This window comes from Dactylosporangium aurantiacum (assembly GCF_000716715.1).
GTDB lineage: Bacteria > Actinomycetota > Actinomycetes > Mycobacteriales > Micromonosporaceae > Dactylosporangium > Dactylosporangium aurantiacum.
On sequence record NZ_JNYJ01000067.1, the window covers coordinates 1 to 53,128 of the forward strand.

At 72.6% G+C, this 53,128-nt stretch carries 49 protein-coding genes and 4 pseudogenes; 24 read left to right on the forward strand and 29 right to left on the reverse strand.

Features of this window, described 5'->3' with window-relative positions; genetic code table 11:
• Nucleotides 1-120, forward strand: a pseudogene (locus OP18_RS61505) (IS5 family transposase); the annotation flags it as partial.
• A gap of 328 nt (nucleotides 121-448) precedes the next feature.
• Here OP18_RS61505 and OP18_RS46045 read toward each other — a convergent pair.
• On the reverse strand, nucleotides 449-802 hold the full coding sequence (locus tag OP18_RS46045; RefSeq protein ID WP_033366247.1) for a nuclear transport factor 2 family protein: 354 nt from the start codon (nucleotides 800-802) through the stop codon (nucleotides 449-451).
• A 70-nt stretch (nucleotides 803-872) separates the two neighbouring features.
• Between OP18_RS46045 and OP18_RS46050 the strand changes: the two genes are divergently transcribed.
• Both OP18_RS46050 and OP18_RS61510 read left to right on the forward strand, forming a co-directional pair.
• Nucleotides 873-1,454, forward strand: a complete 582-nt coding sequence (locus tag OP18_RS46050; RefSeq protein WP_081971695.1) for a TetR/AcrR family transcriptional regulator — start codon at nucleotides 873-875, stop codon at nucleotides 1,452-1,454.
• Nucleotides 1,455-1,734: 280 nt separating this feature from the next.
• Nucleotides 1,735-2,083, forward strand: a pseudogene (locus OP18_RS61510) (ATP-binding cassette domain-containing protein); the annotation flags it as partial.
• A 603-nt stretch (nucleotides 2,084-2,686) separates the two neighbouring features.
• On the opposite strand, the gene OP18_RS58270 reads toward OP18_RS61510, so the two are convergent.
• On the reverse strand, nucleotides 2,687-3,064 hold the full coding sequence (locus OP18_RS58270) for an STAS domain-containing protein (protein WP_156090260.1): 378 nt from the start codon (nucleotides 3,062-3,064) through the stop codon (nucleotides 2,687-2,689).
• A gap of 203 nt (nucleotides 3,065-3,267) precedes the next feature.
• Here OP18_RS58270 and OP18_RS46060 point away from each other — a divergent pair, with 203 nt between their 5' ends.
• From OP18_RS46060 to OP18_RS56300, 4 genes are all read left to right on the forward strand, one after another.
• Nucleotides 3,268-3,627 carry an STAS domain-containing protein gene (locus OP18_RS46060; RefSeq protein ID WP_162189919.1) on the forward strand — a complete coding sequence of 120 codons (360 nt, stop codon included), beginning with the start codon at nucleotides 3,268-3,270 and terminating at the stop codon, nucleotides 3,625-3,627.
• 261 nt (nucleotides 3,628-3,888) lie between these two features.
• Complete coding sequence (locus OP18_RS46065) at nucleotides 3,889-4,200, forward strand: STAS domain-containing protein (RefSeq protein WP_033366253.1); 312 nt, start codon at nucleotides 3,889-3,891, stop codon at nucleotides 4,198-4,200.
• A 40-nt stretch (nucleotides 4,201-4,240) separates the two neighbouring features.
• On the forward strand, nucleotides 4,241-5,740 hold the full coding sequence (locus OP18_RS46070; RefSeq protein ID WP_081971697.1) for an alpha,alpha-trehalose-phosphate synthase (UDP-forming): 1,500 nt from the start codon (nucleotides 4,241-4,243) through the stop codon (nucleotides 5,738-5,740).
• A gap of 123 nt (nucleotides 5,741-5,863) precedes the next feature.
• Nucleotides 5,864-6,472: a BON domain-containing protein gene (locus OP18_RS56300; RefSeq protein WP_081971698.1), complete on the forward strand. Its 609-nt coding sequence runs from the start codon at nucleotides 5,864-5,866 to the stop codon at nucleotides 6,470-6,472.
• Here the strand turns inward: OP18_RS56300 and OP18_RS58275 are convergent.
• The 8 genes from OP18_RS58275 to OP18_RS46100 all read right to left on the reverse strand — a co-directional run bounded on the left by OP18_RS58275 (nucleotide 6,457) and on the right by OP18_RS46100 (nucleotide 14,156).
• The gene (locus OP18_RS58275; protein WP_156090261.1) at nucleotides 6,457-6,888 is read right to left on the reverse strand and encodes a hypothetical protein; all 432 of its coding nucleotides are present in this window, start codon (nucleotides 6,886-6,888) and stop codon (nucleotides 6,457-6,459) included. The two genes, OP18_RS56300 and OP18_RS58275, sit on opposite strands and share 16 nt — an antisense overlap.
• Nucleotides 6,889-8,047: 1,159 nt before the next feature.
• Nucleotides 8,048-8,476 (reverse strand): hypothetical protein, encoded by a 429-nt coding sequence (locus OP18_RS58280; protein WP_156090262.1) that lies wholly within the window; start codon nucleotides 8,474-8,476, stop codon nucleotides 8,048-8,050.
• 255 nt (nucleotides 8,477-8,731) lie between these two features.
• Nucleotides 8,732-9,103, reverse strand: coding sequence for an STAS domain-containing protein (locus OP18_RS58935; protein ID WP_033366256.1), 372 nt, complete (start codon nucleotides 9,101-9,103; stop codon nucleotides 8,732-8,734).
• On the reverse strand, nucleotides 9,100-10,497 hold the full coding sequence (locus OP18_RS46080) for a serine/threonine-protein kinase (RefSeq protein WP_052388356.1): 1,398 nt from the start codon (nucleotides 10,495-10,497) through the stop codon (nucleotides 9,100-9,102). Before OP18_RS46080 ends, OP18_RS58935 begins: the two co-directional genes overlap by 4 nt.
• Before the next feature lie 319 nt (nucleotides 10,498-10,816).
• Nucleotides 10,817-11,401, reverse strand: a complete 585-nt coding sequence (locus OP18_RS46085; protein WP_389254132.1) for a GerMN domain-containing protein — start codon at nucleotides 11,399-11,401, stop codon at nucleotides 10,817-10,819.
• Entirely contained in the window at nucleotides 11,398-12,753 is a 1,356-nt protein-coding gene (locus OP18_RS46090) for a sensor histidine kinase (protein WP_033366259.1), read from the reverse strand. The genes OP18_RS46085 and OP18_RS46090 overlap by 4 nt, the downstream gene beginning before the upstream one ends.
• Complete coding sequence (locus OP18_RS46095; RefSeq protein ID WP_033366262.1) at nucleotides 12,750-13,424, reverse strand: response regulator transcription factor; 675 nt, start codon at nucleotides 13,422-13,424, stop codon at nucleotides 12,750-12,752. Before OP18_RS46095 ends, OP18_RS46090 begins: the two co-directional genes overlap by 4 nt.
• A 360-nt stretch (nucleotides 13,425-13,784) precedes the next feature.
• On the reverse strand, nucleotides 13,785-14,156 hold the full coding sequence (locus OP18_RS46100; RefSeq protein WP_033366265.1) for an STAS domain-containing protein: 372 nt from the start codon (nucleotides 14,154-14,156) through the stop codon (nucleotides 13,785-13,787).
• Nucleotides 14,157-14,361: 205 nt separating this feature from the next.
• Between OP18_RS46100 and OP18_RS46105 the strand changes: the two genes are divergently transcribed.
• From OP18_RS46105 to OP18_RS46115, 3 genes are all read left to right on the forward strand, one after another.
• Entirely contained in the window at nucleotides 14,362-14,700 is a 339-nt protein-coding gene (locus OP18_RS46105; RefSeq protein ID WP_162189920.1) for an STAS domain-containing protein, read from the forward strand.
• A gap of 80 nt (nucleotides 14,701-14,780) precedes the next feature.
• A complete protein-coding gene (locus OP18_RS46110; RefSeq protein WP_033366271.1) occupies nucleotides 14,781-15,419 on the forward strand; it encodes an STAS domain-containing protein in 639 nt (212 codons plus the stop codon).
• A complete protein-coding gene (locus OP18_RS46115) occupies nucleotides 15,416-15,727 on the forward strand; it encodes an STAS domain-containing protein (protein ID WP_033366274.1) in 312 nt (103 codons plus the stop codon). The genes OP18_RS46110 and OP18_RS46115 overlap by 4 nt, the downstream gene beginning before the upstream one ends.
• A 97-nt stretch (nucleotides 15,728-15,824) precedes the next feature.
• Here OP18_RS46115 and OP18_RS46120 read toward each other — a convergent pair whose 3' ends face one another.
• Nucleotides 15,825-16,295, reverse strand: coding sequence for a hypothetical protein (locus tag OP18_RS46120; protein ID WP_033366277.1), 471 nt, complete (start codon nucleotides 16,293-16,295; stop codon nucleotides 15,825-15,827).
• Nucleotides 16,292-16,816 (reverse strand): DUF1772 domain-containing protein, encoded by a 525-nt coding sequence (locus OP18_RS46125; protein ID WP_033366280.1) that lies wholly within the window; start codon nucleotides 16,814-16,816, stop codon nucleotides 16,292-16,294. The genes OP18_RS46120 and OP18_RS46125 overlap by 4 nt, the downstream gene beginning before the upstream one ends.
• 195 nt (nucleotides 16,817-17,011) lie before the next feature.
• Between OP18_RS46125 and OP18_RS46130 the strand changes: the two genes are divergently transcribed.
• On the forward strand, nucleotides 17,012-18,292 hold the full coding sequence (locus OP18_RS46130) for a sensor histidine kinase (RefSeq protein WP_245635768.1): 1,281 nt from the start codon (nucleotides 17,012-17,014) through the stop codon (nucleotides 18,290-18,292).
• Nucleotides 18,183-18,845 (forward strand): response regulator transcription factor, encoded by a 663-nt coding sequence (locus OP18_RS46135; protein WP_033366283.1) that lies wholly within the window; start codon nucleotides 18,183-18,185, stop codon nucleotides 18,843-18,845. The genes OP18_RS46130 and OP18_RS46135 overlap by 110 nt, the downstream gene beginning before the upstream one ends.
• Nucleotides 18,846-18,866: 21 nt before the next feature.
• On the opposite strand, the gene OP18_RS46140 is transcribed toward OP18_RS46135, so the two are convergent.
• The gene (locus OP18_RS46140) at nucleotides 18,867-20,057 is read right to left on the reverse strand and encodes an MFS transporter (RefSeq protein WP_156090263.1); all 1,191 of its coding nucleotides are present in this window, start codon (nucleotides 20,055-20,057) and stop codon (nucleotides 18,867-18,869) included.
• Between the two features lie 219 nt (nucleotides 20,058-20,276).
• Here OP18_RS46140 and OP18_RS46145 point away from each other — a divergent pair, with 219 nt between their 5' ends.
• Entirely contained in the window at nucleotides 20,277-20,927 is a 651-nt protein-coding gene (locus OP18_RS46145; RefSeq protein WP_033366286.1) for a class I SAM-dependent DNA methyltransferase, read from the forward strand.
• Between the two features lie 13 nt (nucleotides 20,928-20,940).
• Here the strand turns inward: OP18_RS46145 and OP18_RS46150 are convergent, their stop codons facing one another.
• The 3 genes from OP18_RS46150 to OP18_RS46160 form a co-directional block, all read right to left on the reverse strand.
• A complete protein-coding gene (locus OP18_RS46150; protein ID WP_033366289.1) occupies nucleotides 20,941-22,704 on the reverse strand; it encodes a bifunctional diguanylate cyclase/phosphodiesterase in 1,764 nt (587 codons plus the stop codon).
• A gap of 236 nt (nucleotides 22,705-22,940) precedes the next feature.
• Complete coding sequence (locus OP18_RS46155; RefSeq protein WP_033366292.1) at nucleotides 22,941-23,738, reverse strand: SAM-dependent methyltransferase; 798 nt, start codon at nucleotides 23,736-23,738, stop codon at nucleotides 22,941-22,943.
• A gap of 29 nt (nucleotides 23,739-23,767) precedes the next feature.
• Nucleotides 23,768-24,748 (reverse strand): PP2C family serine/threonine-protein phosphatase, encoded by a 981-nt coding sequence (locus tag OP18_RS46160; protein ID WP_156090264.1) that lies wholly within the window; start codon nucleotides 24,746-24,748, stop codon nucleotides 23,768-23,770.
• Between the two features lie 174 nt (nucleotides 24,749-24,922).
• Between OP18_RS46160 and OP18_RS46165 the strand changes: the two genes are divergently transcribed.
• Entirely contained in the window at nucleotides 24,923-26,026 is a 1,104-nt protein-coding gene (locus tag OP18_RS46165) for a glutamate dehydrogenase (RefSeq protein WP_245635769.1), read from the forward strand.
• Between the two features lie 34 nt (nucleotides 26,027-26,060).
• Here the strand turns inward: OP18_RS46165 and OP18_RS46170 are convergent, their stop codons facing one another.
• Complete coding sequence (locus tag OP18_RS46170) at nucleotides 26,061-27,008, reverse strand: quinone oxidoreductase family protein (protein ID WP_245635770.1); 948 nt, start codon at nucleotides 27,006-27,008, stop codon at nucleotides 26,061-26,063.
• Nucleotides 27,009-27,016: 8 nt separating this feature from the next.
• On the reverse strand, nucleotides 27,017-27,253 hold the full coding sequence (locus OP18_RS46175; protein WP_033366298.1) for a hypothetical protein: 237 nt from the start codon (nucleotides 27,251-27,253) through the stop codon (nucleotides 27,017-27,019).
• 70 nt (nucleotides 27,254-27,323) lie between these two features.
• Between OP18_RS46175 and OP18_RS46180 the strand changes: the two genes are divergently transcribed.
• Both OP18_RS46180 and OP18_RS46185 read left to right on the forward strand, forming a co-directional pair.
• Nucleotides 27,324-27,950, forward strand: coding sequence for a TetR/AcrR family transcriptional regulator C-terminal domain-containing protein (locus OP18_RS46180; protein ID WP_033366301.1), 627 nt, complete (start codon nucleotides 27,324-27,326; stop codon nucleotides 27,948-27,950).
• A 9-nt stretch (nucleotides 27,951-27,959) separates the two neighbouring features.
• Complete coding sequence (locus OP18_RS46185; RefSeq protein ID WP_063745768.1) at nucleotides 27,960-28,499, forward strand: GNAT family N-acetyltransferase; 540 nt, start codon at nucleotides 27,960-27,962, stop codon at nucleotides 28,497-28,499.
• Here OP18_RS46185 and OP18_RS46190 read toward each other — a convergent pair.
• From OP18_RS46190 to pstS, 5 genes are all read right to left on the reverse strand, one after another.
• Nucleotides 28,436-29,188 (reverse strand): response regulator transcription factor, encoded by a 753-nt coding sequence (locus OP18_RS46190; RefSeq protein ID WP_052388359.1) that lies wholly within the window; start codon nucleotides 29,186-29,188, stop codon nucleotides 28,436-28,438. The two genes, OP18_RS46185 and OP18_RS46190, sit on opposite strands and share 64 nt — an antisense overlap.
• 16 nt (nucleotides 29,189-29,204) lie before the next feature.
• On the reverse strand, nucleotides 29,205-30,074 hold the full coding sequence (gene pstB / locus OP18_RS46195) for a phosphate ABC transporter ATP-binding protein PstB (RefSeq protein ID WP_033366304.1): 870 nt from the start codon (nucleotides 30,072-30,074) through the stop codon (nucleotides 29,205-29,207).
• A 53-nt stretch (nucleotides 30,075-30,127) separates the two neighbouring features.
• Entirely contained in the window at nucleotides 30,128-31,033 is a 906-nt protein-coding gene (pstA, locus tag OP18_RS46200; RefSeq protein ID WP_033366307.1) for a phosphate ABC transporter permease PstA, read from the reverse strand.
• Nucleotides 31,030-32,028 (reverse strand): phosphate ABC transporter permease subunit PstC, encoded by a 999-nt coding sequence (gene pstC / locus OP18_RS46205; protein WP_033366310.1) that lies wholly within the window; start codon nucleotides 32,026-32,028, stop codon nucleotides 31,030-31,032. Before pstC ends, pstA begins: the two co-directional genes overlap by 4 nt.
• 96 nt (nucleotides 32,029-32,124) lie before the next feature.
• Nucleotides 32,125-33,213 (reverse strand): phosphate ABC transporter substrate-binding protein PstS, encoded by a 1,089-nt coding sequence (gene pstS, locus OP18_RS46210; RefSeq protein ID WP_245635771.1) that lies wholly within the window; start codon nucleotides 33,211-33,213, stop codon nucleotides 32,125-32,127.
• Between the two features lie 319 nt (nucleotides 33,214-33,532).
• Here pstS and phoU point away from each other — a divergent pair, with 319 nt between their 5' ends.
• On the forward strand, nucleotides 33,533-34,177 hold the full coding sequence (phoU, locus tag OP18_RS46215; RefSeq protein ID WP_063745769.1) for a phosphate signaling complex protein PhoU: 645 nt from the start codon (nucleotides 33,533-33,535) through the stop codon (nucleotides 34,175-34,177).
• A 508-nt stretch (nucleotides 34,178-34,685) separates the two neighbouring features.
• Here phoU and OP18_RS46220 read toward each other — a convergent pair.
• From OP18_RS46220 to OP18_RS46225, 3 genes and pseudogenes are all read right to left on the reverse strand, one after another.
• Nucleotides 34,686-35,660 carry a nucleotidyltransferase domain-containing protein gene (locus tag OP18_RS46220; RefSeq protein ID WP_033366316.1) on the reverse strand — a complete coding sequence of 325 codons (975 nt, stop codon included), beginning with the start codon at nucleotides 35,658-35,660 and terminating at the stop codon, nucleotides 34,686-34,688.
• A 51-nt stretch (nucleotides 35,661-35,711) separates the two neighbouring features.
• Nucleotides 35,712-36,384: pseudogene (locus tag OP18_RS56310) on the reverse strand (IS5 family transposase).
• Between the two features lie 531 nt (nucleotides 36,385-36,915).
• The gene (locus OP18_RS46225; protein ID WP_033366319.1) at nucleotides 36,916-37,848 is read right to left on the reverse strand and encodes an MBL fold metallo-hydrolase; all 933 of its coding nucleotides are present in this window, start codon (nucleotides 37,846-37,848) and stop codon (nucleotides 36,916-36,918) included.
• Between OP18_RS46225 and OP18_RS46230 the strand changes: the two genes are divergently transcribed.
• The 5 genes from OP18_RS46230 to OP18_RS46250 all read left to right on the forward strand — a co-directional run bounded on the left by OP18_RS46230 (nucleotide 37,847) and on the right by OP18_RS46250 (nucleotide 46,129).
• The gene (locus OP18_RS46230) at nucleotides 37,847-38,311 is read left to right on the forward strand and encodes a hypothetical protein (protein ID WP_052388361.1); all 465 of its coding nucleotides are present in this window, start codon (nucleotides 37,847-37,849) and stop codon (nucleotides 38,309-38,311) included. The genes OP18_RS46225 and OP18_RS46230 overlap by 2 nt on opposite strands.
• Nucleotides 38,312-38,488: 177 nt before the next feature.
• Nucleotides 38,489-39,430: an ABC transporter ATP-binding protein gene (locus OP18_RS46235; RefSeq protein WP_033366322.1), complete on the forward strand. Its 942-nt coding sequence runs from the start codon at nucleotides 38,489-38,491 to the stop codon at nucleotides 39,428-39,430.
• 128 nt (nucleotides 39,431-39,558) lie between these two features.
• On the forward strand, nucleotides 39,559-40,221 hold the full coding sequence (locus OP18_RS46240; RefSeq protein ID WP_033366387.1) for an ABC transporter ATP-binding protein: 663 nt from the start codon (nucleotides 39,559-39,561) through the stop codon (nucleotides 40,219-40,221).
• Complete coding sequence (locus OP18_RS46245) at nucleotides 40,221-43,376, forward strand: FtsX-like permease family protein (protein ID WP_033366325.1); 3,156 nt, start codon at nucleotides 40,221-40,223, stop codon at nucleotides 43,374-43,376. The genes OP18_RS46240 and OP18_RS46245 overlap by 1 nt, the downstream gene beginning before the upstream one ends.
• Entirely contained in the window at nucleotides 43,373-46,129 is a 2,757-nt protein-coding gene (locus tag OP18_RS46250) for an FtsX-like permease family protein (RefSeq protein WP_081971707.1), read from the forward strand. Before OP18_RS46245 ends, OP18_RS46250 begins: the two co-directional genes overlap by 4 nt.
• A gap of 84 nt (nucleotides 46,130-46,213) precedes the next feature.
• On the opposite strand, the gene OP18_RS46255 is transcribed toward OP18_RS46250, so the two are convergent.
• Nucleotides 46,214-46,852, reverse strand: a complete 639-nt coding sequence (locus tag OP18_RS46255; RefSeq protein WP_033366328.1) for a response regulator — start codon at nucleotides 46,850-46,852, stop codon at nucleotides 46,214-46,216.
• Nucleotides 46,849-47,922: a sensor histidine kinase gene (locus OP18_RS46260; RefSeq protein ID WP_033366331.1), complete on the reverse strand. Its 1,074-nt coding sequence runs from the start codon at nucleotides 47,920-47,922 to the stop codon at nucleotides 46,849-46,851. Before OP18_RS46260 ends, OP18_RS46255 begins: the two co-directional genes overlap by 4 nt.
• A 117-nt stretch (nucleotides 47,923-48,039) precedes the next feature.
• Here OP18_RS46260 and OP18_RS54080 point away from each other — a divergent pair, with 117 nt between their 5' ends.
• The gene (locus tag OP18_RS54080) at nucleotides 48,040-49,728 is read left to right on the forward strand and encodes a DJ-1/PfpI family protein (protein ID WP_162189921.1); all 1,689 of its coding nucleotides are present in this window, start codon (nucleotides 48,040-48,042) and stop codon (nucleotides 49,726-49,728) included.
• Nucleotides 49,729-49,747: 19 nt separating this feature from the next.
• On the opposite strand, the gene OP18_RS46270 is transcribed toward OP18_RS54080, so the two are convergent.
• The gene (locus tag OP18_RS46270; protein ID WP_156090265.1) at nucleotides 49,748-49,993 is read right to left on the reverse strand and encodes a hypothetical protein; all 246 of its coding nucleotides are present in this window, start codon (nucleotides 49,991-49,993) and stop codon (nucleotides 49,748-49,750) included.
• 139 nt (nucleotides 49,994-50,132) lie between these two features.
• On the opposite strand from OP18_RS46270, the pseudogene OP18_RS51715 reads away from it, so the two are divergent.
• Nucleotides 50,133-53,128 (forward strand): annotated as a pseudogene (locus OP18_RS51715) (NAD-glutamate dehydrogenase domain-containing protein); the annotation flags it as partial.

A 53,128-nucleotide genomic window follows, 5' to 3' on the forward strand; every position in this document is an offset into this window, starting at 1 on the left:
GCCGTCGAGTGCGGCATCAACCGACTCAAACGCCACCGCGGCGTCGCCACCCGGTACGACAAACTCGCCGTACGCTTCCAAGCCGTCCTCACCATCGCCATCATCGGCGAATGGCTCTGACCAGACTTACAAAACGCGCCCTAACCCCAGCACCTGCCATCCCGTCAGACGTCGTAGCAATCAACGTCCGACTGCAGCACATCACTGAAGATCAACGGCGTGGGCATATTGGTGCGTGTCGGCTCTCGGCACGACGGGAGCCCAACCGCGCAGGTCAAGGCCGGTGCAGAGCACTCGATGCGCTCAAGTAGTCGAACCCCAACGCGACTCTCGCTGGCTTGGTCTCCGTCGAGGGACCCACCAGCTCGAGTTGCTCCTCACGTGGCCTCTGACTGAACCGACGACGGCCCGGTACGCATGTCCGCGGTGGCGACTTGTCGCAGCCCGATCAAACGGTGCGCGTCATTTGGTCGACGCGCCGCAGGCGGCCATCGTCGGATAGTTCACCGAACATGAAGATTTCCGTGGTGACCGTCGCCCCCTTACGCATCACGGCGGTGAGCGTGTAGCGGGCGGCGATCCTACCGCCGGTGTCCAGCACCTCGTGGACGTCGATGCCGATGCTGGCCACCCGTTTGCGGGCCGGTCGGGCATGCGCGATCAGCCGTTCCCGGTCCAGCGGAAGGCCGTCGCTGTGCAGCACGAATCCGGGGGTGTGGTAGCGGTCGAACACCGCTCCCGCGTCTTCGTCCCCGAATGCGATCTCTTGCGGATACCGCTTCAGGTAATCCTGCATGTCCATCGTTCGGCACGCCCTTCGTTATCTCTGACATCTCCGTCCAAGATAGCGGTGTGGACTATCGTGGACAACCGTGTCAGACATAACGGGTAGGCGGCGCGAGCGGGCCGACGCCAAGCGCAGCCGGGCGAAGGTGCTCGACGCCGCCGTCGAGCTGCTCGGCCGCCGGCCCGAGGCCAGCATGGACGAGGTGGCCGCAGCATCCGGGGTGGCAAGGCAGACCGTCTACGCGCACTACCCATCGCGCCAGGCGCTGGTCACCGCCATCGTCGAGCGGCTCATCGCCGAAACCATCGACGCACTCGCGGGCGCCGGCTGCGAGGCCGCCACGGCGGCCGATGCGTTGTCCGACTGGCTATTGCGCAGCTGGGCCGTCATCCACCGATATCCGGTGCTGCTGACACCGGTCCTCGCATCGGCCGGCGGCGACGAAAGGGAACTCCACGCACCGATTCTCGACTCGCTACTGCGAATCCTGGATCGCGGGCGCACCAGCGGCGAATTCGACACCACGCAGCCGATCGGCTGGCAGGTGAGCGCGATTCTTGCTCTTGGCCACGCCGCTGCGGGCGAGGCGGGTGCCGGACGGCTGGACATGGCCGTCGCCGGCAACGCGTTTCGTGATGCGGTACTGCGGGTGACCGCCGGGAGGTAGCCCCGGGAAACGGTCAGAACCGCACCACCGATGTCGCCACGCCCCCGCCTCACCAAAGGTGTACCCCCACGGGTCTTGACGAGCACAACAAGGACCTGGCCGCCACATACCGCCGGCCACCACCTCGTCCTGATCCTGCTGCGCAACCAGGTCGCCGCCGCGATCGGCGTCGACCCGCTCACTCCCGAAGGCGTCGCACGCTGGCCAATGAGGTCACCGCGGTCTACACCAAGGGCGCATTCGTGACCGCGCCCGGACAGGAGACCCCGTGACGGACACTATCGACATCCACGAGCTCATCAAGTCGTTCGGCAAGACCCGCGCACTCGACGGCCTCGACCCCCGTCAGCGCCGGCGAGATCCACGGCTTCCTCGGTCCCAACGGCGCCGGCAAGTCCAACACCATCCGCGTCCTGCTCGGCCTGATCCGCGCCGATGGCGGCCACGTCAGGCTGTTCGACGCCGACCCGTGGCACGACGCCGCCCGGCTGCACCGCCAGCTCTCCTCCGTGGCCGGCGACGTCGCGCTGTGGCCAGGGCTGAGCGGCGGCCAGTGCCTCGACGTCATCAGCGCGACCCACGGGCGCGGCAGCCTGCAGCGCCGGCGGCGCCTCGTCGACCTGCGCCGGCATACGCGCACCTCGGTTCACGCCGTCACGGCCCAGCCCCCGCACGACCTCCAGGAACGCCGCGTTGACCCACACATCGATGGGACCCGGGTCGGCCGCGACATGATCCGCGGCCGCCTCCACCGCCGCGCCATCCGCCACACCGGCTCCACCGACTGCGGCCCGGCGCCGGCCGACTCCACGTCCCGCACGGCACCGGTCAGCCCGTCGATGCTACGGGCCAGCAACGCGACCGCGTCGCCGCCCGCCGCGAACATGCGGGCGCGGGCGCGGTCGATCCCGCCGCCGGCACCGGCCACCACGACCACCCACTACCGACCGTCGCTCGTCGTCATCTGCGCTTCGCTCCGTTCGCCTGGTCGCGTGAGCCGTCAGAATGCGCAAGGGCTGAGCAGCGCCGCTGCGCACAGCGGCGCCAGCCGCCGGCGCGGCGCCGCAGCCGGCCCCATGTGGACCACTACGTGACTCGGGCCCGAATAACCGACCAACGTCGATGTGCCCCGCGTCAGCTCCGCACTTCGCAGCTACCGGACCGCGCGAACATGCCGCCATCGATGCGTCGTCGAACCGGCGGCGCAGTCACGACGGGGCGGCCGGCTCCCATCACCGCACCCCGCCCACCGCACCCGATCCGGATCGCCGGGCGGTTGCAACCCGTGCCCGGCCACCGGCACGGTGTCGCGGCGCGTATCCCGACGGCGCCGCAGTCTGCAGCACTCCTTCGACCCGTGCGACGGCCAGCATGCGGTGCAGACGGCCAGATAGACCGCGCAAGGAAAGCCGCCCACCGCCTGCCCGAACCTCGATTCCGGCCGCATCGAGGTTCGGGCAGCGAGCAAGGTCCACAACCACATGCCACGGTCTGAAGCCCGCGGCCTCGTCGAGCAGGCGTCGTACCTGAGGTACGAAGTCAGCGTCGAGCGCGCCGTCGACAACAACCTCCACCAACGGCACCGCGGGCTCGCGCACGACCTGGTTCATGTCATGACCTCCGGCAGCTCGATTCGCTTTGCCTCCACGGTCCGCCGCCGCTGTAGAGGTGCAGCCCCAGCGGTGTGACAGATCCGTGACAACAATTACGCGAAGCAATCCGCCGCCGTCACAGGGCCGTCCAAGACCAGATGTCACGCAACTGTCACAAGCCCGAGCACTCTCCGCCGAACCCGACCGCGACGCTGGCAAGCATGGCCGCAGCACACGACGACATGCAGCCGATCACCCAGGAGCCGGCACGGCAACTGGTCGAAGTCTCGGTCACGGACCCGCTCGACACCAGTGCCACGCCGCGTGTCCGGGCGCTGCTCGACGACGCCGCCGCACTACGACCGGCGGACCTCGTGGTCGACATGACCGCATGTACGTACGTCGACGCCACCGGGATCGGCATGCTCCTCGACGTGCACCGCAAGGTGTGGCGCGACGGCGGCCGGCTCACCCTCCGAAACCTGTCGCCGAAGGTCGCCAGAACCCTGCAACTGGCACGGGTCGACCGAGTCCTGCACGTCACCGGCACCGCCGTCGGACCGGCGAACGCTTCGTCATAAAACTGTCATCCGTTCGCGGGACGGCTGCCATGCACCACACAAGGTACGGGCCGGCGCGCGCCATCCGAGGGGGCCACGCTTGACGGCACTACGCAGTCTCGACAGCACCAACCTCAGCCTATCGCCCCAGATAGGCGAGCAGGCGATGACCCGGAAGCACCCAGTGTTCCGGACCCTGGCGGAGATCCCGCGTTTCAAACCGGCCACCGTCACCCAGACCACGCCGGTGGGTGCACGGCGGCGCGACCGGGTCAACGCGCGATGAGCTTCTCGGTCGATGCCAGGATCGAGCACGGCGGCGTAGTCGTCGTCATCGTCCACGGCACTGTGGAGCACACCACGATCGCACCGCTGTGCGACACCATCAACCATGTCGTCGAACAGCATCGACCTCCATCGGTGCATATCGATCTGCAGTTCGTCACCTACGTTGACGCCGCCGCAGTGGGCGCCCTTGACGCGTGCCGCCGAACCGCCCGCAACAGGGGGACAACCATCGTGTTGCGCAACGCAAGCGCAGCCGTCCACCGGACGCTACAGCGGTCGGGCATGTTCGATCATCACGGCACCTGAGCGCCGTCACCCCGCACCAAGACGAGGACACAGCCAACTCATGCAGATGCCGGCCAGGCACGACTTTGTCGTTGTTACCGCACACCTACCAGTGGAGCCGATCGTGATGAACCGGCACGAACGGGTGCGGTGGCAGCCGAAGCGCAGTGGCGTGCACGCCGCGCTCCACCCGGTCGTCGCCCAGCGCCACGGCACGTGGGTCGGCTGGCACAGCCTCGACGACCGTCAGACGGGCCGGTTCAACAGCGACGGTATCAGCATGCAACCGGTGCCCATCCCGGCCCTCGACATCCACGACCACTTCGGCGGGCACTGCCAGACCTCGCTGACACCTCTCTATCACGACGGTGCGGAACCACCCCGGTTCAACCGCCGTTGGCGCCATGCCTACCGCCGCGTCAACGACCGGTACAGCCACGCCGTCGCCAACATCGCAGCGCCTGGTGCAACGGTCTGGGTGCACGACTACCAGCTCCAACTCCTCCCGGCAATGCTGCGGCTGCGACGCCCGGATCTGCTGATCGGATTCTTCCTGCACGTACCGTTCCCACCGATCGAGCTGTTCGAGAAGCTGCCCCAGCGCACAGAGATCCTCGGCGGTCTGCTCGGCGCCGACCTGGTCGGCTTCCAGAGCCGACGGTCTTCAGCCAACTTCTGTCAGGCGGTCACCGAGTTCGGCGAGTACCGCATGGACGGCGACGTGGTACACCCGGACGGGCGGCATGTCTCCATCGGCGCGTTCCCGACCTCGGTCGACAGGGTCGGATTCGAGCGGCTGGCCCGGGACCAGCGCACCCGACGCCGAGCAGCGCAAATCCGCGCCGAGCTCGGCCAACCACGCACGATGCTGCTCGCCGTCGACCACCTCGACCCGGCCACCGGGGTGGAACAACGCCTGGACGCCTACCACGAGCTGCTCGCCGACAAGAGGCTCGACCCGAACACGACAGTACTGGTCCAGATCGCCGTACCCGGCCGGCAGTACGGCATGGACCGACCTGACACGTGGACCCAAGTGGAACGCAAGGTCGCCCAGATCAATGGCCTTTACAGCTGGATCACCCGACCAGCGGTGCACCTGCTGCACCAGACGCTTGACTCGCGTGAACTCGTCGCGTTCTACCTTGCCGCCGACATCATGCTCGCCACCCCGCTGCGCGACGGCATGCACATCAACGCGAAGGAGTACGTGGCCTGCCGCGCCGACAACACGGGCACACTCGTGCTCAGCGAAGGATCAGGCACCGCCTCAGCACTCCCCGAGGCGATCACCGTCAACCCATACGACGTCGACGCGCTGAAGGCCGCCATCGTCGGGGCGATCGAGCTCGGCGGCCCGCACGGCCGAAAGAGCGAGATGCGCAGGATGCGACGGCGGCTGCACGAATATGACGTGCACAGGTGGGCCGCCGACTACCTCGACGCCCTCGCCGGCCCCGCGCCCCGCACGCCAGCCGGCGCCACACCACCTGGGCCAGCCTCCCACAGGCCACGACCGACCTGGAGCGGCCCAGCGGCTCGAGCACATCACGGAACGTAGCCGGCCCGACGCCACCGCCGACGGCAGTTGTCATCACATCGTCAACCGGTCGTGCATCGGTCGCCAAGCCCGCGCGGCAGCGTCAGAGGTGGCCCCATCCCCGCCAACGGCTGGAGGCGCGACATGATGGCATGGCTACCGTTCGATGACGAACATGACGAACATGACGAACACAACGGACGCGACGGACACGACGGGCGCTCCGAGCGGGCCCGACCGAAGCGAGACCTGGCAGAACTGCTCGCTCAGCGACTCCTGGCCGATCCGCGGGTATGGGGCCAGCACATCACCGTCCACGTCCAGCAGGCCGTCGTGATGCTCGAGGGCTCGGTCAGCAGCGTCGCAGCGCGGGACGCTGTCGTGGAGGCGGCGCGGAACCTCGATGGCGTCCGCGACGTGTGTTCATTGTTGTGTGTTTCGGAACCGGCCATTGAGGGCGGGGCAGCATCCGCGGCACCCGCCGCACCGCCGGACACGGCAGACGAGTTCGACCGGATCGTGGCCACATTGCTCCCCGCCGAGGAACGCAGCGACCGCGATACCGGCACGCAACGACGGATCCGAACCACAGCAGCGCTACCGGCGGCCGCCGGCATCGTCCTTTGGATGGTCGTGACAGCGTTGCTGGCGCACACTCCAGCGCCCGGCCCGCTCGCTGCAGCGGCAACGGTCGCCGTGTTGACCGGCTCAGCCGTCGCGATGGTCCGCCAATCGCGTCACAACCGCAAATGAGTCTCCGGACCCGGCACCCCGCCCAGCCCGGCCGGCGTGCACCGTTCCCCGGAGCCGTCCTCGACCGGCGTCGGCTGCTCGTGGGAACGCTCGCCGTAGCCACGACGCTGATGACGTGCGGATGCGGTGAAGACGAACCGCCGCCGCGCCCAGAACGTCGAACAGGTCCGCCGCGTACCAGGTTCCGCACCGGTGCGGTGATGACCGTGACCGGCATCGTCGCGCACGTTTACGGGCCGACAGCGTTCACTCTCGACGACGTCGATCTGCCTGAGCAGGGACTGCTCGTTCTCACCGCACTGCCGCAGCAGCTTCGCGTCCGGGACCTGGCTACAGCCACCGGTGAGGTGGCCGCGTTCACCGCGGTGCAGTTCACCGACCCTGCCCTGCACAGCCGGCTGATACAGGCCGGTCATGCTGACGCGATAGTTCTGCGAGCCAACGACGTCGTGTTGTACCGGTCAGCCTCAGCACCGGGCTCGCACACGCCGATCACAGCCAGGCACGATCCTGGAGGACCTCCGTCACGGCTCCGCCGGACCACCAGCTCCGGCGGACGCGCAGAACGATCACCGCCGTCCGTCACCGACCCGAACGTCATCCGCCGTCGGACAACGTCGTGAAACCGTCATACTGCCGCCAGGCCACCTCCATGCCCGAACCGCACCGTAGAAGGTCAAGCATCCCACGACAGGAAGCCCGCCCATGCGACGACACCGCGCAACAGTTGCACGTCCGGACCTCGACGCACGGCCTGGACAGATGTGCTGTGCCCGCCGTCCCAAAGTCCTCATTCCCGGAAGTGGTGCATATTCGTGCTGGTGATGCAGACTGACTCGAATTCCGGTTCCCAGCCGCACCTGTCGTGCGACGTCTGCGGCGTGTCCTTCTCCGACCTCATGGGCGTCGCCCTGCCTGTCGAGGCGGCATGGCCGGCGGCCTGTCGCCGCGGCTGGCAGTGTGAGGAGCTCGGCGGCATCCCGTGGCACCGCTGCCCTACGTGCGCGCAACGATAGAAGGCCGCGCCAGCGGCCTTCATGCCGACCATGCAGTCCGCGGATTGCCGGAACGGTAAACGGCACCGGGCACAACGCGGGTCGTCGATGCCGGATGCCGGCCTGCACGGTTGCGCCACCTGACGCTGCACCGCCCTCTGCCCCATGGCCGCAAAGCCGCCGACGTGCTCGCTCCTATGCAGCTCACCAACACGCTGCTGGACCTGGAAACTGTGCCGGGCTGGCCGGGGCCAGACCCCCGTGCACTGCGGTAAGCGAATCCATCGACCGAGCTGGTTCTCTGCAGGTCTGAAGACCCGCGGTGGCGGCTCGATCGGGCGCACACATCAGGCGCCCTGTTTCGGCGCCCGTGTCACCATACGTAAGCAGTGCACCGGCCGTTTGTCCGGCGGGTGGAGACGATCGGTCTGTAAGCGGACGGGTCAGCACTGATGAGGATGGCTTCGTCTGGGCAGGGCTCGAGGCCGAGCGCGTTGAGCTGACGGGGTCTTGCCACTGCTGGCCGACCTGCACCAAGATGCGGTTGTCGAGGTCGCGCAGCCGGTCGTTCAACGTCCGTTCATACCGCTAGAGCACCATCCCGGACACCGCCGCCAACGTCCACAGCAGCGCACCCGCGAACACCTCCGTGCGGGCCAGCAATATGGCGGTGAAGGTCACCACTATGGAAGCGACCGCCGCGCCGGTCGTCGGCACGCAGCGGGTCTGTGGCCAGCGTGGCACCGACGCAACCATCGCCAACCGTCCACCACAACGAGCCGCCGATCAGCAGCACCCAGGCAAGCATCGTCAGTAGCCACCTCGCAAACAAGAGTTCACCCCAGTTGGACCCGCCGAACCAGGCCAACAGCATCGAGCAGGCCACGGCTGCTGGGAACACCGCCAGTCCCGCCGCCAGCCGGACGCGGCTGCGGCGGAGTACCTGCCGCCCCTGCTCAAGGAGCAGGAGTTCCAGATCGCGGCCCCCCACGATGCTGTATCCGCTCACCTGCGTCCTCCTCGCCGCGCTACCTCTTCGTGCGATGAGTCCGACGACGATCTATCTGCTGCGACAGACAACCTTGAGTGGCAAATCCGCACGGAGACAAAAGTCTGCTGGCATGCGAATGCACCTCGATGGCAAAGGAGAACCCACCTGATCGGACAGAGGTGCGCCCCGCGTCGGCCTTCGACTCGGTGAGGCGCGCGGCGACAGGTCGGTGCAGCACGACGCGACCGTACGAGGCCGTACCGCCGCAGATATTTACGAACCGGTGTCGTTGCGCGTCGGAACCGCCGGATCGGTGACGCCGTCGGCCAGCAGCCCGGATGCCGCATCCGGATCCATCCGCTGCAGCAGGTGTCGCACCCGCGGCGGCGGTTTGCGCAGCGTCAGTCGCCCGCCCTGGTCGCGCAGCCTCCGGTGCAGTTCGACAAGAATCTCCATGCCTGCAGTGTCGATGGACGTGCATGTCGCGACATCGAGCTGCAGGTGGATCGGGCGCCGACCAGCCGAGCCGCTGAGGACGGTGAAGTACAGGGCAAGGTGTCCGATGTCACGAGGCCTGTTGACGACCGCGTCGAACCGGAGGACCCGCAAGGCGTCCCCGGAAGCCGCCCGGTCGGGCCGGGTCATGCCGAGTCCTTCCGGCTCGTGGCAAGCACGGACACCACACGCTCGCAGCTGATGCCGTTGACGGCGAAGCCGGTCGGCGGTGGCGCGTCGACGCGGTCCAGGGCGCCGGACATCGTGGCGGTGAGCTGCCGCCCTGCGGACAGCGGTTCGGTGCCGGTGAGGGTCACCCGCGTGTCCGTCTGCGACCACGGCATTCCGGTGACGGCGGCGACGTGCTGCCCGGCGGGCACGGTGAACTGCAGGGTCCACGGCTGTCGCACACGACCGGCGACGGACAGCTCCGCGGCGAACGTCGTGCCGTCGCGGTGGCTGGTGTACCGGACTGCGCACGCCGCGGGAGGCGCCTGCCCCGGGCCGGCCGCTGCGACAGCACCGGCGGTGCCACTCGCCGTGGCCGTCGACGGCCGACCGATCGGATGGATCCAGCCCAGAACGGCTGCGAGGACGGCGACGAGCGTCACCACTGACCGACGGTGCCGACGGTGCCGGGCAGGTGACTCCCATCGAACAGGCCGTGGCGTCGCCACCGGCGCCGGCCGGTAGCGTCCGCTCACTTCGTGCGTGTCCGGCTCCGGGTACGTGCCGTGCTCGACCAGGACCTCACGCAGGACACGAGCCACCTCGCGGCTGGACGGTCGCCGCTCCGGATCGTTGGACAGGCACTGGTCGCACAGCGCGACCACCGCCGCCGGCACCTGCGCCATCGGCGGCATCCGCACCTGCGGAGACCCGCACCGCTGCTGAACAAGGCCCGGCCGGTCGGCCGCGGTCCAGGGCAGTGCACCGGTCAGCATCTGCATCAGGACCAGACCCAGCGCGTACACGTCGGCGGCGGCGCTCACCGGCTCGCCCCGGACCTGTTCCGGTGCCATGTACTCAGGCGTTCCCAGCATGACCCCGACCGGGCCCGCGGGCAGTACCCCGCAGAAGGCGGCGAGACCGAAGTCGACAACCTTCACCCGGGACGCAGTGAGAATGATGTTGCCCGGCTTGATGTCGCGGTGCACGACCCGGTGCAGATGCGCCGCGTTGAGCGCGTCGGCGACCTGAACCGCGATGCGCACCGCCTGCTGCCACGGCATCGACTCCGACCCGGCCAGCCGCTGGCCGAGGGTCTCACCGTCGACGAATTCCATCACCAGGTACGGCAACCGCCGGCGGAGTCCCCGCCGGAGACGTCCCGCGTCATGGACGACGGCGATGTTCGGATGGACAAGGCGGGCTGCGGCACGCGCCTCGACCTCGGCCCGCGCCTGCGCACCCGCGAGGTGCGGCTGCAGCATCTTGACCGCGACGGTCCGTTCGAGCCGGACGTCGACGGCCCGCCAGACGGACGCCATGCCACCGGTGCCCGCTTCGGCGATCAGCCGGTACCGGCCGCCGATCATCGGCATGACTTCACCACCTCCTGGCGTGCGCCGCTCGGCACCGACCGGAGCCGACACCGCAATCCTCACCACAGGGCATGGAGGACAACCGTCGAATGTGTGACAGTTGCACGACGAGTCGGCCGTCATGGAACTGTCATGATTTCGCCGGACAGCCTCCACATCGCCGGAGCAGACTCCAACCGGCCGGCAACGCCACCGCCGGAACGGCTGCCGCACCCAGTGCAGATGTGGGCCGGTCACAGGTACTTCACCCGGAAGACGCGGCGGTGGGGTGCTCCCCCCGGTGTCCCACCGCCGCCCGGCTTCCGGCGCCGCCTGGCGGTCAGGCCGGCCGGATGAGGTCGGTGTAGTCGGCGGCCGTGAGCGGTCCGTCGGTCAGGGACGCGTCTGCGCGGGGTACCCGCAGCGGCTGTCCGTCGTGCAAGAACGACACGGTGCGGACGTCGGCACGGCTGGTGAGTGTGCACACGATCTGTCCGTAGGCGAGGACCTCGTCGCTGCGTCCGGCGCCGTCGGGCCGGCTGCCGATGCCGACCGTCGCGTCACCGCCGTGGATCTCGACCATGCCGGTCACGGTGATGCCGGTCAACGCGCTGGTGTACCCGGCTTCGCGCTCCGTGGCGTTCGGACCGGCAAGCAGCTGCCGCAGTTGCTCGTCGATAGCCGGCATCTGCACGGCCGGGCGGCGCACCGCGACAAGGCCGGCGTCACGGACGAGGAACAGCAGTTCGACCGGCACGCCCGGCGCCGGGCTTGCGGTCTGGGCCGCGGTCGTGGCATTCGGCCGGCTGCCGGCCGCGATCGGTCGTGGGCTGTCCTCGGTCGGTACGCCACATCCGGTGAGCGTCATCGCGGCGGTCAGCGCGGCGACGAGGGCGGCGGCGAGGGCCCGGAGCCGGCCGGTCACGACGGCTCCCGGCGCAGCTCGACCCGGAACCGGGCACCCCCGCCCGGCCGGTCCAGGACGAACGCCCGGCCGCCGTGTGCCGCGGCGTGCTGCGCGACGATCGCCAGTCCCAACCCCGCACCGTCGTCGTCGGTACGGGCGCGAGCCGCGCGCCCCCGCACGAACCGGTCGAAGATCGTCGCCTTGTCCGCCGGGCTGACGCCGGGACCCTCGTCGTCGACCTCGAGGAACCACAGATCGCCGGCCGTGCCGACCCGGACCGCGGTGGCCCCGCCGCCGTAGCGTGCGGCGTTGTCCAGCAGGTTGCCGACGATCTGTTCGATGCGGCGGCCGTCCACGAGCCACAGGTGCGGTGTGTCCCCGGCGGCGGTGACGAGGTCCGGCGCCAGCTTCCGCAGCTGGCACGCGCGCCGGGCGACCGCCATGACGTCGACCTCCTCCCGCTGGACCGGCTGGTCGCTCTTCGCCAGTTCGAGCAGGTCGTCGACGAGAGACTGGAACCGGTCGACCTCCTCGACGATCAACCCGACGGCCAGCCCGGTGCGCTGGTCGAGATGGTCGCGCCGGCGGGCCAGGACGCTGGCCGACGCGGCCAGCGTCTGCAACGGTGAGCGCAGCTCATGGCTGACGTCCGCGGCGAACCGGCGGTCCTGTTCGAGGCGTTTCGCCAGCCGGTCGACCATGTCGTTGAACGAGGTGGTGAGCTGCACGAGATCTGGTTCCACGGCGGGGTCCAGGCGAGTGGACAGGTCGCCGGCGGCGATCTCCTTCGCCGCGCCGGCCACCGACCGCAGCGGCCGGGCCACGTACCGGGCCGCGTACCAGCCCAGGCCGGCTCCGGCAACGGCGGTGAGCGCGGCCACGACCGTGAGCACCCAGCTCAGCGTCCGCAGCGTCTGGTCGAGCTCCCGGAACAGGTCGACCTCGTACAGCGCCGCCGTGTCGGACAACGGCACACCGACGACGATCGCGGGAACACCGTTGACCCGCACCAGCTGTTTGCCTGCCTGACCCTGCTGGACGAGGCGTTGCAGGCTTTGCGGCACCGCCTCGGTCGTGCCGTCGTCGGCGGCCCGGCCGAACCAGCCGCCGTCGCGGTACAGCATCGCCCGCCGGTTGCCGCCGGTGTCCAGCGCCCGCAACAGGTCCACGACGTCGACCTGGTCGGTGAGCACACCCTCCCGCAGGATCCGCGCGTCATAGGACACCGCACGCACCGACACCCGCTCGCGCCCTTCCAGCAGGTACCGCCGGGTCGTCTGATAGGTGGCGAACGCCATCGACGCCGACAGCAACAGCGCACCGATGGCGAACCCGCCGACGATCCGTGTCCGAAGCCCCGCGCGTCTCATCGCTGCAGCTTGTAGCCCATGCCGCGGACCGTGATGAGCCGCTGCGGTGTGCGCGGGTCGGGCTCGATCTTCTGCCGCAGCCGCCCCACGTGGACGTCGACGAGCCGCTCGTCGCCGATCTCGTACTCCCACACCCGCTGCAGCAGCTGCTGGCGCGACAGCACCAGGCCGGGATGCTCAGCCAGCTCGCACAGCAGCCGGAACTCCGTGCGGGTCAAAGCGACCGGCGCTCCCTGCAGCCGCACCTCCCCCGCCTCCGGCACGATCTCCAGGTCACCGAAGACCAGCTTCGACATGGTCGCCGCCGCGGCACGAGCCCGCCGGCGCAGCGCCCGCAACCGGGCCGACAGCTCCTTCACCGCGACCGGCTTGACGAGGTAGTCATCGGCGCCCGCCTCGAGCGCCGCGACGATGTCGTGGGTGTCGTCACGAGCGCTCACCACCACGATCGGCACGTCGTCGTGGCGGCGCATCTCCCGCACGCACTCGAAACCGTCCATGCCCGGCAGCATCAGGTCGACCAGGACGGTGTCGGACGGCTCGGCCCGCTGCGCCTCCAGGCCCTCCTCCGCGCTCGCCGCGCCGCGGACCGTGTACCCCTCGTCCTCCAGCGCCAGCACCAGCGACAACCGGATCCGGTCGTCGTCCTCGATCACCAGTACACCTGCCATCAGCTCATCATGCCTTCCCACGATGCGTGCCTCCGCGCCGGAACGCCGTGACGCGATCAACGGTGTCCGCCGACCACCCGCCGGGGCCGGGCCGGTGCCGTCGCGGCTCGACAGCGCAGTCACCGGGCGCCCTCGGTCGGCTGCGCCAGCCACCAGCGAAGCTCCGCGCACTGACGCTCGCTGGCCAGCTGCCGTGCCCGCCGCCACTGCCTGCGATGCCGCGGCCGGTAGCCCGGCGGACGGGCGGCGACGCGCGCGGCGGTCTCCACGCCAGGTTGCGTCCCGCTCAACGTGACTGGCTGCATGTGTCTCCCTCCAGCGGCATACGGGTCCGGCGACGGATCAGGCGGCCGGGCCGGGTCACTGTCCCGGCGCCGCGCCGGCCGGGGCGTCCCGCGGCGCGGCGGAGCTGATCGATGCCGCCGGTCCGCGCCGGCGGTGCTTCGACCGGTAGCCGGGCGGCGTCGGTGCCCGCGGCGGCACCTGGTCGAGCCGCGGGTTCATGCCCCGCAGCGTGAGCCGGCCGCCGATCGCCCACAGGCGCTCGTGCACGGCGGCGAGCACTGCGGTGCCCGCCTCGTCGACACCGGTGCACCCGGTGAGATCGATGACGAGATGCGCCGGGCCGGCCGTCACCGCGGCCTCGAGCCGAGGCTGCCAGCGCGGCAGGGTCGCTGCGTCCAACGGTCCGGTGATGACGACCACGACCCGCGGCACGATGGGCGTGGTCACGCGACCTCCCACGAGATGTCCAGCACCTGCATCACCCTGCGTCGTGGATGTGGAGAAGATCCGGCAGCGGGATGACGGTTCCATGACGGCACCGTCCGAGCGGTGCCAGGCTGCCGGCTGCCGATGTCACGCAACTGTCACAGGGTCGAGGGCTGTCCGCCGAACCCGGCGGCGACGCTGACCTCAGGACATGGAAGGAGACGGCATGCAACCGATAGCGCACACACCAGCGATGCGGCTGGTCGAGGTGCTGGTCACCGACCCGCTCGACAGCAGCGCCGCGCCGCGCGTACGGGCGCTGCTCGACGACGCCGCGGCACTGCACCCGGCGGACCTCGTCATCGACATGACGGCGTGCGCGTACGTCGACGCCGCCGGCATCGGGGTCCTGCTGGACGTGCACCGCAAGGTGTGGAGCGACGGCGGCCGGCTCACCCTGCGCGGCCTGTCACCGAGAGTCGCCCGCACCCTGCAACTCGCCCGGGTCGACCGGGTCCTGCAGGTCGCCGCCGCGGCGGCCACGCCATCGCCCGCTTCGTCATAGAACTGTCATCTGTTCGCGGGACGGCCGCCATGCCCCGCACCCAGGGTGGACATGTCCGCACCATCCGATAGGGGCCGATATTGACCGCGCTGCTCAGTCTCGACAACAAGAACTTCTCGCTCGCCTGTGACAGCTGCGGCCAACTGGTCACCAACCTCGCGCCGACAATGGGTGACTGGGCTGTCGCGTGGAGCCTGTTCAGTCAGGACGGCTGGACCGGTGACGACCTCGCGACCGGACCCCACACGTGCGGGCGCTGCGCCCCCACCTCCCGGCCGCCCCGGATGATCGAGCAGGCGCTGACCCGTGAGCGCACCACGCCGGTGGCCCGCGAGTCACGCCGCCTGACCATCGGCCAGGTGGCCGATGTAACCGTCGTGACCCTGTGGGGCAACCCTGACCTGCTCGTCAACGCCCGGCTCCGCGACGTCGTGCTCGACCTGCCGGCCGGGGCACGGCGCCTCGTCGTCGACGTCAGCAGGGTGGCGCGCCTGGACTCCGGCGCACTCGACGTCCTGGTCGAGGCGCACCGCCGGCCGGTCACCGTCTGCCTCGTGGGCCCGACCCAACAGGTCCGCGACGCGCTGCGGCTGCTCACCCTGCACGAGCTCTTCCCGACGTACCAGACCGTGGCGGAGGCGACCTGCTGCCGCACGGCCACCGGCCCCACGCCCCCGCCGGCGGCCGTGCACCGCGACGAGCGGGTCGAGGTGCGGTGAGCTTCTCCGTCAGCAGCAGCATCGAGCACAGCGGAGCGGTGGTCATCTCCGTGCGCGGCACGGTGGAACACACGACGGTCGCGAGCCTGTGCGACACGATCAACCACGACGTGGAGCAGCACCGACCCGCGTTCGTGTACGTCGACCTGCAGTACGTCACCTACATCGACGCCGCGGCCGTCGGCGCGCTCGACGCGTGCCGGCGCAGCGCCCGCAACGGTGGGACGAGCGTCCTGCTGCGCAACGCGAGCGCGGCCGTCGACCGGACCTTGCAGCTGTCAGGGATGTTCGGCCGGCCCGGCGGGTAAGGACGTCCGCGGCGGACCGGGCGGCACGGGCGCGAATCGCGGCTGGCGTCCCTGAGGCTGCACGCCGCCGCGCAGGTCGCCCGGTCCGGGGACGGCGTCACGTCCCGGGGTCGTCGGTGCGTTCCGGCTGGCCGGTCACGACCCGGCACAGCAGCGCCGCGACGGCGCCGGTGACCGCGCCGACGAGCGTCCCGGTGACGAGGCTGGACACCACCGCCGCGCCGCGCATGAGGCCACGCTGCACCGCGGGGTCGACGTCGGCGAGGTTCCCGCCGAGCGTCGGGGTGGCCCCGCCGAAGGCGGTGTCCCACAGCAGTTGATGGCCGGCGGCGAGGAACACGCCGTAGAGCACGCCGATGACCAGGACGGTCAGGAACGGGCGCGCCGGCCGCCGCCACAGCACCGCGGCGATCCAGCACAGCGGTGGCAGGAAGACCAGCAGCCCGTTGACGAGGCTGCCCTCGTGGATGACGTCGAGGTCGTGCAGGACGAGCCGGGGTACGGCCAGCGCGGCCAGGCCGGCCAGCACCGGCCAGGAGAACCCGAGCGTCCGGCGCGGCCGGCTCATCGCGCGGCCTCCGCGGCGACGGCCGCGCGAGCCGTGTCACGGGCGAAGCGCAGCAGCGCGGTGAAGGCGAGCACCGCGGTGACCGCGCCGCCGGCGAGACGGACCCGGTGCCCGGCGACGAACTCGCCGGCGACCTGCCGCAGGTACTGCGGGGAATGGGTGCCGACCGGGTCGACGAACATGATCTCGTTGCGGGGCCAGAAGAACACCGCGGAGAACAGGAACTCGCAGGCGATGAAGGCCGCGGCCGCGCCGGCGACCCACCACCGCAACCGCGGGTCGCGCCACGTGAGCAGCACCGCGGCGAGGCCGCTGAGCACCACCGTGGCGCCCAGCGGCGGGAAGTAGTCGCTCGGGCCGCCCGCGACCATGAACTCGCGGGCCCGTTCCAGCGACGCGGGGGCGTCACCGAAGATGTTCGGGTAGAGCATCACCGTCTCGGCGGCGACGCCACCGAACGACAGCATCGCGGTCCACACGAGCACCACGAGTGCGATCCAGGTCAGGTTGGTACGGGACACGTTCGGGTCCTCCTGTGTCGTCGCGCCGGCGCCGGGCGCGGTCCCTGATGGTCGTCGACCATGCTGCGGCGCGGCCGGCGTCGCCGTCTGCCGCCTGCGGGAGCGGACCGGCGTCGCTTCCTGACGTACGCGGCACCGCGGACGCGACGCTCCATGGCGGCAGCGGCCGCCCGGCACGGCCTTTACGCTGCAGGTGTGCGTTGCCGACCCACCCGCACCGACGCGCTGCTCGGTGCCGCCACCTGCTGCCTCGTCGCGGCGGCCGTGATCACCGGCGGCGGCCCGCCCGGGCAGGCGGCGCTCGCCTACGCCTTCGCGGCCGGCTTCGGCGGGCTGCTGCTGTGCGCCCGGCGGTGGCCGGTCCCGGCACTGCTGGCGACCGCGGCCGGCATCGTCGGGTACTACACGCTGGACCTGCCGGCGATGGGCCTGGCGGCGCCGACCGCCGCCGTGCTGTACACGGCGGCGGAGTGCGGCCGGGCGGTGCCGGCGGCGCTCATCGGCGGTGGGCTGCTGGCGGTGTCGGTGGGGACGCGGCTGGCGGAGGGCGACGACGTCTCGGTCGTCGTGGGCGTCAGCCTCGGCTCGGAGGCCGCGCTGATGCTCGCCGTCATCGCCCTCGGCGACGCGGTGCGCAGCAGGAGGTCGCTGCGCGCCGAGATGGCCCGGCAGGCGGCCGCCGCCGTCGAGGACCGCCGCCGGGAGACCGCCCGGCAGGTCGAGGCCGAGCGGCTGCGCATCGCCAGGGAGGTCCACGACACCCTCGGCCACACGATCTCCGTCGTCACGCTGCAGTCGGCGGTGGCGCAGGAGGCCCTCGCCGACAACGCACCGGACCGGGCCCGGACCGCGCTCGCCGCGATCAGCTCGGCCGGCGGCAGCGCGATGGGTGAGCTGCGCGCCACCCTGCACACCCTGCGCCGCGACGGCGGTGCCCGCGAGCCCGCGCCGGGCCTCGACCAGCTGCCCGCTCTCGTCGACGGGGTGCGCCGCAGCGGCCTGCCCGTCGGGCTGACCGTCACCGGCCGGGTCGACACGCTGCCCGCCGTGGTGGCCACGACCGCCTACCGGATCGTCCAGGAGGCACTCACCAACACCCTGCGCCACGCGCATGCCGGCCGGGTGGACGTCACGGTGCGGGCGACCGGATCGCGGCTGTCGCTCGACATCGTCGACGACGGTCGCGGCGCACCACCGGGCGCACCGCTGGACGGCGAGGGTCACGGGCTGCGAGGCATGTTCGAGCGGGTCCGCCTGCTCGGCGGCACCCTCGAGGCCGGCACAGTCGAGGCCGGCACAGTCGAGGCCGGCACAGTCGAGGCCGGCACAGTCGAGGCCGGCACAGTCGAGGCCGGCACAGCGGCGAATGACGGACATCCGGGTCGTCATCGTCGACGACCAGCACCTCGTCCGCGGCGGGCTCCGCGCGCTGCTCGACCGCGCGCCGGACATCGCCGTCGTCGGCGAGGCCGGTGACGGCGCCGAAGGTCTGCGCGTCGTGCGGGCCGCGCGCCCGGACGTGGTGCTCATGGACGTCCGCATGCCCGGCACGGACGGCATCGAGGCCACCCGCCGCGTCCTGGCCGACCCGGACCTCGCCGACGTCCAGGTCGTCATGCTGACCACCTTCGACGACGACGAGTACCTCTTCGAGGCAATCCGCGCCGGCGCGGCCGGCTTCCTGCTCAAGGACACCCCGCCCGACGCCCTGCGCGCCGCGGTGCGCACCGTCGCCGGCGGCGACGCACTGCTGTCCCCCGCCGTCACCCGGCGTGTCCTGGCGGCCGCCGCCCGCTCCCCGGTGCCGGACGGCCGGCGGCTCGCCGGGCTCACCGACCGGGAACGTGACGTCCTCGCGCAGGTCGGCACCGGACGGTCCAACGCGGAGATCGGCGCCGCGCTGCACCTCAGTCCGGACACCGCCCGCACGTACGTGAGCCGGCTGCTGACCAAGCTGGACGCCCGCGACCGTGCCCAGCTCGTCGTCATCGCCTACGAGACCGGACTCGTCACCCCCGGGGGCGGCTGAGCGGGGCGCCGGGCGGGCGCCTCAGGTGGCGGTGAGCGCGGGCGGGGCCGGGCGGGCGCTGATCAGCAGCAGGCAGCCCGCGGCGCTGATCACCGCGCACAGCAGCAGCGCCGCCCGGTATCCGAGGGCCTGCGCGGTCGCGCCCGCGACCAGGCCGGAGACCAGCGACGCGGCGATGAACGCGTTGGCGAACAGGGCGGTCGCGCGGCCGGTCGCCTCGGGCATCAGGTCCTGCATGTACGTGATGCCCAGCGCGTTGACCGCGGCGATGGCCAGGCCGCGGGCCACCTGGGCGGCGATCAGCAGCGGCATGCTGGACGTGGCCGGGACCAGCGCGAAGTACACCACGAACAGCACCATGCCGAGCAGGATCACCCACTGCCGGCGGACCCGGGCCGGCAGCAGGATCAGGCCCAGCGCCGCCGGTATCTCCGCCAGCGCGCAGGTGCTGGCGAGCAGTTCCACGTCCTGGTCGGGCCGGCCGAGGGTCCGCGTGAGGTACAACGGCAGCGCGACCGAGCCGGCGCACATCGCGGTGTTGAACAGCATGAAGCTCGCCGCCACCAGCAGCACCGGCCGACGCGGCCGGGTCGGCGGGTCCGACCGGTCCGCGGCCCGGGACGTGACCGGTGTCGGCCCCAGCAGCAGCAGCGGCGCCGTGACCAGCGCGAACGTCAGGGACGTGAGCAGCAGCAGGCCGCCGTACCCGCGCCAGGCCAGCGCCGCCGAGCCCAGGATCGGGCCGATCGCCCAGGCCAGCGAGAACACCGACCGCAGCGCCAGCGTGCCGCGCCCCGGCGCGCTGCCGGAGGCCCGCTCCAGGTGGGTCCGCGCCAACGCGAACACCTGCGAGAAGGCCGCCAGGCCGGCGCCGAGCAGTCCCGCCCCGATGACCAGCAGCAGGGCGTACGTGGTGGTCGTGCTCAGCGCGAGGTACCCGGCGGCCGGCGCCAGCACGGCGAGCAGCGCCGGCCAGCGGCCGGCCCCCCGGTCGTACCGGCGACCGAGCCAGGACGTGACGCACAGCCCGCTGACCGCGATCACGGAGAGGAACACCCCGACCCGCAGCGGGGACAGGTCCGCGCGGTCCGCGCCGAACAGCACCAGGTACGGCCCGATCATGGAGTCGGCGATGCCCAGCAGCAGGACGCAGAGCAGCAGGTGTGGCAGCTTCGCCTCGACGACCCGCCGCGCGTCGGTGACCATGTGCATCCACATCCCTGGATCACGCCGGCCCACAACGCATCGACAGTCGTGCCAGCCGTGCCGGCTCGCCGCGGACACTACCAGCCAGTCCGGCGAAGCCCCTTGCAACGTTCACCCGCTCCGCGAGGCCGGCCTGATCGATGGTCGTACGGGACGCGGAGGCACCTCGGGCGGTCGGGGGTACATTCGCCGCCACAACGGTCTCGACGGAAGGATCGACGGGGAATGGACGCCAGGGCCGAGGAGCTGCGGCACGCGCACGACGTGCTGTCCGAGTGGTACGCCGAGAACCTGGTCGGGGTGCTGGAGCGCATGCCGGTCGAGCGGGCGGTGCTCGACCTGTTCGCCGAGCTGACGCTGGCCGTGGGGACGCAGGTCGCGGACGTGGGCTGCGGCACCGGACGCCTGCTGCCCTACCTGGCGGGCCGGGGCCTGTCCCCGCGCGGCGTGGATCTGTCGCCGGGGATGGTCGAGGTCGCGCGGCGCGAGCACCCCGGCTTCACGTACGAGGTCGCCGACCTGCGCGCGCTGCCGTTCGGGGACGCGTCGCTCGCCGGGGTGGTGTGCTGGTTCTCGCTGATCTACCTGGCCCCGGACGCCAGGGTCACGGCGTTCGCCGAGCTGGCCCGGGTGGTGCGGCCGGGCGGATACCTGGTGGCGGCCTTCAAGCACGGCGATGGCACCCTGCACCGCAACGCTCCGGGCAGCCGGGTCGAGCGCTTCGGTGTCGACTTCGACCGGTACTGGCTCTCGGCCCGGGAGATGGAGGACCGCTTCGCCGCCGCCGGGTTCGGGTTGATCTTTCAGGGCAGCACGCCGCCCGAGGGAGCGGAGCCCCCGTACGGGTACATGCTGGTCCGCAGAGCCGGCTCCTGACGCGGGGCACGGCTCACGCCGGGCCGGGGCTGAACAGCCGGTCGGCCGCCTCGGGGGTCATCGGGTGGGCGAGGTAGTCGCCGCGGGCGCTGTCGCAGCCGAGGTCGTTGAGGGCCTCGAGCTGGTCCCGCCGGTTGACGTCGATCGCGGTGACGGTGCGGGACAGGTCGTGGAACAGCTGGATGAGCCACGCGAGCGTCGTGCTGCTGGCCAGGTAGTTCGGCAGGTAGACGTCGAGGCCGTCGAGGAGGCGCGGGTCGAGCACGACGGTGCTGACCGGGGACTCGGCGAGGTTGGCGGGGCTGCCGGTGTTGTTGACGGCGACGCTGATGCCGGTGCGGGCCAGCCCGTCGAGGGTGAAGGCGAGGTCGCCGCCGGGGTCGTGCAGGGCGTCCTGCGCGACGACCAGTTGCAGCCGGTCCGGCGGCAGGCCGCCGGCGTCCAGCGCCGCGATGACGGCGGCGACGATGCCGGGGTCGCGCAGGTGGGTGACGGCGCAGTCGATGCTGAGCGTCGGCGCCTCGGGGCCGGACTGCCAGGTCGCCGCCCGGGCGCAGGCCGTGCGCAGCAGCTGGATGCTCAGCGGGATCAGGACGCCGACGCGTTCGGCCAGGTCGAGGAACTCACCGGCGGGCACCGGGCCGATGGTGGGATGGTTCCAGCGCGGCAGGGCGTGCATGCCGATGACGGTGTTGTCGCGCAGGCGGATGATCGGCTGGTACTCGATGACGAGCTCGTCGCGGTGCACGGCGTCCGGCAGGGCGTGGGTGAGCTGGTGGCGGCGGATGTCGAGGGCTTCGCGGGCCGGCTCGAACAGCGCCCACGCGGTGGTCGGGTCCTGCCGTGCCCAGCTCAGTGCCATCGACGCGGCGCGCAGCAGGTCGCCCGCGCGGCCGCCGCGGACGGGGCGCTCCACGATACCGGCCCTGGCGGTGACGGACACCAGCTGCCCGCCGGCCCGCAGCGGGCGCTGGAGCAGCTGCAGTGCCGCGTCGGCGGCCTTGACGGCGTCGTCGGGTCCGGTGGTGTCCTCGGCGACGACGGCGAAGGTGTCACCGCCGAGGTGGGCGAGGTAGTAGGAGCGTGCGGTGGCCAGGCTGCGCAGTCGGCGCGCCGCGTCCTGCAGGAGCCGGTCGGCGGTGACGGTGCCGTAGGTGTCGTTGATCGCGGCGAACCGCTGGACGTTGAGCACGCAGACACCGATGCGCGCGGACGGCTTGCCGGCGATGACCGTGCCGAGGTAGGTGGTGAGGGCCGCCCGGTTCGGCAGGCCGGTCAGCGGATCGCGCAGCAGGGCCTGCCGGACCTGGTGTTGCAGGTGCTGCTGATGGGCCCGCCAGGCCTCGCGCTCGTCGCGGCCGATGCCCTCGGCCGCGTCGCGGACCTGGTCCCGCAGTGCGGTGGTGAAGCCGAGCGCGAGCTGCTCGAGCAGTTCGGCGAGCCGATCCTGCGGTGCCGGTCCGACGAGCCCGAGGTCGGCCAGCAGCCGCTGCCGCAGGACGCGCATGCTGGCCGCCATGACCCGCGGGTCGGTCAGGCAGTTGCGGACGAGCTCGGCGCCGGCCCGGAAGCCGGCGTGGGGATCGGCGACGGGGCCGGTCACCGCGGCGTGCAGCTGCCCGGTGAGGGTCCGGAGGATCTGGGTGCGGCGGGCCCGGCCGCCGGGAATGAAGTTCGTCCTGGGCAGGCTGCGCTCCCAGACCGCCGCGAACGCGCTGACCCGGGCGTCGGCGGTGAGCGGCGGGTCGGCCGGGAACTCAGGCGGGGATCCTGTCACCGCGTGCGACGCTCGCGGCGTGGCCCGACTGACGTGAACCGCGGGCGACCGCCGGCGGGCGGCACTGGATCCGTCGGCTGAGGCATGCGCGCCGTTTCCGTTCCGTCGGGAAGCTGAAGCCGACCACGGCCCCAGGCTCGCATTCTGGACCATGACGGCCGGCGGGTGCCAGCCCTCGTCCATCGAACGGATGAATACCCGCCGGTTCGGCGCCGGCACGCGACGCGGGTCGGCGCTCAGGTCCTGCGGGCCACACCACCGACCGCCGACCACTGGGCCGGCACGTCGTCGTCCTCCGGGTCAGGGTCCCAGTCGCTGATCGGCACCAGGCCGGGCTCCAGGATCTGCCACCCGGACAGCAGGCCCGCGATCTGCGCCGGGGTCCGCACGTGCAGCGAGGTCGGGGTGCGCCCGTAGAGCTGCCGCACGTACTCCTGCCCGACCGCGTCGACCGCCGGCACCGAGTGCGAGATCGCGACGCAGCTGCCGGCCACCGTGGCGTCGGCGAACTGCCGCAGGATGCCGGCCGGGTCGTCGGCGTCGCCGATGAAGTGCAGCACCGCCACCATCAGCACCGCGACCGGCTCCGAGAAGTCGAGCAGGCCGGTCACCTCGGGGTGGCCGAGGATGTCCTGCGGCCGCCGCAGGTCACCCTCGATGGCGGTGGCGAACCGGTTGCCGGTCAGGATCCGGCGGCTGTGCGCGACGGCCACCGGGTCGGTGTCGACGTACACGACTCTCGCGTCCGGCACGGCGAACTGCGCCACCTGGTGGACGTTGCCCAGGGTCGGGATGCCCGAGCCGATGTCCAGGAACTGCCGGATCCCGGCGCCGGCGAGCCAGCGCACCACCCGGCCCAGGAAGGCGCGGTTGTCGTGCGCCAGCTGGACGAGGCCCGGCCAGGCCCGCTCGGCGTCCTCCAGGAACCGGCGGTCCACGTCGAAGTTGTGGAACCCGCCCAGCGCGTAGTCGTAGACCCGCGCCGCGTTCGGCGTGGTGATGTCGACCCCGTCAGGGACCCAGTGCGGCAACATCGCTGAGTTCCTCTCCGGTCATGATGCGGTCACCGCTCGCCGGCGCCGCGGTCGATCACCACCGCCGGGCCGGTCAGGCCGGTGTTTCCTGGCCCAACGATCGGACCGCTCAGCAGCCACACCGCGGCGATGTCGGCGTCGGCCGAGCGCAGGGCGTGCTCCACCGCGCCGGGGTAGTCGTCGTGGTGGGCCAGGACGTACCCGGCCGTCACCACCGCGATCCTGGCGTCGTCCGGCAACAGCCGGGTGACCGGGGCCTCGGCCACCGCGCCGAGCGGCAACGCGCCCGGCCCGGCGTCCACCACGGCTGCCCGCCGGTCCGGTTCGTCCGCCGTGCCGTGCAGCGCGAAGATCTCCGGGCCGCCGCACCGCAGCGCCTGTACGGTCCCAGCCGGATCCACCTGCACGAACGTCGCCGCCACGTAGCCGTCGGGAGCCAGGCGCCGCACCAGCGGCGCGAACAGCGCCGGCAGCTGCGGCAACCCGACGCGGCCGCTGCGCGCCGCCAGCCGGAAGCCGCGCGTGAGGGACTCCGCGCACCGCCCCGGATCCGGCACCTGCCCCATCACCAGGCCGACCATCGCCCATACGCCACCGCCGGGCAGGTGCACCACGGCGGCGACCTCACCGGGCACCCCCGACATCGCCAGCACCACCCGCCGTCGGCGCCCACCGGCGGCCACGTCGATGATGCTCATCGCCGTGGCCCGTGTCCGCAGCAGCCGGGTCAGCCGCTGCCACGACAGCAGGGGCACGACCGCCAGGCAGATCGCCGACGCGGTCAGCGACCCGCGGTCGCCGCGGTGGCCCGGGACGATCGGCAACGCCACCGACAGCAGGATCAGCGCACCCGCCCAGCCGGACATCAACGCGGCGATCCGCGGCCGGGACGCCATCCCGGCGATGCCCGGCACCAGCAGCCACCCGATCGGCGCGGTGACCCCGGCGGCGCCCATGACGACGGCGTTGCCCGTCACGACGAGCAGTGCTGTCCGCGTTGAGATCCTCACGGCATTTCCATCCACCAGTGCCGCATCGCCGTCCGGTCGTCGTCACGCCGCCACATACGGCGGCGGTGACACCGTAGCGTGTGGGTCCCCGTCCCCGGCAGATAGCCGCCGAATACCCGGTCGCGCGGTCCCGGCGGCGCCGCCACCAGGGGCGGTGCGGCGAACATCACCCTCGTGCGACGACGCCGCCAGCAGCGGCAGATCATCTTCCGGGTGCCGTGGGAGGACGACCGCGGTGAGGTGCACATCAACCGCGGCTTCCGGGTGGAGTTCAACAGCGCCCTCGGCCCGTACAAGGGCGGGCTGCGGTTCCACCCGTCGGTGTACCTCGGCATCGTGAAGTTCCTGGGCTTCGAGCAGCTGTTCAAGAACGCGCTCACCGGCATGCCGATCGGCGGTGGCAAGGGCGGTTCGGACTTCGACCCGAAGGGTCGCTCCGACCGGGAGGTGATGCGCTTCTGCCAGTCGTTCATGACCGAGCTGTACCGGCACATCGGTGAGTACACCGACGTTCCCGCCGGTGACATCGGCGTCGGCGGACGCGAGATCGGGTACCTGTTCGGGCAGTACAAACGCATCACGAACCGCTACGAGTCCGGCGGGCTGACCGGCAAGGGCCACAGCTACGGCGGTGCGCAGGTCCGGCGGGAGGCGACCGGCTACGGCGCGGTGTTGTTCGCCGAGGAGATGCTGCGGGCGGCCGGTGACAGCTTCGACGGCAAGCGGGTGGTGGTGTCCGGCTCCGGCAACGTGGCCATCTACGCGATCGAGAAGGTTCACCAGCTCGGCGGCACCGTGGTGGCCTGCTCCGACTCCTCCGGCCACGTCCACGACGAGCAGGGCATCGACGTGGAGACCCTCAAGGACGTCAAGGAGGTCCGCCGGGCCCGCATCGACGCCTACGTGCGGGCCCGCCCGCACGCCCGCTTCACGGCCGGCCGGCCGGTGTGGGAGGTGCCGTGCCAGGTCGCGGTGCCGTGCGCGACGCAGAACGAGATCTCCGCCGTCGCCGCGGCGGGTGTCCGGTTCGCCCCCGGCAAGGCCGCCAACGCCGGCGGTGTGGCCGCCAGCGCCCTGGAGATGCAGCAGAACGCGAGCCGCGACTCGTGGACGTTCGCCCATTCCGAGCAGCGGCTGCGGGAGATCATGCGGGACATCCACGACCGCTGCCGGGCCACGGCCGAGGAGTACGGCATGCCGGGCGACTACGTCGCCGGGGCCAACATCGACGGGTTCCGCCGGGTCGCGGAGGCGATGCTGGCCCACGGCCTCATCTGACGCCGCCGGCGCGACCCACGGTGCCGGCCGCCGGTCACGGCACGACGACGAGCCTGCTGCCCCGCAGATCGGTGCGTGGCCAGGCGGCCTCGATGTCGCGCAGCGGGACCTTCGTGACGTCGACGGTCAGCTCGCCGGTCCGCGCCCATGCCACGACCTGGCCGTACGCCTCCTGCATGGCGCGCGGGCCGAGCCCTCTGGCCGCGCCGCAGATCTCCACCCCGGAGGTGCGCAGGCTCTCCGCGGCCAGCACGAGCGCCTCGCCGGCGGCCTCGCCGACCTGGATCAGCCGGGTCGGTTTCGGGAACGCGAACGTCCGCGGGACCAGTGACCGCAGCAGGATCTCGGTGGGCCGGCCCCAGAGGTAGTCCAGCACGACGTCGTAGCCGTCCTCCTTGGCCTCGAGGTACGCCTGCGCCAGCGCGTCGTCCGGCACGGCGGTGTTGAGCACCGTGTCGGCGCCGAGCGCCCGCACCGCGCGCAGTTGCTCGTCGTCGCGGCCGGTCGCGACGATCCGCCCGGCGCCGAGCAGCCGGGCCACCTGCACCGCGAGCCGTCCCGCGACCCCGGTGGCGCCCTGCACGAGCACGGTCTCGCCGGCGACGAACCCGGCGGCGGTCCTGATGGCCATGCCCGTGACCGCCGTGCCGAGCACGGTCGCGACCGCCGGGTCGATCCCCTCGGCGATCGGCAGGTACGCCCCCTCGGGGACCACGGTCCTCTCGGCGAGCGCGCCGTAGGGCGGGCGTGGGTTGCCGAACCCGACGAGGGTGCCGTCGGGCAGTGCGCCGACGCCGTCGAAGGCGGGGATCGCCGGGAGCTGTGCGGTGTACTGCCGGCCGGCGTAGTGCGTGCCGGCCGCGATGCGCCGGTCGACGTGCTCGACCGCGACCGCCTTCACCTCGATGATCACCTCGTCGTCGCCGGCCACCGGATCGGGGAAGTCCTCGTAGCGAGGGACGCCACCGATCTCGTGCAGCACCGCCGCCTTCATCGCAACCCTCGGCCGAAGAACGCCGCGACGCGGCGCTGCCAGGCCGGCAGGAAGCGGGGCGGGTGGGCGGGCGAGTGGTTGCGCCCGTGGCCCGGCGACGGGTGCTGCGTGACGCCGGCGGGCGGGTGCGAGCGGCCGTGGTGTCCGGCCGGCCGCTCGGCGTGCGCGGGGACCCCGGGCATGCGGTGGGTCGCCCGGTGCAGCAGGCCGCGCAGTGAGTGCTTGGTGGTCATGGTCAACTCCGCTCTCTATCAGTGATAGAGAGACTCTAGCACTGATAGAGTGTCCGTGGGAGGTGTCGAATTGGCGCTCGATCGGCAGCGGATCGTCGCGGAGGCGGTCGCCCTGCTGGACGCCGAAGGGCTCGACGGCGTGACGACCCGCAAGCTCGCCGCGCGGCTCGGCGTACAGTCGCCGACGCTCTACTGGCACGTGCCCAACAAGGCGGCGCTGGTCACCGCGATCGCCGACGCGATCCTCGACCAGGAGTTCGGCGACATGGCCCCGCCCGCGCCGCACGAGCGGTGGCAGGACTGGCTGGGCGGCCTGGCCGGACGGCTGCGCCGGGCGCTGCTCGCCCACCCGGACGGTGCCCGGGTCGTCTCCGCCGCGCAGCTGTCCGTCACCATGGCGGCGATCTCCGAGCTGGCGATGAGCGCCCTGGTGTCACGCGGCATCCCGCTGCGGCAGGCCCGCGTGATCGTGCTGACCGTCGAGCGCTTCACCGTCGGTCACGTCCTGGAGGAGCAGGCCCCCCGCCCGGACGCGGACGCACTGCAGCACTTCGACATGGCCACCTTCACCGAGCGGCACCCGACGGTGGTGGCCGCGATCGCCGAGTACTTCCAACCGGGCCAGACGGTGGACGACCTGTTCCGCGACTGTCTGGAGGTCGTCATCGCGGGCGCCGTGCGCACGGCGGGCCGATAGGGTCGCGGCATGCTGACCCTGGCCAGGCTGACGCAGGTCGACCCCGCCGACCTGATCGGGCTCATGAACGACGCCCGGGTCCGCCGGCACATGCCGCTGGCCACCAGCGGCTTCGGCGCCGAGGACTGCGCCGCCTGGGTGGCCGACAAGGAAGCCATGTGGACGGAGCGCGGCTACGGCCCGTGGGCCTTCCTGGTCGACGGCGTGTTCGCCGGCTGGGGCGGCCTGCAGCCCGAGGGCGACGACGCCGACCTGGCGCTCGTGCTGCGACCGGCGTACTGGGGCCACGGGCGGGCGATCGCCGAGCGGGTCCTGGCCGAGGCGTTCGGCCCGCTCGGCCTCGACGCGGTGACCGTGCTGCTGCCGCCCAGCAGGGGCACCGCCGCCGCCGTGCGACGGCTCGGGTTCCGGCCCGACGGCACGGCCGAGGTGGCCGGCCTGACGTTCCACCGGTTCCGGATCAGCTCGCCCGCGCGGGCCGGCGATCAGCCGACGGTGTCGGCGACCGCTGCCGCGCCGGACTCGACCGGCGGGGGGATCAGGCGGTAGCCCAGCCCACGGACGGTGACGATGATCTGCGGCTCGCGATGATCGTCGCCGAGCCGCAGCCGGAGCCGCTTGATGTGCACGGTCAGCGTGTTCGACGCGTCGTGCACCGCCGCGCCCCACACGTTGTCGTAGAGCTGCTCCCTGGTCACGACCCGGTCGGCGTGGATCATGAAGAACCGCAGGAGGCGGTACTCCTGCATCGGCAGGCGGATCGCCTGACCGTGCAGCGTCACCTCCAGGGTCGACGGATCCAGCCGGAGCCCGCCGCACTCCAGGACGGGTTCGAGCGCGCCGATGAGCTCGGGCCGGATCGACCGCAGGATCGGGATCAGCTCCGGCAGCCGGTACGGCCGGGCGACGCACGCCCGGGCGCCGGCCATCAGCGCGGCCCCGGCGTGCTCACCCTCGTCCTGGCCGATGCCGACGAGCGTCGGGATGCCGGCGTGCTCGGAAACGGCCCGCACGAAGCTCGTGCTGGTGATCGGGCCCGGATCCGCGGCGACGACGACGGCGTCCGGCCGCATCGTCCCCGCCAGCACCAGTGCCTCGACTGGATCCCGGCACACGGTGACGTCGACCTGCAGCTGGGTCAGTTCAGCCGCAAGCGCGCCGCCGGGATCCAGCGTCGGATCAGCGACGAGCAGGACGAAACGGGACCGCCACCCATCACCGGTTCCCCGTGCATGCATGAAGTTCCTTGCCGGCCTAGCCGAACCGGCCGGTGATGTAGTCCTCGGTGCGCTTGTCCGTCGGGCTGGTGAAGATCTTCGCCGTCTCGCTGAACTCGACCAGCCGGCCGTGCCGGACCTGCTTCTCGTCCACCTCGGCGGTGAAGAAGGCCGTGTAGTGGCTGACGCGCGCCGCCTGCTGCATGTTGTGGGTGACGATCACGATCGTGTACGTCGAGCTGAGCTCCTGCATGAGGTCTTCGATCCGGCTGGTGGCGATCGGGTCGAGGGCCGAGCAGGGCTCGTCCATCAGGATCACGTCGGGCTTGACGGCGATGGTCCGGGCGATGCACAGCCGCTGCTGCTGACCGCCGGACAGGGCCATGCCGCTGGTCTTGAGCTTGCTCTTGACCTCGTCCCACAGCGCGGCGCCGGTGAGCGCCTCCTCGACCATGTCGTCGAGGTTGCCCTTGATCCCGTTGATCCGGATGCCGTACGCGACATTGTCGTAGATCGACTTCGGGAACGGGTTCGGCTTCTGGAACACCATGCCGATGTTGCGCCGCACCTGGATCGGGTCGACGTCGCGGGCGTAGATGTCCTGGCCCAGGTACGTGATCCTGCCGGTCACGCGGGCGCCGGGCACGAGGTCGTTCATCCGGTTCAGCGAGCGCAGGATGGTGGACTTGCCGCAGCCGGAGGGGCCGATCATCGCGGTGATCTGGTTCTGCCGCACGGGCAGCGAGGTGCCCCGGACGGCCTCGTAGTCACCGTAGAAGACGCTGACGTTGTTCAGCTCCATCAGCGGGGTGCCGGCGCCCCCGGAGAAGTCCCCTCCCGGGGTCGGGTGCGCGCCGGACTGCCCGGCGATGTGCACCGTCGGGCGCTGCTGGTTGGGTGCCGTCATGGTATTCACCTCAGAGTTACGCGTCGGGGTGTTGGCCTGGGTACGGATGGGACTCAGCGTTCTTTGATGGCGAAGCGGCTGGCGACCAGACGGCCGAGCAGGGTGAACGCCAGGACGAGCACCACCAGTGTGAGCGCGGCTCCCCAGGCACGGTCGGTGGCGGCCTGGAACGGTTCGGTGGCGTTGCGGTAGATCTGGACCGGCAGCGCGGTGTTGCTGCCGTCCAGGCTCCAGTTGATCCGGTTGGTCAGGCCGACGACCAGCACGATCGGCGCCGTCTCACCGGCGGCACGGGCGACCGCCAGCAGCGAGCCGCTGGCGATGCCGGAGATCGCGGCGGGCAGGACCACCGTGAGGATGGTGCGCCACTTGCGGGCCCCGAGGGCGAGGCTCGCCTGCCGCAGCTCGTCGGGCACCAGCCGGAGCATCTCCTCGCTGGAGCGGATGACGACCGGGAGCATGAGGCAGGCGAGCGCCAGGGCGCCGGCCAGACCGCTCTGCTCGGTCGACAGCACGACCGCGGTGTAGATGAACAGGCCCATGACCACCGACGGCACACCCGTCATGACGTTCGCCATGACGCGGATGGTGCGGGCGAGGGCGTTCTGCTTGCCGTACTCGTTGAGGTAGATCGCGCCGAGCACGCCCAGCGGGATCGCGATCAGCGAGGCGACGCCGGTCATCAGCAGCGTGCCGGCGATCGCCGGGCCGATGCCGCCGCCCGGGTTCGCCAGCTGGCGCGGCAGCCGGCCGGTGAGGAAGTCGTAGTCGATGACGCTCGCGCCCTTGGCGATCACGTAGTACATCACCAGGGCGATCGGGATGACGGCGAGCGCGACGGCGAACCAGATCCCGCCCTTCGCCACGGTGTCGACGATGCGACGGCGCTTGGACAGCGCCCCGCGGCTCAGGTCGAGCGCCGGGGCCTGCCGGGCCCCCGGTTCGGCGACGGTGGTCATTTCGCCGCTCCCCTCATCCGGATCTCGGCGCGCCGGACGGTGATCTCGGCGGCGTAGTTGATCAGTACGGTGATCACGAACAGCAGCACGCCCAGGGCGATCAGGGCCGATCGTCCGGGCGGCACGCCGGGGTCACCGAAGTTCAGGGCGATCACCGACGCGAGCGTGTTGCCGGAGGCGAACACGTTCGGGGTGATCTGGGTGGCGGCGCCGACCGTCAGCGCCACGGCGATCGTCTCGCCCATCGCCCGGCCGAGGCCGAGCATGATGGCGCCGACCATGCCGCCGAAGCTGTGCGGGAAGACCGCGCCGCGGATCATCTCCCACCGGGTGGCGCCGAGGGCGTACGCGGCCTGCTTGTCGGCGTCCGGGACGGTGGCGAACACCTCACGGGTGATCGAGGTGATGATCGGGACGATCATGATCGCGACGATGATGCCGGCGGTCATGAACCCCCGGCCGGAGGAGACCGGCACGCCGAAGATCGAGCGCAGCACCGGGATGCCGCTGACCGCGCCGTGGATGCCGTCGTACACCTTCACCAGGGCGGGGCCGACCACCACGATGCCCCACAGACCGAACACGACCGACGGCACCGAGGCCAGCAGGTCGATGACGGTGACGACCGTCGAGCGCAGCCGCCGCGGTGCCAGCTCGGTGAGGAACAGCGCGATGCCGATGGACGTCGGCACGGCGAACAGCAGCGCGATCAGCGACACGATCGCGGTGCCGTACAGGAACGACAGCGCGCCGTAGACCGGGCCCGCGCCGTTGATGTCGACGGGAATCCACGACTTTTCGGTGATGAAGCCGAGACCGGCGTAATCGAGCGCCGGCCACGCCTCCTTGGCCGTGGTGATGAGGATCAGTGCCAGGATGGCGAGCACCAGCAGGCCGGTGCCGAGGGTCAACCCGGAGAATGCGCGATCGGTGGTCGCGCCGGACCCCTTCGCCGTCAGGCGTGAGGCGGTCGGGCGGGTGGTCTGGGTCGTCAAGTCAGGACTCCCGGTAACGGTTCATACGGGGCGGCCAACAGGCCCCCAGCGACCTTCGTCGCTGGAGGCCATGTCAACCGGACCCGACCAGATGAGCTATGCGGCCTGGATCTTCTCGACCTGCGCGAGCGCCTTGGTCTGCAGCGTGTCCGGGAGCTTCGCGAAGTTGACGCCCTCGGCGAGCTTCTGGCCGTCGGTGAGCAGCCACTTCAGGAAGCCCTTGACGTTCTTGCCCTTGGCCGCGTCGTACTTGGTCTTGGCCAGGATGTAGGTCGGCGCGGTGATCGGGTAGGTCTCCGCACCAGCGGCGTCCAGCGGGTCGTAGGTCAGGTCGTCCTTGACCGTGGCGCCGGCGAGCGCGGCGGTCGCACCGGCGAGCGACGCCTTGACGAACTTGCCGTCCTTGTTCTTGATGGACGCGAAGACCAGGTTGCTGGCGGTGGCGTCGGACAGGTCGACGTAGCCGATCGCGCCTTCGCTCTGCTTGATGATCTGCGCGACACCGGTGTTCTTGTCGCCACCCTGGGTGTCCGCCGGCCAGGCCACGGTGTCACCGGCGCCGAGCTTCCACGCCGCGCCGCCGACCTTCGCCAGGTACTTGGTGAAGTTGTTGGTCGTGCCCGAGCCGTCCGAGCGGTGCGCCACGACGATCGGCTTGGCCGGCAGCGTCGCGGTCGGGTTGTCCGCCTTGATCGCGGCGTCGTCCCAGGTCTTGATGTCCCGCTGGAAGATCTTGACGAGGACCTCGCCGCTGAGCTTGAGGTCGGCGACGCCCGGCAGGTTGTACGACACCGTGATCGGCGCGGCGACGGTCGGGATGTACAGGAACTCGCCCGCCTTCGGCCCGTCGCCGTCCTTGACGAGGGAGTCGGAGCCGGCGAAGTCGGTCAGGCCCGCGCCGAACTCCTTCTTGCCGGTGCCGGAACCCGTCGAGTTGTAGGTGATGGCCAGGTCCGGAGCGACCTTCTCGAACTCGTCCAGCGACTTCTGGTAGAAGGCGTTGGGGAAGCTCGCACCCGAGGCCTTCAGCTCGCCCGTCAGCTTCGAGTAGTCAGAACCAGCCGCACCGCTGCTGGAGCCGGCGCCCGGGGTGTCACTATCGTCGCCACTGTCACCACAGCCGGCGAGCACAAGCGCGGCGACCGCGAGGGCAGCGGCACCGGCGAAGACGCGCCGTGAGAGCACGTTGCGAGTCACCTCAGAATTACCTCTCGTTTTTGGTTTCGTCCGGCCAGCCGACCCGACGCACTGAACGTAAGAGGGGGTGGTTGACGGGTCCGCGACGCCGAATGAACGAAAAGTGAACAGACGGGCGCGATCGTCTAACCGGACACCGTTGGCGAATCGCAAGAGATGCCACCAGCCGGGCGAACCGGCGATACCGTCGCCGGCCGCGGCCTCCGGCCCGTCACGGACGAACCCGGGACAGTCTGCCACGTGCCGTACGCTGGGCAGCGTTGACGCTGGACGCCGGGCACACCGGCCGGCCTTCGGGAGGGTGCGGGTGCGGGCATGGTTCGCCAAACAGCTGGACGAGCTGCGCGGACAGCTCGTCGTGACGGCGGCGTCGGTCACCTCCTCCATCAGGTGGGCCACCCAGAGCCTGCTCCACCAGGACCTTGACGCCGCCCAGCAGGTGTCCGCCGCGGCCGCGGAGATGAAGGCCACCAAGGCCCACGTCGAGGAGCTGATCCTCCAGCTACTGGTCCGGCAGCAGCCCGTCGCCACGGACCTGCGCCTGGCCCTGGCCGGCCTGCACGTCGTCGGCGACCTCGAGCGGATGTCGGCGCTGGCCGACCACATCGCCAAGATCGTCGTCCTGCGGCACCCCGTGCCGGTGGTCCCCGCCGAGATCCGGCCCGCCGTGCAGCGGATGGGCGAGGTCGCCGAGGAGCTGGCCTGGACCGTGACCCGCGCCCTTGAAACGGACGATCCGGACGCCGCGGCGCGCATGGAGCGCGACGACGACATCGTCGACACCCTGCACCGCGACATGTTCGGCGTGCTGTTCAGCGAGTGGACGCACGGCGTGCAGGCCGCGGTGGACCTGACGCTCATCTGCCGCTACTACGAGCGGTACGCCGACCACGCCGTCAACGCCGGTCACCAGGTCGTGTTCATGGTCACCGGCGAGGCCCCGCCGAGCTGACCCGCCCGCAACCGGCGCAGCCCTGCGCTGGCTGCTGCAGGCAGCCGGTGCGCAGTGACGCATCAGGCGTCGAGGAAGCGGCAGCACCGCACGGCGCCCGCAAGCCTCGCGCGCGCGAGGACAGTTCATTGACGTTATGGACGTTTGTCGGACACAGCTGTGTCCGGGGGCCCCGGACGCAGGTGACCGGGGGGACATGTTGTCCTCCAGACATCCTGCCCGGGGATGTGCACCGATTTGTCCGCGTTGTAGGGAGGGCCTGGTTCCACTGCTCAGCGGACTGCGATCGGAGGCGTGCCGGGCACGCCGACCGTTGGTGTAGTCGTCGGCCGAGTCGGCGGCGACGGGAATCGGCGTCAGCCGGCCGCCGCCGACGATGCGTGCGCGGCTGGGCTGACGGCGTGCGGCAATGGGTACGGCGCCGGTCGCGGCACGAAGCTCGCGACTCACCTCTGGCGACGTCGGAGATGAGAACTGCCCGAATACCTCCCGGCCGCCTTGGTGCGGGTCAGCAATGTTGAGTGATCACCTCGCGGAGTTCGGCTAGGTGAGCGTTGAGGGCGGGGTCGGGCGTGGCGATCCAGGGTCCACGGAAGTGGGGCCGTCGGGAGACGAGGTCGGTGAAGGCGGCGATCTGGTCGCGGGCGTTCTGGGCCCAGCTGACGTCTTCGCCGACTGCGATGCGGGCGGTGTAGGACAGGTCGATTCGTTCTTGTAACCAGGCCGGGGCGGATCGGGCGCGTTGCTCTGCGCTGGCTGGGTCGGCGGACGCCAGGACGGCGATCCGGGCGGCGAGGGCCTGTTGGCCGTGATGTTCTGCCATGCGCTCGAATCGGGTCCACTCACGGCCGAGGGAGCCGAGTCGTTCGCCCCATCGCTCGAGAAGGACCATGCGTAGCGCGCGGGCGGAGACGCGCAGTTGGTGTGTGGCGTTGGCGGGGTCGTCGGTGTGGGTTCGGGTCGCTTCGGCGAGGGCCTGGGTGGCTTGTTGCTGCCAGATGTTGATGCGGGCGGCGACGACCGCGGGGTGGAAGCGGACGGTTCGTATCCATTCGGCGAACCCGTGGCCGAGTTCGTCCTGGGGGTCGGCGGCGTAGCCGCCGTATGCCTTGTCGATGCCGTGGAACCAGCGCGGTTCGGTGATGCGGCTGACTGCGTGGTCTGGTCCGGCGGTGATCGCGTCGCGGATCTCGGTGGTGGTGAAGGCCAGCCGGCCGATGTCGAGGGCTTGGGCGCGGCCGGATCCCGTCCACCAGTCCACGAGGGCAGCGCGTCGCTGGTCGAGTTGGGCGGCGGATTCTTCTGGATCGGTGGCGTCGTCGTAGATGGGGAGCAGGTCGATGTCGGACATGGGCCAGGGCTCGCCGCGTCCGACGCTGCCGGCGACGATGAGCCCGTGGAGGCCCGGGGTTTGCCCGAGCACCGTGACAGCTTCCTGGAGTCGTTCGTCGAGCAACTGTTTCCACCGATCAGTGGGTTTCATCGGCTCGGGTCTCCTTGTCCGTTGGGGCGGCGGCTGACATCGGCGGCGTAATTAGAGGTCCTGACAAGGTCGTCTGACGTGTCGGTAGGTGATGATGCAGGTGGCGAGGCCAAGGAAGGCTTCGTGGATGTCGTCGCGGCGTTCCCAGTGGATGCGGAGCCGTTTCATGCCGTGGTACCAGGCGATGGTCCGCTCGATCATCCACCGGTAGACGCCGAGGCCGGAGCCGTGCGGTGCGCCGCGGCGGGCGATCCGTGGGTGGATGCCTTTGTGGCGGACGGTCTTGCGGTACTTGTCGAAGGCGAGGGGGATGCCGGCACCCTCGGTCAGGACGTGGTGCTTGGAGCCCGCTCGGGCGCGGTCGACCGGGCTCGGTCGCTTCTGGGCCGCGACGAGCAGCGCGGACGTGGGAGGAGTCGATGACCGCTCTGGACCAGTCCAGCTTCCCCGCGGCGTGCAGCTCCGCGAGCAACAGCTCGTGCAGCTGCTTCCAGACCCCGGGCCGGTTCCACTCTTCGAGGCGTCGCCAGCACGTCATCCCGGACCCGAACCCCAGCTCCTGCGGCAGGAACTCCCACTGGATGCCGGTGTGCAGCACGAACGGGATCCCGGACAGCACCTGCCGGTCAGGGATCCGCTTGCGTCCGGGACGTCGTGGATCGCGGGGTACGGGTTTGGGCAGCAGCGGTTCGATGCGCTGCCACAGCCGTCCGGCACGATCCACGGCGGCTGTTCACCACGCCTCACGGCCGAAGATGTTAGATCATCCTCCGCAAAGGATGGAAGACCCTCGATCAACGTGGTTAGGACCTGCAAGTCGACAGACCCGGAGCCGGCCCGTCTCCGAGGCCACCATCGGTCGGCTCACAGACGAGGTCCGGCGCCATCCGCGCCGTCGCTGGAATCCACTGAGGCACGAGCGTTCTTCGACAATCTGCACGTCATCGCAGACCGAACCGGCCGGCGCGACTCGACCAACATGCTGCTGCACCGGCAAGCATGCTTCCTCGCCAGCCTCGACCCCACCGGCAGAACAGCCGACTGGCTCAGCTCGACGCGACGATCGACATTCCCAGCGACGTTCCACGGCTGGTCACCGACGTGGCCAGACGCCCGATCGATCGCCACTTCCCTGGCCAAGCACGGCGATCCCCAACCCTTGAGAGACTTCATCGCACGCGCCCACCCAGACGACGCGTGCGAACTGGCCGGCCTGAACTACGACCCGAGCGCTCGATCTGCGGCTACGCGGCGCCTACCCGCCAGCCGGCAGGCCGTGCCAGGGATCCTCGCGCCGCCACACGGTCGGGAAGTGCAGCCGTACCCCGTCCGCCGCGGCGAGCCCGTCGAGGATCCGCATGCTGGCGTCGAGGTCGTCGCCGAGGTAGGGCAGGGCTCGCAGCGGCCGGTCGAGGGGGCGGAAGAAGTCGTCCCAGTGGGTCAGCACGACCCGCCGGGCACCCACGGCACGCACCGTCTCGTCCCAGTAGGCGCGCAGGTACGCCTCGGGCCGCACGCCGAGCTGGCCGACGCCGAGGTACGCCACGTCGGCCCGGTGCCCCCGCAGCAGTCCGGGGACGAAGCCGGCGCTGCCCTGCACGAGCGCGCTCCGGCCGGTGGCGTGCCGCAGCAGGATGGACCACGCCTCGCCGCACCGGTAGGCACCCACCCGCACCGGCGGCACCACCGGCGCGGTGATCGCGCCCGGGAACCGGTCCGGCGGGCAGTGCTCGGAGGCCAGGTGGGTCACGGTGAACGCGCCGTACGTGTCGGGCCGCCCCGGCGTCACCACCCTGATCCGGTCGTCGGCCAGGCCGTGCCCCCGCCCGACGTTCGCCGTCGACTCCCCGCCGACCAGCACGGCACCGGTGCGGTCGGCGACCAGCGCCGCGTCGAGCACGTGGTCGAAGTGCGTGTGCACCGGCAGGACCGCCGCCAGCCGCGCCACCCCGGCCCGGGCGAGGGCCGCCTCGACCGACGCCGCCGACGGCCGGATCCTGCCGAGCAGGAGCCTGCGCAGCGGGTACCGGCTGAAGAACCCGTCGGTCATCACCGCCGCCGACCCGTCGTCGATCAGCAGCGTGGACACGCCGAGGAACGTCACGCTCAGCCCGGACCCGCCCGCGACCGGCACGTCGAAGCGGTCCCGATACCGGCCGATGTCGGGGCGTCCGAGTTTCCACCGCATGCGCCGACGCTACCGCCGCCCGAGCGGGTCGCGGCCCACGGCCCCGGCGCAGGGGTCCACCGAGGCGCTCCGGACACAGGTCCGCGACGACATCGCCACGGTCGAACGGGAGACCGGTTGGCGGTACGACACGGACCTGTCGGTCGCGTCCGGCACGAAGGTGGGCGGCTATCCCGGCTGGACCCAGGTGCCGGACTGGCCGGTCTGCGGCTGCGGCGCCCGGCTGGAGCACCTCCTCACCGTGGCCACCTGGGAGTTCAGCCGGGGCGACGAGAAACGCTGGATTCCGCTGGAGGACCGCGCGGCGATGGCCGGATGGGGCTTCGCCGCCCCTGACGACCATCCATGGCGGCGCATCCAGAACCCGGCGGGCCTGACGCTCGGCGACGCCGGAGGCATCTACCTGTTCGTGTGCTCGGCCTGCCCCGAGCGGCCGTTCGACCACCGGTTCGACTGCTCCTGACGGGCCGGACGGCCGCTGGTGCGAGCGGTGTTCGGCGCGAGCACCACGACCACCGCCGGCACCACGCCGAGCGGACGCCTCCCGGGCCCGACCATCTCCAGAAACGTTTCGAAAATTCTGGGAAATGTCGATTGGTGTGGCATTCTCGAACACCCACGGGGAGCGTCGAGGAGGGGCATGTCGAGCACGTCGTTGTCGTTGCCGCAGCCGCCGGCGCGGGCGCCCGAGTTCGGCCGTGATGCGCTGATCGTGTGCGAGAGCCTCGTGCGCATCTACCAGACGGGTTCGGTCGAGGTACAGGCGCTGCAGGGACTCGACCTGGCCGTGGACAGCGGGGAGATGGTCGCCGTCGTGGGCGCGTCCGGCTCGGGCAAGTCGACGCTGCTGTCCATCCTCGCCGGGATCGACGCCCCGACGGCCGGGCGGGCCAGGGTCGACCGGTGGAACCTGCTGGCGATGGGGCGGGCCGACCGGGTCCGCTACCGGCGGCACACGGTGGGGTTCGTGCGCCAGCAGACGGCCAGCAACCTGGTGCCGTACCTGACCGCCCGGCAGATGGTGGACCTGCCGATGACGACGGCCCGGACGCCGGCCAAGGCCCGCCGGGACCGCGCCGCCGAGCTGCTGGCCGCCCTCGGCGTCGCCGACTGCGCCGACCGGCGCCCCGCCCAGCTGTCCGGCGGGCAGCAGATGCGCGTCGCGATCGCCGTGGCGTTGGCGAACCAGCCGCGGGTCCTGCTGGCCGACGAGCCGACCGGCGAGCTGGACACGGCGACGTCGGCCGAGGTGTTCGGCGCGCTGCGGGACGTCAACCAGCGCTTCGGGGTCACCGTGGTGGTGGTGACGCACGACCCGGCGGTGAGCGGCCAGGTCGAGCGGACCGTGGCCATCCGTGACGGCCGGACCAGCAGCGAGGTGCTGCGCCGCGCCACCACAGACGCCGAGGGCGACACCCACGTCATCGCCGAGGAGTACGCCGTGATGGACCGCGCCGGCCGGGTCCAGGTGCCCCGCGACTTCCGGGAGGCGCTCGCCCTGACCCGGCGGGTCCGCCTGGCGCTGGAGCCCGACCACGTCACGATCCGGCCGGACACGGCGGACACGGCGGACCGCGCGTGACCGCCGAGCCGACCGCCGACGCCGCCGACGCCGCCGCCGAGACCGCCGCCGAGACCGCCGCCGACACCGCCGCCGAGACCGCCGCCGGCGCGACCGCCGAGACCGCCGCCGGCGCGACCGCCGAGCCGCTGCTGTCGGTGCGCGACATCCACCGCCGCTTCGGTGCCGGACCGGCCGCGGTCCACGCGCTCAGAGGCGTCTCGTTCGACGTGCGCCCCGGCACCATGGTCGCCCTCGTCGGCCGGTCCGGCTCCGGCAAGACGACACTGCTCAACGTCATCGGCGGGCTGGACCGCCCGGACAGCGGCACCGTGCACATCGACGGCACCGACGTCACGGCCCTCGACGAGGACGGGCTGTCCCGGCTGCGCCGGGAGAAGGTCTCCTACGTGTTCCAGACCTTCGGGCTGATCCCGGTGCTGTCCGCCGCGGAGAACGTCGGCGCCCCGCTGCGGCTGGCCCGCGTCGCCCCCGCCGAGCGCGAACGCCGCGTCCAGCTGCTGCTCAGCCTCGTCGGGCTCGCCGACCACGCCGAGCAGCGCCCCACCGAACTGTCCGGCGGCCAGCAGCAGCGCGTCGCGATCGCCCGGGCGCTGGCCGGCTCGCCCCGGCTGCTCATCGCCGACGAACCCACCGGCCAGCTCGACGCCGAGACCGGCCTGGCGGTGATGGCGCTGATCCGCGGCGTCGTGGAGTCCGAAGGTGTCACCGCGCTCGTCTCCACCCACGACCCGGTGATGATGGCCCTCGCCGACCGGGTCATCACCATCCACGACGGGCAGCTCGACTGATGCTGCGCCTGCTCGTCCGCCGCGCCGGCGCGCAATGGCCGCTGCTCGCCGCGCTGCTCGGCGTCGTCACCGTCGGCGCCACCCTGCTCGGCACCTGCGCCCTGCTCACCACCCGCACCGCCGAGCGGGCCTACGAGGTCGCCGCCGCCCGCGCCACCGCCGACGAGGTCGACGTCACCGCGTACACCGGCACCGTCGAAGCCCCGCACGCCAGCGCTGTGGCCGCCGGTGCCCGTGACGTCATCACCGGTGCCCTCGCCCCCTTCCCCACGACGACGCACACCCGCGCGTCGAGCATCCTGCGGGCCCTGCCCCCGACCGCCGCCGCCGGCACCACCGTCGCACCCCAGACGTACCTGTCCGGCATGGACGACCTGCCGGCCCGCACCCAGCTCAGCGCGGGGCGCTGGCCGCAGCCCGCGAAGACGCCCGTGGAGGCGGTACTGCTGGAGCAGACCGCGCAGGTGCTCGGCGTCGCCCCCGGCAGCCGGCTGCGGCTGGGCGCCGAGCTGGCCCACGCCGCCGTCCCCCTGCTCGACATCACCGTCGTCGGCGTCGTCCGTCCGCTGCCCGGCGCCGGCTGGGACCGCGACCCGCTCGTCGCGACCGGCTACGCCCTCGGCTACCTCGACGGCCGCTTCGGCCAGCCCGTCAACGTGTACGGCCCGCTCATCGTCGACCTCACCGACCTGCTCACCACCGGCGCCACCATCGACCGGCTGCAGGTCACCGCGCATCCGGACCTGTCCCGTCCCACCCGCCGCGACCTGGACGCCGCCGCCGGCGCGGTCGACGGCGCGGACCGCCTCCTCGCCCGTACCCTCGGCGACCGGGTCGGGCTGGAACGGGTCTACTCCGCCCTGCCCTCGACCCTGCGCGCCGCGGACGACCAGCGCCGCGTCACGGCCGCCGTCGTGCTCGCCGTCGCCGTCCTCGGCGGCATCCTCGCCGCCACCGCCCTGGCCCTCGCCGCCCGGCTCGCCGCCGGCGTCCGCGCCGACGAGACCGCCCTCCTCGTCGCCCTCGGCACCAGCCCCCGCCAGCTCGCCGCCACCGCCGCCGTGGAGGCCGCGACGCTCGCCGCGCTCGCCGCGGCCCTCGCCGTCCCCGCGTCCTCGGCCGTGCACGCCGCCCTCACCCATCTACCGCCGCTGGACGGTGCCGGGCTCGGCACCCGCCCGGTCGTGACCGGCGCCCAGGTGCTCACCGTCGTGGCCGGCGCGTTCGCGCTGGCCGCGGTGCTCATCGTCCTCGCCGTGCGGCCCGGGCCGGCGCCCGGCGAGCGCCGGCAGCGCCGCGAGCTGCTCGCCCGGTCCGGCGCCGACCTGCTGCTCGTCGCGTTCGCCGGGGTCGGCTGGTGGCAGCTGGCCGCGCAACCGGACGCGGCCACCACCCGCGCCGACGTCGTGCGCGTCCTCGCGCCGGCGCTGCTGCTCGCCGCCGGCGCCGCGGTGGCGCTGCGGCTGGTGCTGCCGGCGTTGCACGGCGCCGACCGGCTGGCCCGCCGCGCCCGCGGGCTCGTGCTGCCGCTGGCCGCGTTCGAGGCCGCCCGCCGCCCGCAGGCCGTCGCCGCCGGCCTGCTCATCGGTCTGGCCTGCGCCGCCGGCACGTTCGGTGTCGCGTTCGACGCCACCTGGCACCGTTCGCAGCACGACCAGGCCGACGTGTCCGTCGGCACCGACCTCGCGCTCACCCTCACCACCCCGCCCGACGCCGGGCAGGGTGACACCGTGGCCGACGCCACCGGCGGCACGGTCAGCCCCGCCGTCGACCGTGGCGTCGCGGTCGGGCAGTGGCTCGGCAGCGCCGGTGACCCGCCGCGGCTCGTCGCCGTGGACGCCGCCCGCGCCGGCGCGCTGCTGCGCGGCCGGCTCGACGGCAGCCGGACCTGGTCGGGCGTCGGCGCGGCCCTCGCCCCGGCCGCCCCCGCCGCCGGCATCACGGTCCCGGCCGGCGCCGCGATCACCGTCTCCGGCACCGCCACCGGCGACGGCGCGCTCGCGGTGACCCCCCGCCTGCTCCTGCAGGACGGCACCGGCCTGCGTACCCCCTGCGCCGCGCCCGCCGTGCCGCTGGACGCGGCCCCGCACCGGCTGCCACCCTGCTCGGCCGGCGGCGGGCTGCGGCTCGTCGCGGTGTCGCTGAAGGTCGAGATGTCCGAGTCGGTGATCGCGGGCGGCATCAGCCAGGTCGCCGTCACCGTCTCCGTGCCGGGCGGCACCCCACCCGCCGGGCCGTGGACCGCGACGTCCGCCCCGCCGGTCCCCGGGCAGGTGGCCAACCCGGCGGTCGCCGTCACCGGCGCGGACCTGGTCCTGACCGGCACCGTCCAGCTCAACGGCGCGCCGGACGCCGCCCGTACCATCGTCGCCACCGCGTTCGAGGACCCCGGACCCGTCCCGGTCGCCGTGTCCGCCCGCTTCGCCGAAGAGATCGGCGCGGAGCGAGGCATGCCGCTGAGCGTCACCGTCGGCACCACCCCCGTGCCGGTCGTCGTCGCCGAGGTGCTGCCGGCGATCCCGTCCGCGCCCGGCACGGCCGCGCTCCTCGCCGACCTCGACCTGCTCTCCCGCGCCATCGCCGTCACCGGCGACCTCACGTTCCCGGTCGACGCCTGGTGGGTCGGCCACCCCACCGGCGGCGCCGCCGACCGGGCCGCGGCGCTGCGCTTGGGCACCGTCACCACCCGCGCCGAGGAGACCACCCGCCTCAGCGCCGGCCCGCTGCGCGCCGGCCTGCCCGCCGCGCTGCGGCTGCTCGTCCCGGCCGCCGCGCTGCTGCTGCTCGCCGGTGTCGTCCTGCACGTGACCTGCGATCTGCAGGTCCGCGCGCTCGAGGTGGCGCGGCTGCGCGGCATCGGCATGGCCCGGCGCGACATCCGGACGGTCCTGCTCGGCCAGCACGCCGCGGTGCTGGTGCCCCTGCTGGTCGCCGGGGCCGTGGTCGGCGGGCTCGCCACCCGGCTCGTGGCGCCGCTGATGGTGCGCTCCGACACCGGCGCCGCGCCGGTGCCGTCGGCGCAACCGCTGTGGCCGTGGGCGGCCGAGACGGCCCTGCTGCTCCTGCTGCTGGCCGGCTGCGCGGTCGCGGTCGCCGCCGTCGTCACCGTCCAGGTCCGCCGGGCCGACGCCGCCCACCTGCGGGTGGCGTCGTGAACCGGCCGTGGCTGCGCCCGCCGACCCTGCACTGGCCCAGCATCCGCGGCCGGGCCCGCGCCGACGCCGGGCCGCTGCTGCTCGCCGCCGCCGTCGTCGCGGCGGTCGCCCTCCTCGCCGGCGCGGTGCCCCCGCTGGTGCGCGCCACCGCCGACGACGCCGTCCGTGACACCGTCCGCCGTGCCGGCGACAACGCCGACGTCCGCGTGCACGCCCGGTTCGAACGCGACGACGGGCCGACCGGTGGGCGGCTGCGCGCGCCGCTGCTCGCCGACGAGGTCGACGACTTCCGGGACCGGGCATCGTTCGAGCTCGGCGCCGGGCTGCACGCCGTGCTGCAACCACCGGTCGCCTTCGTGACCAGCCCGGTCCTCAGCGTCACCGACGGCAGTGTCCTGCGCACCTTCCAGCTGGCCTACCTCGCCACCGACGGCGGTGGCCCCGCCGTCACCTGGGTCGCCGGGACCGCGCCGGGCCCCGCGGCCGCCGCCGGCACCGGCCGGCTCGTGGTGGCGCCGTACGTCGGCCCGCCCTGGCCGGTCCAGATCGGCCTGTCCGAGACGGACGCGGCGGCGCTCGGCCTGTCCCCCGGCGACACCGTCCCGCTCAAGGACTCGCACAACCAGGTCAAGGACGTCCGGGTGAGCGGCGTCTTCCGGCCCGCCGACGACGCCGACCCCGCCTGGCGGCTCGCCCCGTCGGTGCTGCGCCCGGTGGCCGGCGCCGACGGCGTCGGCACCACCCGGCTCGGCGGGCTGCTGTCCCGCGACTCCCTGCCGGACGCCCGCCTCGCCTTCGAGCAGGACCAGCTGGAGCGCACCGTGCGGTTCGCTCCACAGCCGGAAGCCCTCACCTGGTCCACCGCGTCCACGCTCGCCGCGAACGTCGTGCAGCTCAAAGCCACCTCCGGCGCCTCCAACGGCCCCGACGAGGCGCTGCGCTGGGAGTCGCAGCTCGACGCGGTGCTGCGCGACGCCCGCACCCAGGTCAACGCCGCGGCCGCTCAGGCGTCCGTGCTGCTCACCGGGATCGTGTCGGCGACGGTACTGGTGCTGCTGGTCGCCGCCGGCCTGCTGGTGCACCGCCGCGGACCGACCCTGGTCGCGGCCCGGCACCGCGGGGCGGCCCTGCCCGACCTCGGCGCGGAACTGTTCATCGAGTCGGCCGCGGCGGCGCTGGCGGCCACCGCGATCGGCCTGCTCCTCGCCCGCGCCGTCGCCCCCGGCGTCGCCGTGCTGTCGGTGCTGCCGCTGGCCGCGGCCGCCGCCACCGCCGCGCCGGCGCTGGGTGTGCTCGCCGCCGCCCGCGCCACCAACGACCGGCGTGCCCCGGCGAACCGCAGCGCCCGCCGCTGGACCCTCCGCACCCGGCAACTGCGCCGCGCCGCGCTCGACGTCGCGGTGCTCGTCGCCGCGGCCGGCGCGCTCGTCGCGCTGCACCAGCGGGGCATCACCCCGGCCGGCACGGCGGCCGTACCGGACGGCGGCGCCGGCCTGCCGACCAGCGCACCGGCGCTCGGCGCGCTCGCCGCGGCGCTGCTGCTGCTGCGGCTGCTGCCCGCCGGCACCCACCTCGCGCTGCGCCGGGCGCTGCGCTCGCGCCGCCCCCTCGCCGTGTTCGGCGCAGCCCGGGCCGCCGCCACCGCCACCCGGGTCCTCGCGCCGCTGGCGCTGGTGACCGCCACCGCGCTCGCGTCGTTCGCCCTCACCGTCGACGCCACCGCCGGTCAGGGCCTCACCGACGGCTCGTGGCGCACCGTCGGCGCCGACGCCCGCCTCGACGTCGCCGCGGCCGCGGCCACCTCGACGCCCGCCCTCGCCGCGCGCGTCGCCGCCGCCCCCGGGATCGACCAGGTCGTCGTCGCCCAGGTCACCGACCGGGCCCGGGTCATCGCCGACACCGCGGTCACCGCCCCGCGCCTGGTGGTCGTCGACGCGGCCGCGTTCCAGCGGCTGCTCGCCACCACCCCGCTGCCGGACGTGCCGGCGCTCGCCCGCCTCGCGGACCCGGCCCCCGGGGACGTCCCCGCGCTGGTGCTCTCCGGCGACGGCAGCCTCCAGCCGGGCATGCGGCTGCAACTGCCCCAGCCGGGCGGCGCCCCGGCGATCCGGCTCACCGCCGTCGGCGCCGCCCCCGCCATCGGCGACGCCACCGACGTCGTCGTCGTGGACCGCGCCGGCCTCGCCGCCGCCGGCCTGCCGACCGTGCCCAACACCGTCTGGGTGACCGGCCCGGGCACCGCCGCCGCCGTCGCCGCCGCGGGTGACGGCGGCGCGAACGTCGTGCTCCGCGCCGACGTGGAGCGCGCGCGCCGGGCCGCGCCGCTGACCGCGGGGCTGCTGCGGCTGGCCCGTACCGCCGCCGCGACCCTGCTCGTGCTGGGCCTGCTCGGGCTCGCCCTCGGCGCCGCCGCCGGCGCACCGCAACGCTGGCAGACCATCACCCGCCTGCGCACCCTCGGCCTGCGGCCGCGCGACGCCCGCTGGATCGCCGCCGGTGAGCTGCTGCCCGCGGTGCTGCTCGCGGCGGTGGGCGGCCCGCTGCTCGGCGCGCTGCTGGCCCGGCTCACGCTCGGCCCCCTCCAGCTGCGGCTGCTCACCCGCCAGACCGTCGACCCCGCCGTGGCGCTGCCATGGGGGTGGCTCGCGCTGCTGGGCGGGGTGCTGCTGGCGGCGGTCGCCGTCGTGGTGCCGGTCGAGGCGGCGCTGCGCCGCCGCCGGCAGCTCGGCGAGGTGCTCCGCGCCGGCGAGTGACCCCGGTCGCGGCCGCGCTGCTGGCTCAGCGCAGGCGGAGCTGCCAAGCGCCGGGTCAGCGCAGGCCGAGCCAATGGCGCTGGGTCAGAGCAGGCCGAGCTCCCTGGCGCGCAGCGCGGCCTGGGTCCGGTCCCGCGCGCCGAGCTTCGCCAGCGCGCTGGTCACGTGGTTCTTCACGGTCCCCTCGGCGAGGAACAGCGCGGACGCGATCTCCCGGTTGCTGCGCCCGCCCGCCAGCAGCCGCACCACGTCCAGCTCCCGGCCCGACAACGGCGCGACGAGCGGGGCCGGGACCGGCGGTGGCAGCTGCGCCACTCGGGACACCAGCTTGGCGGCCACGCCCGGCTCGAGGACCGACTCGCCGCGCACGGCGGCACGGATCGCCTCCATCAGCCGCTGCGAGGAGGCGTCCTTGAGCAGGTAGCCGATCGCGCCGGCCTGGATGGCGGGGAACACGTCGGCGTCGTCGTCGAAGGTGGTCAGGGCGATCACCTGGACGGCCGGGTGCGCGGCGCGCAGGCGCCGGGTCGCGGTCACGCCGTCCATCACCGGCATCCGCAGGTCCATCAGCACCACGTCCGGCGAGGTGCGGGCGGCCAGCTCCACCGCCTGCGCGCCGTCCGCGGCCTCGCCGACGACGTCGATCTCCGCCTGTACCGACAGCAGCAGCGCGAGCGCCTCCCGGAACAGCCGCTGGTCGTCGGCGAGCAGCACCCGGATCACGCGGGGGCCGTCACGGTGAGCGTGGAGCCCTTGCCCGGCACGGAGTCCAGCGCCACCGCGCCGCCCAGCCCGGTGACCCGCTCCCGCAGGCCGGTGAGGCCGTACCCGCCGGATCCTCCGGTGCCGTCCGGTGGTTGTCCGCAGCCGTCGTCGCCGACGACCACCCGGACCTCGGCGGGGCGGTAGTCCAGCAGGACGTGGGCGTGTGCCGCGCGGGCGTGCCGGCGGACGTTGGTGAGGCCCTCCTGCGCGGCCCGGTACAGTGCCTCCTCCACGTCCGGTGCCAGCCCGCGGGACGCCCCGCGGACCTCGACGCTCGTCGGCGGCCCGGACTGCGACGCCTCCCGGGCCAGCCGCTCCAGCCGCTCGCTGAGCGGCACCCGGGGCGCCCGCAGCGCCGACACCGACCGCCGCACCTCCGACAGCGCCTCCCGGGCCTGCTCCTCGGCCTGGGCGAGGATCTCGTCGGCGCGGTCGGGGTCCCGGCCGAGCAGCGCCCGCCCGGCCCGGATCTGCATCTGCACCGTCGTCAGGTAGTGGCCGAGCCCGTCGTGGATGTCCCGGGCGACCCGGTTGCGTTCCTGGGTGGTGGCCAGCTCCGCCAGCTGCGCGTTGGCCAGGGCCAGCGCCTGGCGGGTCTGCTGCTCGCGGCGCAGCAGCCGGGTCACGACCAGCGCCATCAGCGACGCGACGAGCATCCCGGCCATCTCCCGTACGCCCTCGCCGAGGTCCATGCCGACGTGCCCGAGCGGCACGGCGAGCGCGACCACGACCGCCGCGCGCAGCGGCAGCAGCTGCGCGGCCTGGACGACGAGCACGATGAGCAGCAGCGTGCCGCCCCACGCTGCGTGTGCCGCGCCGAACATGACGAGCCCGAGGCCGATCTGCAGCAGGATGTAACCGGCGAGCCACCACGGCGCGCGACCCGGCAGCAGCCACGAGCCGAGCACGACGAGCGCGGTGTACGCGGCGCCGGTGACGATCGCCGGCCACGGATTCGCGCCGGCGACGGCCTCCAGCACGAGGACGGCGTACGCGCCGACGGCGAGCATCCACAGGAACCGTTGCACGTCTGCACCATGCAGGCGCCCGGCGGGTGAAGTCAATCAGGTCACGGCCGGCCCGTGACCCCGGTCATGACGTTCGGCACGGGCGCCGTGACCCGCCCGGCGGACACCATCGGCGGCATGACCTTCCGCCGTGTCCTCGCCGTCGCGCTCGCCGGGCTGGCCGCCGCGGCCGCCGCGGGCGCCTTCCACGCGTCCGGCGCCGTCGACGCCGTCTACCCGCCGCCCCGCTCGCTGCCCCTGCCGCCGCCGTCCACCGCCGGCGCCGACGACCGGCCCACCGTCGCGGTGCTGCTGGGACCGGCCGGCGCGAACGCGGCCGACGTCCTCGCCCCGTACGAGACCCTCGCCGTCTCCGGGCACTACCGGGTGGTGACCGTCGCCGAGCGGCGCACCCCGATCCCGCTCACCGGTGGCCTGGAGCTGGTGCCGGACCGCACGTTCGCCGACCTGGGGCCCGCCGACTGGATCGTGGTGCCGGAGGTGCAGGAGGCGTCGTCGCCGCGGCTGCAGTCCACTGTGGACTGGCTGCGGGAACGGTACGCCGGTGGCGCCCGGATCCTGAGCGTGTGCGCCGGCGCCGGGCTGCTCGCCCGTACCGGCCTGCTCACCGGCCGGCCCGCCACGAGCAGCTGGCTCGGCCTGTACGGCTTCGAACGGCAGTACCCGAAGGTGCGCTGGCAGCGCGGCGTCCGCTACGTCGACGACGGCCGGATCATCACGACCGCCGCCGTGCTGTCCGGGGTGGACGGTGCGCTGCGCATCCTGGAACGCGAGCACGGCACCGACGCCGCCCGGCTGGCCGCGTCCGCGGTCGGCTGGCGCACCTACCGTCCGGGTGGCGCCGCGGACATCGCCGCCGCCCATCCCGCCCCCGCCGACACCGTCGCGCTGCTCAACGCCGGGTTCCGCCCGCCGGTGCACGCCGGGGTGCTGCTGACCCCGGGCGTCGGCGAGATCGAGCTGGCGTCGGTGTTCCGGACCTACACGCAGCTGGCGTACATCGCCCGGCTCACCGCCGTCACCGTCGACGGGCAACCGGTCCGCTCCCGGCACGGCCTCACGTTCGTACCCCGGACCGCGGTGCCGACCGGCTACGACCGGCTGCTCGTCCCCGGCCACGACGCCGCCGTCACCCACCGCGCCGACCCGGCGTGGCGGCCGGTGTACGTCCACGCCCGCGCCGGGTTCCCGTTCGACGGCACCCTGCGCGACCTGGCCGCCACCACCGACGTGCCGACCGCCCGGTGGGTCGCCAAGACCCTCGAGTACTCCCCCGGCGAGCTGACCGGCCCCGGGTTCCCGTGGGTGCCCGCGCTGCTGCTGGCGCTGGCGACGGCGGCCGGCGCCACCCTGTACGTGCTGGCCCGCGCGGGACTGGCCCGGCGGCCGCGGCTGCGCAACTGGCTGCGGCACCTGGCCGAGATGCTCGTCGCCATGTTCGCCGGGATGCTCCTGCTGGCCCCCGCGTGGGACTGGCTGACACACGACCGGCCGGTGGTGATGACGCTGACGATGGCGCTGGACATGGCCGCCGGCATGGCGGCGTGGATGGCGGTCCGCGGCCACGGCCCGCGCATGATCGGCGAGATGGCCCTGGTCATGGTGGCGCCGTTCGTCGTGCTGCTGCCCCTGCTGTCGGGCAACGCGCTCTTCGCCGCCGGGCACGCGCTGATGCTGGCGGCGATGGTCGCGCTCATGCTCGTGCGGTGGGAGCACTACGCGGCGGCCCCCACCTGGGCCTTCCGGCGCGCCTCCCGGAAGGAGCGCGGGCACGCCAACGAGCCGGACGCCGCCGAACTGCGGTAAGGGCCGCGGTGGCGGGCCGTCACGGGTCGGGTGAGGTGAGCGGCGCGTGGCGGTGTGCTTCCCGCTCGGCGAGGACGGCCATGTCGCGCCGGTACTGTTCGGCCGGCAGACGGCCGGCGAGCAGCCGGCCGCAGAGCACGGCTTCGGCCCGCTCGCCGCGCGGGAGCTCGAGCGGGTCACGGCTCAGGCGCCTGGCGATCCATGCGCTGCCGGACGAAAGGATCGCCACCGCCAGGAGAGCGATCACGAAGACGGCGAACTCCACCACGTCCACCCCCGCCGACATCAGGGCCCAGATTCAACTCTCGCTCGGCCGCCCCCCGACGGCAACCGGCGACGGCGATCATGGCAGGTCCGGGTGGGCCGAGCGACACTACAAGAAATGACCATCTTGTCCTCCTTCGGGAGAGCCGTCGAACACGGTCGAGGACGACGAGCTGGAGCAGTACGTGCCCGATGCGGAACACCTGGTCGCGGAGGCTGTCGCGGTGGCGGCGGCCCAGGACGCCGACCCCGGGCTGGTCGCGCGGTACTGGCGCCTCGTGCCCGACGAGGAGCTCGCCGGTTGCCAGGTGGCCCAGCTGGTCGAGGCCACCCGGTCGCACCTGGAGCTGGCCCGGCAACGGGTACCCGGCGAGCTGAAGCTGCGCCCCGGCACGAGCGTCGCCGGCGGCACGTCGCTGGAGATCGTCACCGACGACATGCCGTTCCTCGTCGACTCGGTCACCAGCGCGCTGTCGTCGCGCGACATCGACCTGAACCTGCTGGTCCACCCGCTCGTGGTGGTGCGCCGCCGGCCGTCCGGCGACCTGGAGGAGGTCCGGGTCGGGGTCGAACCGGAGGACGCGGCACCGGGTGACGTCGTCGAGAGCTGGATCCGCATCGAGGTCGACCGGATCCGTGCCGAGGCCGACCTGGAGCGGCTGTGCGACGACCTGACCCGGGTGCTCGACGACGTGCGTGCGGCGGTGCGGGACTGGCCCAGGATGCGCACCCAGGCGCTCGCGCTCGCCGACGAGCTGGGCGGCGCCCAGTTGCCGGTGCCGGACACGGACCTCACCGACGCCGTCGAGCTGCTGCGCTGGCTGGTGGACGACCACTTCACGTTCCTCGGCTACCGGGAGTACCGACTGGTCACGGACGGCACCGGGGAGGAGCTGCTGCAGGCGGTGTCCGGCTCTGGCCTGGGCATCCTGCGGGGCGGCCGGCCGCGGCCGCGGGTGCTGAGCTCGATGACCGCCGAGGCGCACGCCAGGGCCATGGAGCGGCGGCTGCTCATCATCACGAAGGCCAACTCCAGGGCGACCGTGCACCGCTCCGCCTACCTGGACTACATCGGGTTCAAGCGGTTCGACGCCAACGGCGACGTGGTGGGCGAGCAGCGGTTCCTCGGCCTGTTCTCCTCCGCGGCCTACCGCACCGGCGTGCGGGACCTGCCGGTGGTCAAGCGCAAGGTCGCCGAGGTGGTGGAGCGCTCGGGTCTGTCCCCGCGCAGCCACTCCGGCAAGCAGCTGATGGAGATTCTGGAGACCTATCCGCGCGACGAGCTGTTCCAGATCACCACCGACGAGCTGCACCAGGCCGTCATGGGCGTGCTGCGGCTGGCGGGGCGGCGGCAGCTGCGGCTGTTCCTGCGCCGCGACGCTTACGGCCGGTTCATCTCGTGCCTGGTCTACCTGCCGCGGGACCGGTTCACCACCGCCAACCGGCTGCGCATCCAGCAGATCCTGCTCGCCGAGCTCAACGGCATCGGCGTGGACTACACCACCCGGGAGGACGAGGACCGGGCCAAGCTGCTCTTCCAGCGGTACGCCGGCGCGCTGTCCGACACGTACAAGAACGAGCACACGCCGCACGAGGCGGTGCAGGACGTCGCGCAGCTGGAGCTGCTCGACGAGCCGGGGCAGCTCGTCATGCACGTCTACCGGCGCCGACGGGCCGAGAGCGACATCCGGTTCAAGGTGCTGCGCTTCGGCACGCCGATCATCCTCTCCGCGGTGCTGCCGGTGCTGCACTCCCTCGGCGTGCGGGTCACCGACGAGCGGCCGTACGAGGTCACCCGCGACGACGGCATCATCTACCTCTACGACTTCGGGCTGCAGCTGCCGCCCGACGCGCGGACGATCACCGAGCTGCGCCCCGACCTGGAGAACGCGTTCTTCGCCATCTGGCACGGCGAGGCCGAGGTCGACGGGTTCAACGCCCTGGCGCTGAAGGCCGGCATCACCTGGCGCGAGGCGGTCGTCCTGCGCGCCTACGCGAAGTACCTGCGCCAGGCCGGCACGGTGTTCTCGCAGGACTACATGGAGACCACGCTGCTGCAGTACCCGGCGATCGCCTCGAAGCTGGTGGACCTGTTCACGGCCCGGTTCGACCTGCGGCTGCACCTGTCGGCGACGGCGCGGTCGGAATGGTCGAAGGAGATGGTCGCGGCGATCAACGAGGCCCTCGACGAGGTGACCAGCCTCGACCAGGACCGCATCCTGCGCTCCTTCCTGCATGCCATCCAGGCCACCCTGCGCACGTCGTTCTTCCAGCGCGGCGAGCAGGGCCACGCCAAGTCCTACACGGCGTTCAAGCTCGACCCGCAGTCGATCCCCGAGCTGCCGGCGCCGCGGCCGAAGTTCGAGATCTTCGTGTACTCGCCCCGGTTCGAGGGCGTGCACCTGCGCTTCGGCGCGGTCGCCCGGGGCGGCCTGCGCTCGCGCCGCCCGACGTGATCCGCCACGACCCGGACGACCCGTATCTGGTGGTCGCCGCGGACAAGGGCACCGCGGCGTTCTCCGACCTCGCCAACGAGATCTCCGTCAGGTACGGGTTCTGGCTCGGCGACGCGTTCGCCTCCGGCGGCTCGGCCGGGTACGACCACAAGAAGATGGGCATCACCGCGAGAGGTGCCTGGGAGTCGGTCAAGCGGCACTTCCGCGAGCTGGGCGTCGACACCCAGCAGACCGGGTTCACCGTGGTCGGGATCGGCGACATGTCCGGCGACGTGTTCGGCAACGGCATGCTGCTGTCGCCGCACATCCGGTTGATCGCGGCCTTCGACCACCGGCACATCTTCATCGATCCGGACCCCGACGCCGCGGCGTCGTTCCAGGAGCGGGCCCGGCTCTTCGCGCTGCCCCGGTCCTCGTGGGACGACTACGACCCGTCGCTGATCTCCGCCGGCGGCGGCGTCCACCCGCGGACGGCGAAGTCGATCCCGATCTCGCCGGAAGCGAAGGAGGCGCTCGGCATCCCGGCGGCGGTCACCGCGCTGACGCCCCACGAGCTGATGCGCGCGATCCTGTCGGCGCCGGTCGACCTGTTCTGGAACGGTGGGATCGGCACCTACGTCAAGGCCACCAGCGAGTCGCACGCCGACGTCGGCGACAAGGCCAACGACTACCTGCGGGTC

Coding starts and splice junctions, on each gene's coding strand:
- OP18_RS46080 (WP_052388356.1), bottom strand. CDS start 10,497: ATGCCGATGATCGGCGGCCGGTACCGGCTGATCGCCGAAGCGGGCACC.
- OP18_RS46185 (WP_063745768.1), top strand. CDS start 27,960: ATGCTGACCCTGGCCAGGCTGACGCAGGTCGACCCCGCCGACCTGATC.
- OP18_RS46120 (WP_033366277.1), bottom strand. CDS start 16,295: ATGAGCCGGCCGCGCCGGACGCTCGGGTTCTCCTGGCCGGTGCTGGCC.
- pstA (WP_033366307.1), bottom strand. CDS start 31,033: ATGACCACCGTCGCCGAACCGGGGGCCCGGCAGGCCCCGGCGCTCGAC.
- OP18_RS58935 (WP_033366256.1), bottom strand. CDS start 9,103: ATGACCCGGCCCGACCGGGCGGCTTCCGGGGACGCCTTGCGGGTCCTC.
- OP18_RS46230 (WP_052388361.1), top strand. CDS start 37,847: ATGCGCCGACGCTACCGCCGCCCGAGCGGGTCGCGGCCCACGGCCCCG.
- OP18_RS46175 (WP_033366298.1), bottom strand. CDS start 27,253: ATGACCACCAAGCACTCACTGCGCGGCCTGCTGCACCGGGCGACCCAC.
- OP18_RS46155 (WP_033366292.1), bottom strand. CDS start 23,738: ATGTTGCCGCACTGGGTCCCTGACGGGGTCGACATCACCACGCCGAAC.
- OP18_RS46070 (WP_081971697.1), top strand. CDS start 4,241: ATGCAGATGCCGGCCAGGCACGACTTTGTCGTTGTTACCGCACACCTA.
- OP18_RS46235 (WP_033366322.1), top strand. CDS start 38,489: ATGTCGAGCACGTCGTTGTCGTTGCCGCAGCCGCCGGCGCGGGCGCCC.
- OP18_RS46140 (WP_156090263.1), bottom strand. CDS start 20,057: ATGCACATGGTCACCGACGCGCGGCGGGTCGTCGAGGCGAAGCTGCCA.
- OP18_RS46135 (WP_033366283.1), top strand. CDS start 18,183: ATGACGGACATCCGGGTCGTCATCGTCGACGACCAGCACCTCGTCCGC.
- OP18_RS56300 (WP_081971698.1), top strand. CDS start 5,864: ATGATGGCATGGCTACCGTTCGATGACGAACATGACGAACATGACGAA.
- OP18_RS54080 (WP_162189921.1), top strand. CDS start 48,040: ATGACCTTCCGCCGTGTCCTCGCCGTCGCGCTCGCCGGGCTGGCCGCC.
- OP18_RS46220 (WP_033366316.1), bottom strand. CDS start 35,660: ATGAAACCCACTGATCGGTGGAAACAGTTGCTCGACGAACGACTCCAG.
- OP18_RS46245 (WP_033366325.1), top strand. CDS start 40,221: ATGCTGCGCCTGCTCGTCCGCCGCGCCGGCGCGCAATGGCCGCTGCTC.
- OP18_RS46045 (WP_033366247.1), bottom strand. CDS start 802: ATGGACATGCAGGATTACCTGAAGCGGTATCCGCAAGAGATCGCATTC.
- OP18_RS46090 (WP_033366259.1), bottom strand. CDS start 12,753: ATGAGACGCGCGGGGCTTCGGACACGGATCGTCGGCGGGTTCGCCATC.
- pstB (WP_033366304.1), bottom strand. CDS start 30,074: ATGACGGCACCCAACCAGCAGCGCCCGACGGTGCACATCGCCGGGCAG.
- OP18_RS58270 (WP_156090260.1), bottom strand. CDS start 3,064: ATGAACCAGGTCGTGCGCGAGCCCGCGGTGCCGTTGGTGGAGGTTGTT.
- OP18_RS46060 (WP_162189919.1), top strand. CDS start 3,268: ATGGCCGCAGCACACGACGACATGCAGCCGATCACCCAGGAGCCGGCA.
- OP18_RS46190 (WP_052388359.1), bottom strand. CDS start 29,188: ATGCATGCACGGGGAACCGGTGATGGGTGGCGGTCCCGTTTCGTCCTG.
- OP18_RS46225 (WP_033366319.1), bottom strand. CDS start 37,848: ATGCGGTGGAAACTCGGACGCCCCGACATCGGCCGGTATCGGGACCGC.
- OP18_RS46145 (WP_033366286.1), top strand. CDS start 20,277: ATGGACGCCAGGGCCGAGGAGCTGCGGCACGCGCACGACGTGCTGTCC.
- OP18_RS58275 (WP_156090261.1), bottom strand. CDS start 6,888: ATGACCGGCCTGTATCAGCCGGCTGTGCAGGGCAGGGTCGGTGAACTG.
- OP18_RS46065 (WP_033366253.1), top strand. CDS start 3,889: ATGAGCTTCTCGGTCGATGCCAGGATCGAGCACGGCGGCGTAGTCGTC.
- OP18_RS46105 (WP_162189920.1), top strand. CDS start 14,362: ATGCAACCGATAGCGCACACACCAGCGATGCGGCTGGTCGAGGTGCTG.
- OP18_RS46095 (WP_033366262.1), bottom strand. CDS start 13,424: ATGGCAGGTGTACTGGTGATCGAGGACGACGACCGGATCCGGTTGTCG.